We start from the raw sequence: 45807 nt of genomic DNA on the forward strand, positions 1-45807 counted from the left end.
CTTCGCCGAGCGGATTTCGGTTCTGGTGGCGGGGAGGATTCTTGTGGAAGGATCGCCCGCCGAAATTGCCACGAACGCGGAGGTGCGCCGCGTTTATTTAGGAGAGGATTCCCATGTCTGAGCCTTTGGTTCACTGCCTCGGCGAGGCGATGCTGGAGCTTTCCGCCCCGCGCCTCGGCCCGGCCACGCTCAGCTTTGGCGGCGATACCCTCAATACCGCCGTCTATCTCGCGCGGCTTGGCGTGCGCACCGGTTATGCCAGCGCGATGGGCGACGATCCCTATAGTGCCGAAGTGCTCGCCGCCTGGCAGGCCGAAGGGGTAGCGACGGACGCCGTGGCGCGCCTGCCCGGAACCCTGCCCGGCCTCTATGCCATTCGCACCGACCCGACCGGGGAGCGATCTTTCTCCTACTGGCGCGAGGCTTCGGCGGCCCGGCAAATCTGGCGGCACGAAAGCCGCGCGGCCTGGCTCGGGCAAGTACTCGCTTGCGATTGGCTGCATCTCTCCGGCATTACGCTGGCGATTGCGGGGCCAGAGGGGCGGCAGGCACTGTTCGACGCGCTCGCCGCCGCGAAAGCCAGGGGGATGCGCCTGTCTTTTGACAGCAATTATCGTCCGCGCCTTTGGCCCGATGCGGCTACCGCGAAAGCCGCCTATGAAGCCATCCTCCGCCTCGCCGACCTCAGCCTGCCCGGCCTTGAGGATGAAGCGCCTTTGTTCGGGGAAGAAGATGCCCCGGCGCTGATTGCCCGGCATCGCGCCTATGGGGTGGCGGAAGTCGTGCTGAAGGCGGGCGGGCCGCGCGCGTGGGTTTCGGTGGGGGCGGATGCGCCGATTTTGGTCGAAGGCGCGTCGGTTGCGCCGGTGGATACGACGGCGGCGGGCGATAGTTTTGCAGCGGGCTATCTTGCGGCGCGGCTTGGCGGGAAGGTGCCTCAAGAGGCGGCGCAGGCGGCGCACCGGCTGGCCTCCATCGTCATTCAGCACCCCGGCGCAATCGTTCCGAAAGCGGCAATGGCTTAGGAGACTAAACGGCCCGCGCGCAGAACCAGCACGCGGCTCGCCAGCCGGTCGATTTCCGCTTGGGCGTGGGTAACGTACAGAATTGGCACCTGGGCGGTATCGCGCACCCGCTCCAGGTAGGGCAGAATATCGTCCTTGCGGGCGCTATCGAGGGCCGACAGCGGCTCGTCCATCAGCAGCAGTCGCGGTTTTGCCAGCAGCGCCCGCCCGAGCGCGACGCGCTGCGCTTCGCCGCCCGAGAGGGTGCCGGGCGGGCGGTCGAGCAGGGGGGCGATGCCCAACAGATCGGCGATTCCCGCTAAATCGGCCTGCTCGCCGCGCGCGCGGTTGAACCAATGGCCATACAAAAGATTCTGCCGCACGGAGAGATGGGGAAACAGCCGCGCCTCTTGAAACACCACACCGCAGCGGCGTTTATGCGGTGGCAACCATTCGTCGCGCGCGGTATCGACGAAAATGGTGTCGTCTAGGCGCACATGGCCCCTTTGCGGGCGGATCAACCCGGCGATGATGTTCAGCACCGAGGTTTTCCCGGAGCCAGACGGCCCGCTGAGGGCGGTCAGACCAGGGCCGATTTCGGCGGCGAGCGCGAGGGTGAAATCGCCCTGCCGGTGCTGAATATCGAAGGAGAGCATCAGCTTTGTCGCCGCCGCGCCCGTTGGGTGAGGAGTTCCGACACCAGCAGCGCCCCCATCGACAGGATCACCGAGAGGATCACCAGCCGCACGGCAGGACCATCGCCCCCTGGCACCTGCAAAAATCCGTAGATGGCCGACGCCAAGGTTTGCGTTTCGCCGGGGATATTCGAGACGAAGGTAATCGTGGCCCCGAACTCGCCCATTGCTTTGGCAAAAGATAGCACCATCCCCGCCAGAAACCCCGGCAGGCAGAGCGGCAGCGTGACGGTGAGAAAGACCCAAACCGGCCCCGCGCCTAAGGTAGAGGCAGCATCTTCCAAACGCCGGTCGACGGCTTCGATGGATAGGCGCATCGCGCGCACCATCAGCGGAAACCCCATCACGGCACAGGCCAGCGCCGCCCCGGTCCAGCGGAAGGCGAGGGTGACGCCGAAAATCTGATCGAGCGGTTCGCCGAAAAAACCGCGCCGCCCGAACAGAATCAGCAGCAGATAGCCGGTCACGACGGGCGGCAGAATCAGCGGCAGGTGAACCAGACCGTCGAGTACCCCCCGTCCCCAGAAGCGCCCGCGCGCCAGCACCAGGGCGACGATCAGGCCGAACGGCAGGCTACAGAGGGTAGCAACCGCCGCGATGCGCAGGCTGAGGCCAACTGCCACCCATTCCGCTTCGGAGAGATCAAAAAAAGCGACGAAAGATTCCATGCGGGCGGGCTACGACCCCTGGCCCGGAGGGAGGGCGGCGAACCCCTGCTTGGTGAATAAGACGCTGGCTTCCGGCGACTTCAAAAAGGCGAGGAGGGCGGTGGCGCTCGCCTGGCTGGTTGCGGTCAGCGCGACCGGGTAGAGAATGCGCGGGTGGCTGCTTTCGGGGAAGGTGCCTATAATATCCACCTTCGGCTCAGCGGCGGCGTCGGTCTGATAGACGATCCCTAAGGGGGCTTCGCCGCGTGCGACCAGGGTGAGGGCAGCGCGGACATTATCGACCCCGGCGATGCTGTTTTCGACGCTGGCCCACAGGCCGAGGGTCGTGAGCGCCGCCTTGCCGTATTTCCCGGCGGGAACGCTCGCAACCTCGCCCATCGCCAGACGATTGCCCTTCAGCATTCCCTTGAGATCCAAGCGCGCATCGATGGCAACGGGGCCTTGACGGCCCTTTTCGCCGATCAGCACCAGCCGATTGCCGAGCAGCGTGACGCGGCTTTCGGGCCGGATCAAATTGCGCTGCTGGAGATAGTCCATCCACTCAAGATCGGCGGAAAAGAATAGATCGGCAGGCGCGCCGCTTTCCACCTGCCGGGCGAGCGCGGAGCTTGCGGCATAGGCGGCGACGGCTTTCGCCCCGCCCTGCCGCTGCCACTGGGCGAGGCTATCGTCGAGCGCGTTCTTGAGGCTCGCGGCGGCAAAGATGGTTATGGGACGGGTTGCTTGCGCCGCCAGCGGCGTGGGGGCGACGGCCAGGAGCGCGAGGGCCAGCAAGCAGCGTTTAACCGTCATAGCGTCCATCCTTGTCACAAAACTCCTGGGACACCAAAAGGCTACACCCGCCCTTGTTGCAAACGCAATCTGCTCACAGTGTCATGCGGATCTGGGACTTGAGGATTTCCAAAAACAAGCGCCACTATTTTGTAGCCAAAATGCGGAAACACTCCGCATGATTTAGACTAAGTTTGACAGAAGGAATCGCGCCATGCCCGTTGCCGCCGAGTCCCACGGCCTTTGGGGGAAATCCGCCCCCGCCGCCCCGGTCACGAATGCGCTGGCGGGCAATCTGCGTGTTGATGTCGCCGTGATCGGCGCGGGGTTCACCGGCCTGTCGGCGGCGCTGCATTTGGCCGAATCCGGCAGCAAGGTGGCGGTTTTGGACGCCGAGGAGATTGGCTTCGGCGGCTCGGGGCGCAATGTCGGTTTGGTGAATGCTGGGCTGTGGGTCATGCCAAGCGAGATTCCCAAAGTGCTGGGGGCCGAGTATGGCGAACGGCTGCTGTCGATCCTTAGCGATGCACCGCAGGAGGTTTACGGCCTTGTCTCGAAGCACGGCATGGACTGCGAGGCGATGCACGTCGGCACCCTCCATTGCGCGGTCGGCGATACGGGCTTACGCGATCTTGAGGCGCGGTACGCCGAATGGCGCGCGCGCGGTGCGCCGGTCGAACTGCTCGATCAGGCGGCAGCGGCGCGGGCGCTCGGCACCAATGCCTATCGCGGGGCGCTGCTCGATAAGCGTGCGGGCACCATCCAGCCGCTCGCTTATGCGCGCGGGCTGGGGCGGGCGGCAATGGCGGCGGGGGCTTCCGTCTATTCAAGCTCCCCCGTGCAGGGCTGCGAGCGCGACGGGTCGGTCTGGCGGCTGATGACGCCGGGCGGCAGCGTGACCGCCGATTGGGTGATCGTCGCTACCAACGCCTTTTCCTCCGGTCCGTTCCAGATGATCCGGCAGGCGCTGGTGCGGCTGCCCTATTTTCAGTGCGCGACCGAACCTTTGCCGGAGCATTTGTTAAAAGAGATCATCCCCGGTCGGCAAGGCGCGTGGGACACGAAGGAAGTGCTGAGTTCCTTCCGGCTGGATTCGGCGGGGCGGTTCATCTTCGGCAGCGTCGGCGCTTTGCGCGCGGGCGGGCAGCAGGTGCACCCCGATTGGGCGCGGCGGGCGATGGTGAAGCTCTTCCCGGCGCTCGAAGGGGCCGCGTTTGCGCACGAATGGTACGGCTGGATCGGCATGACCGACGACGCCCTACCGCGCTTCTTAGAGTTGGGTCCGCAGATGGTGGCCTTCACCGGCTACAACGGGCGCGGCATCGGCCCCGGCACGGTCTTTGGCCGCGTGCTAGCCCAGCACGTCACCCGCCGCAGTAACGATCTGCTGCCGCTTCCCGTAACGCAGCTCAGCGGGGCCGATTGGCGGCAGTTGAAGGAATTCGGTTACGAGGCCGGGGCGGCGGCGGTGCATCTCGTGGATGCGCGAATGTAGCCTCCGGTCGAATAAAAAAGGCCGCCGAACCCAGGTTCGGCGGCCTCTGCTTTTATCGCAAGAAACGGCGCTTTAAGCCGCCCGCGCCGCCACCAGGCTTTTCGCCACGGCAGTCACATTGGCGTCAGTCAGCCCGGCGACGCACATGCGGCCCGATTCGACCAGATAAACGCCGTCCGTTTCGCGCATCTGCACAACCTGCGGCTTGGTGAGGCCGGTATAGCTGAACATGCCGCGCTGCTGGGTGATGAAACCCACGTCGATTTCATTCGAGAGCTTATTGACTTCGGCAGCGAGCTTTTCGCGCATATCCTTCATCCGCACACGCATTTCCGCGACTTCCGCTTCCCATTGGGCGCGTAAAGCCGGATCGCCGAGAACGGTGGCAATCAGCAGACCGCCGGTGGTGGGCGGGTTGGAGTAGGAGCGGCGGATGGCGAGCTTCAACTGGCCCAGAACCCGGTCCGCTTCATCAGCGGTGGCGCAGACGACCGACAAGCCGCCGCAGCGTTCGCCATAAAGCGAGAAATTCTTGGAAAAGCTATTGGCGACGAGGAAGGAGGACGTGCGGTCGGCAAAGCGGCGCACGAAGCCTGCATCCTCGTCCAGCCCATCGGCAAAGCCCTGATAGGCCATATCGAAGACCGTAATATGCTTTTTCGCGATCAGCAGATCGGTCAGCGCATCCTGTTGGGCGCGGCTGAGGTCAACCCCGGTCGGATTGTGGCACACCGGCTGGACGATCACGATGCTGCCGGCAGGAGCCTCTTCCAGCGTCTTCAGCATATCGTCGAAACGTAAAGTCCGGGTCGCGCCGTCCCAATAGGGATAGGTTTTGGTTTCGAACCCGGCGCGCTGGAACAGGCCGTGGTGATTGTCCCAGGTCGGGTCGCTCACATAGACGGCGCGGCCCGGCGCGTGCTTCGCCAGAAAATCGGCGGCGACGCTGAGCGCGCCCGTACCGCCAACCGTTTGAATGGTCGCCACGCGCTTTTCGGCGAGAACGTCATGGTTTTTGCCGAAGACCAACTCTTGAACCAGACGGCGGTATTCCGGCAGCCCTTCCATCGGAATATAGGAGCGGACGCCGAAGCCGAGCTTATCAGCGGCGGCCTTCACCGAAGGCAGAACGGGGACTTTGCCCGCACCGTCCATGTAAATGCCGATGGTGAGGTTCACCTTTTCCGTGCGCGGATCGCCCTGGAAGGCGATATTGAGCGACAGAATGGGGTCCCCGGCGAAAGGTTCGACGGTTCCGAAAAGAGAGGGGGCAGCCTCGGTCATGATTGGGGGTCCACCGCTAAAAGTTTGGGCCGGTAAAAATTGGGCCAGTAAAAGTTCGGCGGGGCGGACGATACTAACCACTCTGGCGCGGGGCAAGGCTTTCGCGGGAAACGAACAGCGGGTATCCTGGCAGCGCATGGCATGCCGCCCGCGCTCTGACGGGTAAATCGTCCGACCGGGCTCACTTCGGGCTTGAGCTTCCGGCGCGGCCCTGTACCTTTGCTACATAAATAGGGGGGATGACATGTCGGCTTCTTGGGTAGCGCTGCGGGCGCTGAAAACAGAACCGTCGCTGCGGAGCTTGTTTGCGGCGGATTCGCAGCGGTTCGGGCGGTTTTCGGCGCAACAGGATGATTTGTTGCTGGATTACTCTAAGACGGCGCTGACGGCGGAATCGCGCGCGGCGCTCTTGGCGCTGGCCGAGGAATGTCAGGTCGCAGCCCAGCGCGATGCAATGTTCGCGGGGGAGCCGATCAATCGCAGTGAGGGCCGCGCCGTTCTGCACACCGCCCTACGCGCTGGGCCGGACGCTGAAGTTCATGTGAAGGGCCTCGACGTCATGCCGATGGTCCGGGCCTCGCTCGCGCGGTTGGGCCATTTCGCCGAAGGGGTGCGCAGTGGCGCGATTGCGGCGACCGATGGCGGGCGGTTTACCGATGTGGTGAATATCGGCATCGGCGGGTCCGACCTGGGGCCGGTGATGGTGACGCTGGCGCTCGCGCCCTACCACGATGGGCCGCGCGTGCATTTCGTCTCCAATGTCGATGGCGCGCATCTGCACGATGTGTTGAAGGGGCTCGATCCGGCGCGGACCCTGTTCATCGTCGCCTCCAAAACCTTCACGACGATTGAAACGATGACCAACGCCCAATCGGCCCGGCGCTGGTTGGTAGCGGCCTTGGGCGAACGGGCGGTGGAAGATCATTTCGCGGCGGTCTCCACGGCGCTGGACAAGGCCGCAGCCTTTGGCATTGATGAAGCGCGGGTGTTCGGTTTCTGGGATTGGGTCGGCGGGCGCTATTCGGTCTGGTCGGCGGTTGGCTTGCCCGTGATGATCGCTATCGGAACGGCGGGGTTTGACGCGTTTCTCGCCGGGGCGCGGGCGATGGATGCGCATTTCCGTACCGTGCCGCTGGTCGAAAACCTGCCCGTGCTGATGGGGTTGATCGGCGTTTGGCACCGCAATATCTGCGGGTATGGCGCGCGGGCGCTGCTGCCCTACGATCAGCGCCTCGCACGGCTGCCCGCCTATGTGCAGCAGCTCGATATGGAATCGAACGGCAAGCTCGTGACGCGCGACGGCGCCCCCTTGCCCGAGGGGCTCGCAACTGGCCCGCTGGTCTGGGGCGAACCCGGCACGAACGGCCAGCATGCTTTCTATCAACTGCTGCACCAGGGCACCGATATCATCCCCTGCGAGTTCCTGATTGCTGCCGAAAGCCACGAGCCGGAGCTTGCCGAGCATCACACGTTGCTGTTGGCCAACTGCCTTGCGCAAAGCGAAGCCCTCGCGCGCGGCAAGACGCTAGCGGAAGCGCACGCGCAGCTTATCGCGGCGGGGTTGCCTGCGGCGGAAGCGGACCGGCTCGCCCCCTATAAGGTCTTCCCCGGCAACCGCCCATCGATCACGCTCGCCTATCGCAAGCTCGATCCTTTTACCCTGGGCCGGTTGATTGCGCTCTACGAACATCGGGTGTTTGTTGAGGCCGCGATCTGGGGCATCAATGCCTTCGATCAATGGGGCGTGGAACTGGGGAAGGAACTCGCAACGGGGCTTCTTCCCGCCGTCAAAGCCGCGCCGGGCGCGGTGGCGGACCCGATGACACAAGGGTTGCTCGGGCATTTGCGAGGGCTTTAGCGCCTTTCCGCGATCCTGTGCTTTTTCGGTGCCCCGCTTTTTCCGCGATTCCCTTTAGCGCGGGAATGGTCTAGGGTCGCGCCGATCTCCTGTATTACCGTCAGACTTGACAATAAGAGTAGCGGACCTATGGCTGGCCATTCCCAGTTTAAAAACATCATGCACCGCAAAGGCGCGCAAGACGCCAAACGCGGGAAGGTTTTCACCAAGCTGATTCGGGAACTCACCGTTTCGGCGAAAACCGGCGCGCCCGACCCGTCGATGAACCCGCGTTTGCGCGCGGCCATTACGGCGGCGAAAATCGCCAATATGCCGAAAGATACGATCGATCGGGCCATCAAACGCGGCCAGGGCGGCGGCGATGATACCAATTTCGATGAAGTGCGCTACGAGGGCTATGGGCCGGGTGGTATCGCCGTCATCGTCGAAGCGATGACCGATAATCGCAACCGTACCGCGTCGGAAGTCCGTTCAGCCTTCACCAAGGCGGGCGGCGCGTTGGGGGAAACCGGCTCGGTCAGCTTTATGTTCGACCGGGTGGGCCAGATCCATTATCCGGCCTCGGTTGGAACCCCTGATGCGGTGTTCGAAGCTGCCTTGAACGCCGGCGCGGAGAATGTCGAAAGCTCGGAAGACGGGCACGATATTACCTGCGCGACCGACGATCTCGCCACCGTGCGCGAGGGGCTGGAAGCGGCCTTCGGTGCCCCGGAATCGGCAAAGCTGATCTGGTCCCCGCAAACCCTCAACCCGGTCTCGGACGAAGTGGCGGAAAAGCTGTTCCGCCTGATCGACACGCTCGACGATAACGACGACGTGCAAAACGTCTACGCCAATTACGACGTGTCCGAGGAGCAGCTCGCCAAGCTGGCGGGCTAGTCTTATGCGGGTTTTGGGCCTCGATCCGGGACTACAGCGCACCGGCTGGGGCGTGATCGAGGCCCAAGGCTCCCGGTTGAAGGGAATCGCCTGCGGAACGGTCACGTCCGATCCGAAGGCGGCCCTGTCGGACCGGTTGGCGCAGCTTTATGAAGGGCTGCAAAAGGTGCTCGACACCTATCAGCCCGATTGCGCGGCGGTGGAAGAGACCTTTGTGAACACCAATGCCGCTTCCACCCTCAAACTCGGGCAAGCGCGCGCGGTTTCCTTGCTGGTTCCGGCGCGGGCGGGGCTTAAGGTTGCGGAATATGCGGCGAAATCGGTGAAGAAATCGGTTGTTGGCGCGGGGGCGGCGGATAAGGAGCAGGTGATGTTCGTTGTCGGCAAACTGCTCCCCGGTTTGGCGCTCCCCGGTGCCGATGCCGCCGATGCTTTGGCGGTGGCGATTTGCCATGCCCATCATGCCCAAACGGCCAGCCGCATGGGCGGCATCGATTTGGCCTTACTGGCGCGAAGCCGATGATCGCTTGGTTGAAAGGCATTGTTCGGGATTTGGGCGCGGGCTATGCGGTGATCGACGTCAACGGCGTCGGTTATCTCGTGTCGGCCTCCGGGCGCACGCTCGGCACGCTCCAGATGAACCAACCCGCGACGCTGCACATCGAAACCGTGGTGCGGGAAGACGCGCTGCTGCTCTATGGCTTCCGCGATTCCGCCGAGCGCGATTGGTTCCGGCTGCTGCAAACGGTCCAGGGCGTCGGCGGGCGCGTGGCGTTGGCGCTGCTGACGGTCCTGACGCCGGATCAACTGGTTCAGGCGATTGCGTCGGGCGACAAGAATGCGCTCGCGCGCGCCGATGGCGTGGGGCCGAAGCTCGCGGTACGGCTGCTGACCGAGTTGAAAGATAAGGTCGCGGGCCTCGCCTTGGGCGCGATGGCGCGCACAGTCCCCAGCGTTTCGCCTTCGGTTGAAACCGGGGGCACGGTGGAAGCCGAAGCCGTTTCGGCCCTGGTTAATCTCGGTTATGGCCGCTCGGACGCCTTTGCCGCCGTGGTGAAACTGGCGCAGCAGCAGCGCGACGCGGGCACTGAGCCTACTCTCGCCGATCTCATCCGCGCCGGTCTGAAAGCGCTGAGCCCGGCATGAGTGAGACGCCCGAACCCCGCCGCCCGTTGTTGGATGCCTCGGTTGCCGAGGGCGGCGAAGCCGCGCTCCGTCCGGCGCGCTTGCAGGATTTCGTCGGGCAGCGCGCGGTATGCGAGAATTTGCAGGTCTTCGTTGAAGCGGCGCGGGGCCGGGGCGAGGCGCTGGACCATGTGCTGTTCTTCGGCCCGCCCGGTTTGGGGAAGACGACGCTGGCGCAGATCGTCGCGCGCGAACTCAGCGTTGGCTTTCGGGCGACCTCCGGCCCGGTGATCGCCAAGGCTGGCGATCTCGCGGCGCTGCTGACGAATTTACAGCCGAACGACGTGCTGTTTATCGATGAAATCCACCGGCTCAGCCCGGCGGTGGAAGAAATCCTCTATCCAGCGATGGAGGATTTTCAGCTTGATCTCATTATCGGCGAAGGCCCGGCGGCGCGCTCCATCCGTATCGATCTGCCGCGCTTCACGCTCGTCGGGGCGACCACCCGGTCGGGCTTGCTGACAACGCCTTTGCGCGAGCGTTTCGGCATTCCGCTGCGCTTGCAGTTCTACAGCCCGGAAGAACTCACTTCGATTGTGGCGCGCGGCGCGCGGCTGCTGGAGATGCCGCTGACCGAAGAGGGCGCGTTCGAAATCGCCAAACGCTCGCGCGGCACGCCCCGGATTGCCGGGCGGCTGCTGCGCCGGGTGCGCGATTTTGCTTCCGTTGCGGGGGTCAATCCCATCGACCGCAAAGCGGCGGACGCGGCCCTATCGCGCCTCGATGTCGATCCGATGGGGCTGGACGCGATGGACCGGCGTTACCTCTCGTGCATCGCCGATACCTATGAGGGCGGGCCGGTCGGCGCGGAAACGCTCGCCGCTGCTTTGTCGGAATCGCGCGATACCATCGAAGAGGTTATCGAGCCCTATCTGATGCAGTTGGGGCTGATCCAGCGCACCCCGCGCGGGCGCATGCTGGCCCCGAACGGCTGGAAACTGCTCGGGCGCATTCCGCCGCGCGATCTGGAACAGCAACTCAGCCTCTTAGGAGACGAACCCGAATGAGCGATGTCGCTTTCGCGCCCCTCGCCCCGACGTTTGGGGAGATTTCGGGCGGCTGGCACCGGCTGCCCCTGCGCGTGATCTATGCCGATACCGACGCGGGCGGGGTGGTCTATCACGCCAATTATTTGAATTTCGCCGAACGGGCGCGGACGGAAATGCTGCGCGCTGTGGGAATTGTGCCACAAAAACTGTATGACGAGGAGGGTACGCTCTTCGTCGTGCGTTCGGCGGAAATCGATTATCGCGCCCCCGCCCGGTTGGATGATGCGCTGGAACTGCGCAGCCGGGTTCGGAAGTTCGGCGGGGCAAGCCTTGAAATTGAACAGCAAGTGTTGCGCTGGGAGCACACAGATAGCCGTCATTTGGTCACAATTCTGGTGCGTTTAGTGTGCGTCGATCCGCAGTTCAATCCGCAGCGGGTGCCGGACAAGGTTCGGGTCGCGTGCGCGCCGTTTTATGAGACCGGTTCGTCAGGGGAGTGAGGGAAGAGAATGCAAGGCGATGCAGTTGCGGCGATTGCGCCAGCGCATGACCTGTCGATGCTCGGTCTGTTCTTACAGGCCGATTGGGTTGTTAAGTTCGTTATGCTGTCGCTCGTGTTTGCGAGCATTTGGAGCTGGGCGATTATCGTCGATAAACTTATCCGCCTGCGCCGTTTAACGGTTCAAGCCGATCAGTTTGAAGAGGCTTTTTGGTCGGGCGGCAGCCTGGACGAACTCTATGACCGCATCGGCAATCGGCCGATTGATCCGATGTCGGCGGTGTTCGTGGCAGCGATGCGCGAATGGCGGCGTTCGGCCCAGCGCGGCCTGGGGCTGACCACCGGGAACCTTCAGCAGCGCATTGAGCGCGTGATGGGCGTGACCGTGGGGCGCGAGATGGAGCGGCTGGAGAAATGGACGCCGTTTCTCGCCTCGGTCGGCTCGGTTGGCCCCTTTGTTGGGCTGTTCGGCACGGTCTGGGGGATTATGAACTCCTTCTCCGCTATCGCCTCGTCGAAGAACACGAATCTCGCCGTCGTGGCCCCTGGGATTGCCGAAGCTTTGTTCGCAACCGCCATCGGTCTCGTGGCCGCTATTCCGGCGGTGCTGGCCTATAATAAGATTTCGGGCGATCTCGCGCGTTATTCCAATCGCTTAGAGAATTTTTCGGCGGAGTTTGCTGCCATTCTGTCGCGCCAGATGGATGCGGCTGAGGCGGGCGAATAATGGGCGCGTCGCTCAATTCCGGCGGGCCGCGTCGGCGCGGCGGGCGTCGCACCCATGTGCCGATGTCCGAAATCAACGTCACGCCGCTCGTGGACGTGATGCTGGTGCTGCTCATCGTTTTCATGGTCGCGGCCCCCTTGCTTACCGTCGGCGTGCCGGTCGATCTGCCGAAAACCTCGGCGGCTAGCCTCAATGAGCGCATCGAGCCGCTGACCATCAGCGTCAACGCCCAGGGCCAGATCTATATTCAGGAAATGGAAGTGCAGGAGGCGGAACTTGCCCCGCGTCTGCAAGCCATTACCGCCAATAAGCCCGATACCCCCATCTATGTGCGCGGCGATAAGGGCATTCCCTATGGGCGCGTCATGGAAGTGATGGGCCTCGTTGCCTCGGCAGGGTTTGCCAAAGTCTCGCTCATCGCCGAAGCCCCCTCGGGCGCGCCGGTGAAGCCCACGCCTAAGCGGGGCGGGTAGGGGAGGCAGGCGCACGGCGATGAATCGGTCCATTATCCTTGCTTCGGTGCTGCACGGGTTGATCTTGATCCTGGCGATCTTCGGTCTGCCCCAAGTCGCGCCGCCGCCCCTGGAGGTGAAGCCGATCATTGAGGTGGAGGTGATTTCCATCTCCTCCACCCCCAATGCCGCGCCGAATAACCCGACGCCCGCCGAGGTGAAAGAGCCGAAGCCCGATCCCGCGCCTGCGCCCGCGCCGATCCCGCAGCCGAAGCCGGACGTCGCCCCGCAACCCGCGCCCACACCGCCGCCGCCGCCGCCGCCCAAGCCGCCGGAACCCAAACCCGAGCCGAAGCCCGAGCCGCCAAAACCGCCGCCCCCGCCGAAGCCGCCGGAACCTAAACCTGAGCCGAAGCCCGAGCCAAAGCCGGAACCCAAACCCGAGCCCAAACCTGAGCCGAAGCCGGAACCTCCCAAACCGGAACCGAAGCCCGAGCCCCCTAAGCCTGAGCCGAAAAAGGAAGAGGTGAAGAAGGTCGAGCCGCCGAAACCGGAACCGAAGAAGGAAGGTTGGGACGCCGTTAAGGATCTGTTCCCGCCCCAGAAGGACGCGCCGAAGGTTCCACCGAAGCCGGAAGCGAAGCCGACCGAGAAAAAGCCGGATGCGCTGGACGCGATTGCCAAGGCGCTCAGCCAGCCCGCGACTCCCGCCCGCCCGACGCAAACGGCTGCGGCAGGCTCCCCCGCGCCACGTTCCGTTGGCCCGAGCGACCCGAACCGTCCGCTGTCGCGCGCGGAAGAGGATGGGATTCGGAAAGCGGTTTCGCCCTGTTGGGCCTTTGATGGGGGCCTCGCGAATGCCAAGAATCTCGTCATCGAAGTTCGGCTGTTCTTGAAACCGGATGGGTCGGTCTTGCGGACCGAGTTGGTCGATCCGTCGATCATGAGCCGGTCGCCCCAGCATAAAGCCGCCGCCCAAACGGCCCTGCGGGCCCCGATGAATCCTACCTGCAACAAGCTGCCCATTCCGCCGGGCGCTTACGAGAGCGTCATCATAGTCTTCGATCCGAGGGAGATGGTCTGATGCGGCATCTTCTGTGGATTGTCGTCATTGCCTCAGGAAGCCTGCTGACGGCATGTGCTAGCGAGAAGACGCAGTCCAAGGCCCCGGAGCCGCGTATTGGCCATATCGGTCTTCCTCCACTGTATCCCAGTCTGCCGAGCGTGACGCAGGGCCAAGCTTGGGAAAAGGCGATTGCCGACCGAATTAAGCCGTGCTGGAATTTTAACCCAAGCGCCAGCAGTGTTAACGATAGTCGCGTTGACGTTCGACTATATCTTAGGCCGGACGGAACGGTTCTACGGTCTGAATTGGCCGACCCTGCCCTAGTCAAGCGCTCCCCCGAAGGGCGCGCGGCTGTCGAGGCGGCTTTGCGCGCATCCCTAAATCCGACCTGCAATACGCCGCTGCCGCGACCGATCACCTACAAAGAAATCATCCTCGTTTTCGATCCAAAGGATATGGGCCAATGAGACAGAAAGCCTCTGCTTCGCCGCGCGCGTTACTCCGTCGATCCTTGCTTCGCTCCTCGCTTTTGGTGGTGGCGGCTTTGCTCATGGCGGCCCCGGTTGCGGTCGCGCAAACCGGCAAGATTGAGCCGCGTATCGACGTTACCCAGGGCAACCCGCAGCCCATGCCCATCGCCATCAGCAATCTGGCAGGCGACGCGCGGTTGGGGGCGGATATTAGCCGCATCGTCGCCGACGATCTGGAGCGCTCGGGCCTGTTCAAGCCCATCGACCCAAAAGCGTTCGTGCAAACGCCGGATCAGATTGGCACCGCGCCGCGCTTTGCCGATTGGCGCTTGATTAACGCCCAGGCGCTTGTGTCGGGCGCGGTCACGCTGCAAGGCAATCAGATGCGCGTCGAGTTCCGCCTGTGGGACGTCTTCGGCGAAGCGCAGATGGAAGGGCAAGTACTGGCCGCTGGCACCGATGGTCTGCGCCGCGTCGCCCATAAGATTGCCGACGCCATCTACAAGCGCATCACCTCCGAAGATGGCTATTTCGACACGCAGCTTGTCTTCGTCGCCGAAAGCGGCCCGGCGGATAACCGGCGCAAGCAGTTGGCGATTATGGATCAGGACGGGTTCGGCTATCGCACGCTCACCGATCCGCAGCGGGTGCGGGCGATTACGCCGCGCTTCTCCCCCACCGCGCGCGAGTTGACCTATATGGCCTATGTCAACGATGTGCCGCGCGTTTACCTCTATAATATCGACACCGGGCAGCAGGAAATTCTGGGGAACTTCTCCGGCATGACGTTTGCGCCGCGCTTCACCCCCGATGGGCAGAAGGTGTTGATGAGCTTTGCCGAAAACGGCAACTCCGAAATCTATTCGATGGACCTTCGCACCCGCCGGGCAACCCGGCTGACCGATAGTCCCGCGATCGATACCTCCCCCTCGGCCTCGCCCGACGGCACCAAGATTGTGTTCAACTCCGACCGGGGCGGCGTCACCGCATTGTATGTGATGAACGCCGATGGCTCGGGTGTGCAAAAAATATCACCGGGCCGTGGCCGTTATAACACACCTGTCTGGTCCCCCAGGGGCGACTATATCGCCTTCACGAAACAGGAGGGTGGACAGTTCCAAATTGGGGTGATGCGCCCCGATGGAACGGGCGAGAAGATTCTGGCACAATCCTATTTGGATGAAGGCCCTACCTGGGCTCCCAATGGTCGCGTGTTGATGTTTTTCCGTCAGCAACCGACCGATGCCCAGGGGCGGGGCGGATCGTCGCGGCTGGTGTCCGTCGATATCACGGGCCGCAATTTGCGGGAGGTTACGACCCCCACTGATGCATCTGACCCCGCGTGGAGCCCCTTGATTCCCTAGGGTTAGCTGCCTATATTCCGCCTCGTTTCTCCTTGTTGTGCAGGGCACCATTTTTGTGCGTCCTTGGTCATCTTGGAGAAGATGAAGGGCTCTCCTTCGCGTCACTCAACTACAGCCTTCAGAGCTGAGGGGTCACAAAATGCGTATCGCTCTCCTCCCTATCGCCGCCGCTGCCCTGCTGCTGGCCGCTTGCGAATCCGACAAGCCGGCCAATACGGCTGCTGTTACCACCAACAACCCGACCACGACGCCGCCGGCCGCGACCGGCATCCGTCCGGGTTCGATCGAAGACTTCCGCGTCAACGTTGGTGACCGCGTCTTCTTCGCGTACGACAAGTTCGACCTGTCGGCCGATGCGCGTCGCACCCTGGAACGTCAGGCTGCTTGGCTGAAGCAATACGCTTCGGTCCGTCTGGCCGTCGAAGGCCATGCCGACGAACGCGGCACCCGCGAATACAACTTGGCGCTCGGCGAACGCCGCGCCAATGCCGCTAAGGATTACCTGGTCGCCCTCGGCGTTCCGGCCTCGCGTCTGACGACCGTTTCCTATGGTAAGGAACGTCCGTCGGTGCTCGGCTCGAACGAAGCCGCTTGGAGCCAGAACCGCCGCGGCGTTTCGGTCCCGGCCGTTCAGTAATCCAACGCCCCTTGGGGCTGGATGGCAACGCCGCACTGGCAACAGTGCGGCGTTTTGCTTTTTGGGGTCAAACCTCGGGAAGCATGGGCGCGATTCCGTTTTTGCACTGGTGCAGAAGCGCAACATGTGGCTAAAAACACCGCCAGAGGTGGGGCTTGTCCCAATCTCGCCATGTTGTCGCGCGATTCCATAGTGTGTCGCCCTGCAGGGATGCCGGGTGATCTGCCGGCTGGATCCCTCCTTTCTTCTTTCCTTGATGGATGATTTCCCATGATCTTGAAATTTGCTTTGCCGCTCGCGGCGGTTTTGTTGGTTGCCGCCTGCTCGGATCAATCGGGCACGGGTCCGGTTACGTCCGATCCGGGTGCGGGTGGGACGGGCGGTGCCGGTGGGACCGGTGGCATTAGCTCCAACCAATTGGGCGGCGTTTCGGGCAACCGCGACCAGCAGTTGGTGCAGGCGCAGGCCGATTGGCAGCGCAGCTTTGCCGCCAATGGCACGGATCGCATTTTCTTCGGGCTCGACCAATACACGCTGTCGGCGGATGCCCAGAGCACGCTGCGCGCGCAAGCCCAGTTTCTGCAAAAGTACCCGCTGGTAAACTTCGTCGTCGAAGGTCATGCCGACGAGCGCGGCACGCGCGAATATAATCTGGCGCTCGGCGACCGTCGCGGCCAGTCGGTGCGCGAATTCCTGGCGTCTTTGGGCGTGCAGAGCCAGCGTTTGCAGGTCATCTCCTACGGTAAAGAGCGCCCGGCTGCGACCGGTCGGGGCGATGCCGTGTGGGCGAAGAACCGCCGCGCCGTCTCGCTGCCGCGCTAAGCCTTGGCGGGGGGTGAGCAAAGGGGTTGCCCCCCGCGTTGTTAAGCCTGTCTTCGTTTTGCCCGAAAGCGGCGCTAAACTGCCGCATCGGATTGCTGTAAAGGGCTGTTGTCATGGTCGGACCGTCGCGCCTTCTTTCGTCTCTCGCACCGTTTGCCGTTATCGGCGCGCTGGCGCTGACCGTTCCGGCCGCAGCGCAACAGCAACCGGCGGGCGAAATCCCGATTACGGCGCAACTGACCGTGCGAATCTCGGAACTGGAAGCGCAAATCCGCCAGTTGACCGGCCAGATCGAAGATCTCTCGGCCACGGTCGCGCAGATGCGCCAACGGGCCGAGCGCCAGAGCAGCGATGTGGATTTCCGCCTGACGGAACTCGAAAAAGCCCGCGAGACCGCCGGGGTTGCCCCCGCCGACGCGCCTAAGGCCCCTGCTGCTGCCACGCCCGCCCAGGCCCCTGCCGTGGCGCCGGGTGCGCCGCCGCGCGATCTTGGTAGCGTTCCCGTGGCGCAAAACCCCAATGCCCCGGTTCCCTTGACGCCGCCCGGTCAAGCGACCGCCGCTGTTCGCCCGCCTGCTGGAGCGGTTGCACCGCAACCTGCCGCCCCCGCCGCGAAACCGAGCAACGCGAAAGAAGCCTATGAACAGGCGTTCGCGCTGGTGCAAAAGCAGGATTATCCGGCGGCTGAAACGGCCTTCCGCTCGTTCATCGGCACCTATGGCACCGACGATTTGGCCGGGAACGCGCAATATTGGTTGGGCGAGACCTATTACGTGCGCGGCAATTATCAGGAAGCGGCGGCCCAGTTCTTCCAAGGGTATCAGAAATATCCGAAGAACACGAAAGCCCCCGACAATCTGCTGAAACTTGGCCTCTCTCTGGCCCATATCAATAAAACCAAAGAAGCCTGCGCCTCGTTCAATCGCTTCAATACCGAATATCCGCAAGCCTCGGCCTTTTTGAAGCGCCGGGTTCAGGAAGAGCGCGCGCGCAACAACTGCGGGGCGTAACTTTCTTTGATGCGCGGGCCGCAACTTTCGCTGGAGGCGGCGTTTGCGGCGGCGATGACGGGCTTCGGCCCGTTCGAGCGCGCGCCTCGGCTTGCCGTTGCCGTTTCGGGTGGGCCGGATAGTCTGGCGCTGATGCTGTTGGCCGATGGATGGGCGCGGGCGTGGAGCGGCCGCGTGCTCGCCCTGACCGTCGATCATGGCCTTCGCCCCGAGGCCGCCGCCGAAGCCCAGCAGGTTGCCGCTTGGGCGCGGGCCCGCGGGATCGATCACCAAATTCTGATCGCCGCGCAACCGCCGGACGCCACGGGTAGCGGCGGGCTGCAAGCGGCGGCGCGGGCGCTGCGGTATCGGCTGCTGACGGACGCCTGCACGGCGGCAGGCATTTTGCACCTGCTCACGGGCCATCATCAGGAAGATCAGGCGGAAACGCTGCTGCTGCGCTTGCAGCGCGGCTCCGGCCTGTCTGGGCTTGCGGGGATCGCCGCCTGCCAGAGTCTCAGCGATCTGCGGCTATTGCGCCCCCTGCTGGCCGTGCCCAAACAGGCGCTGGAAGATTTTTGTGCGGGGCAGGGGCTCGCGCCGATCCGGGACCCCAGCAACCTCTCCCCAGCCTTCGCGCGCGTGCGCTGGCGGGCGCTTATGGCAGGGGCGGAAGCGCCTTTTCTGGCCGCGCGTTTGGCCGAAACCGCCGCCCGGCTGAACAGCGCGCGCGCCGTCCTGGAGGGGCTCGCCGACGCCTGGTTACTGCGCTGGGTAACGCCGCTGCCCTGGGGCCTCGCACGCCTGCCGATAGCAGCGCTCGCGGATGGGGCGGAGGAGGTGCGTTGGCGGGCTTTGGCGCGGCTCTGTGCGTGGGCGGGGGGCACCGCCTATCCGCCGCGCTTTGAGGGGCTCCAGGGCCTTCTTGCGCGCCTTCAGGCCGACGACCGCCCCCGCGACGCGATCACCCTGGGCGGCACGCTCTGGGTGCGCAGCGGGCGGGCGCTGTGGATTGGGCGGGAGCATGCGGCGCTTTCGCCACCCTTAGCCCTTCCGGGCGGTGCGAAGTCGGCCCGCTGGGACGGGCGCTTTTCGGCAACCGCGCCGGAGGAGGGTTGGTTTTTGGCCGGATTAGGCGCGGCGGAAACGGCCCGGTTGCGGCGCTCTCCCGCCCTAAAACGCCCGCAAACCTGGGGGGCGGCGATGCTGGCGCAGACGCCTGCGGCCCTGCTGGCGGGAATCCCGGCGTTTCAACGTCTTGACTGTCCTGCCTTCGTGCCCCACTTGTCAAAAATGCCAGGGCTCTCCCCCCGGCTTTTCGCGACGCCGCTGCGTCCCCTTGTCGCCGGGGGGGAGCGCGGGAGTTGACGGCAAGCCGGATCGGGGGCATGTCACTGGGAATGATCGATGCCATCGGGTGCGCAGGCTAGCGCCCGGTTCGGTGCGGAAAGGGTGGAGCCTCGTGAATAATATCGGGAAAAATTTGGCGCTCTGGGCGATTATCGCCGTCCTCTTGGTGGCGCTGTTCAACCTGTTTCAGAGCCCGTCCACGCGCTCCGGGCAATCCCAACTCGCTTTTTCCGATTTTCTCGCGGAAGTCCAACAGGGCCGCGTAACGGAAGTAACGATCCAGGGGCCGAATATCACCGGTCGCCTCAGCGATAACCGCACCTTCACCACCTATTCGCCGCAAGATCCCGGTCTGGTCGACCGTTTGGTGAAGCAGAATGTGCGAATCATTGCGGCCCCGATCGATGACGGCCCCACGGGCATCCTGAGCATTCTGATTTCCTGGTTCCCGATGCTGCTGTTCATCGGCGTGTGGATTTTCTTCATGCGTCAGATGCAGTCCGGCGGCGGCAAAGCCATGGGCTTCGGCAAGTCGCGTGCGCGTCTGCTGACCGAAAAGGTTGGCCGTGTCACCTTCGATGACGTCGCGGGCATTGAAGAAGCCAAGCAGGAACTGAACGAAATCGTTGAATTCCTGCGCGATCCGCAGAAATTCCAGCGTTTGGGCGGGAAGATTCCGAAAGGCGTTCTGCTCGTCGGCCCGCCGGGTACGGGTAAGACGCTGTTGGCGCGCGCGATTGCTGGTGAAGCCAATGTGCCGTTCTTCACGATTTCCGGCTCGGACTTCGTTGAAATGTTCGTCGGCGTTGGCGCAAGCCGCGTCCGCGACATGTTCGAGCAAGGCAAGAAGAACGCCCCTTGCATCATCTTCATCGACGAAATCGATGCGGTCGGTCGTCATCGTGGCGCAGGCCTCGGTGGTGGGAACGATGAGCGTGAACAGACGCTCAATCAGTTGCTGGTCGAAATGGATGGGTTCGAAGCCAACGAAGGCGTGATCCTGATCGCGGCGACCAACCGTCCCGATGTTCTTGATCCCGCGCTGCTGCGTCCCGGTCGTTTTGACCGCCAGGTCGTCGTCGCCAACCCGGACATCAATGGGCGCGAGCAGATCCTGAAGGTTCATATGCGCAAGGTGCCGCTGTCGGCTGACGTTGATCCGCGCGTCATTGCGCGCGGCACGCCGGGCTTCTCCGGGGCCGATCTTGCCAACCTCGTCAACGAAGCCGCCCTTCTTGCCGCCCGCCGCAACCGCCGCGTTGTCGGGATGAAGGAATTCGAAGAAGCCAAGGATAAGGTCATGATGGGGGCGGAACGCCGCTCGATGGTCATGACCGATAAGGAAAAGGAACTCACGGCCTATCACGAAGCCGGTCATGCCATCGTTATGGTCAAGATGCCGGGGCATGATCCGGTCCATAAGGTGACGATTATTCCACGCGGTCGTGCCCTAGGGGTAACGATGTTCTTGCCCGAGCGCGATAAGTACAGCCAGTCGCATTTGGAGTTGGAAGCCCGGTTGGCGGCTCTCTTCGGGGGACGCATGGCCGAAGAGTTGATCTTCGGGAAAGAAAATATCACCACCGGCGCGTCCAGCGACATTCACCGGGCAACCGGAATTGCACGGCGCATGGTCACGGAATGGGGCATGAGCGACAGGCTCGGGCGCTTGCGCTACAGCGAAAACGAAGAAGAAGTGTTCCTCGGCCATTCGGTGACGCAGCGTAAAAATATTTCCGACGCAACGGCAAAGATTATCGATGAAGAGATTCGTCAGATCATCGATACGGCGGAAAATAAGTCGCGCGAGATTCTCCTCGAGGAAATGGAAGCCCTGCATCGGGTGGCAAAGGCTCTGCTGGAATATGAAACCATCTCGGGCGACGAAGTTCGGGCGCTGATGAAGGGCGAGTCTATCGCCCGCGATACGCCCGACGATGCGCCGACGCCCACCTCCTCCGGCCCCAGCGGCAATGCCGTACCGGGCGGCGGGCGACGGGCGACGGTGCCGCCCAGCGGCGATCTGAACCCTAGCCCGCAACCAGGAGGCGGCGTTTAGTTTTGGCCGAATTTCTGTTCGAGCCTATTCTGTGTGATCCCACCCCCGCGCGGCCCCGCCTGCGCGGGGGTTGGCGTTCGATGGCGGATATCATTCCCTATCCGTCGAACTACACGCCGCCAGCGGCCTCCTCAATGGCGCGGCGGGTCAATGTTTTCGCTCAGCGCGTCGCCTTTCTGCCCGGTACGATGGGCCAGCAGCGCACGGCGATCATGGGCATTGTCAATGTAACGCCCGATAGTTTTTCCGATGGCGGTCGGCATGAAACGACTGAAGGGGCGATTGCTTGGGGGCTTCGCTTAGCCGAAGCGGGCGCGGATCTGCTCGATATCGGCGGCGAATCGACCCGGCCCGGCGCCGCTCCGGTCGATCCGCAGGATGAAATTCGCCGCGTCGTTCCGGTTATTCGCGAGCTTGCCAATCGCGGCCTGCTGCTGTCAATCGATACGCGCCATGCAAATGTGATGGCGGCGGCGCTGGAAGCGGGCGCGCATATCATCAACGACATAACCGCGCTTGAGGGCGATCCTGCCGCCGTTCGGGTTGCGGTGCAAAGCGGCGCGCCGGTCATCGTCATGCATATGCGCGGCGCCGATCCGCGCACGATGCAGGATGATCCGAGCTATGGCGACGTGGTGGCGGAAGTCTATCGCTACCTCGGCAATCGCATTGCCGCCCTGGAAGCGGCAGGGATTTCCAAAGCCCGGCTCTGCGTCGATCCTGGAATTGGCTTCGGTAAGACGCCCGCCCATAATCTGGCGTTGCTGCGGCACCTTCAGTTGCTGCATGGCCTCGGGTGTACGGTGTTGCTGGGCGCATCGCGCAAGCGGTTTATTTCGGCCGTTTCGGCGGATGAGGCACCCCAGGACCGGCTCGGCGGGTCACTCGCAGCGGCGATCACGGCGTTTTCGGCGGGGGTACAGATTGTTCGCGTCCATGATGTTGCCGAAACCGCTCAGGCCCGCGCGGTATGGTTTGCGACCCATGCATAAGACGAGTCCATCTTTTTCCGTATAGGGGGGTGTGATTCTCTTCCCTGGGCGGCGGCACCGTGATTTGGTATAGAGCTTGGTTAATTTTGGTACTCGGGGTTTTATGACGCGCAGTCTTTTTGGAACGGACGGGATTCGGGGTCGGGCTAATGCCCATCCCATGACAGCGGCCATGGCCCTCCAGGTCGCGCAAGCGGCCGGGGCCTATTTCCAATCGGGCCAAGCGCGGCGACACGCGGCAGTGATCGGGAAAGATACGCGCCTGTCGGGCTATATGATCGAAGCGGCGCTGACGGCGGGGCTGCTCTCGCGCGGAATGGATGTGCTGCTGGTCGGCCCACTGCCGACCCCGGCGATTGCCATGCTGACGCGCTCGATGCGGGCGGATGTCGGCATTATGGTGTCGGCCTCCCACAATCCTTATGAAGATAATGGGATTAAGCTGTTCGGCCCCGATGGGTATAAACTCTCCGACGATGCCGAAGCTGAAATTACCCGGCTGATCGACGAACCGGATACCTTGCCGCCTTTGGTCGATTCGAGCCGGATCGGCCGCGCCAAACGCCTGGAAGACGCGGGCGGGCGCTATATTGAGTTCGCCAAATCGAGCTTTCCGCGCGGGCTTATTCTCGATGGGCTGAAGATCGCCATCGATTGCGCCAATGGGGCGGCTTACCGCGTTGCGCCAACGGTGCTGCGGGAGTTGGGGGCGGAAGTGATTCCGCTCGCGGTCTCCCCCGATGGCACGAACATCAACCGGGAGTGCGGGGCAACCGCCGTTGCGCATCTGGCGACCCAGACGGTTGCCCATGGTGCCCATATCGGCCTTGCTTTAGACGGCGACGCGGATCGGCTGATCGTGATCGACGAGACCGGCCAAGTGATCGACGGTGATCAGATCATGGCGCTGATCGCGACATCTTGGGCGCGCGCAGGGCTCCTGCGCGGCGGCGGGATCGTGGCGACGATCATGTCGAATATGGGGTTGGAGCGGCACCTGGAAGCGCAGGGCCTCGGCCTGACGCGGACCAAAGTCGGCGACCGTTACGTGCTGGAAGCCATGCGCGCGGAAGGCTTCAATGTGGGCGGCGAGCAATCGGGGCATCTGATTTTGGCCGATTATGCCACCACGGGCGACGGGTTGATCGCCGCGCTTCAGGTTTTGGCCTGTCTGGTCGAATCGGGCAAGCGCGCCAGCGAATTGACGCGGGTGTTCAAGCCCTTTCCCCAAATCTTAAAGAATATCCGGTACGCTCCGGGTGTCGATCCGTTGGCGCTCGACCCGGTCTTGACCGCGATTGCGGCGGCCGAGCACCGGCTGAAAGGGTCGGGGCGGTTGGTTATTCGCAAGTCGGGAACCGAACCTTTGATCCGGGTGATGGCGGAAGGGGAGGATTCGGCGCTGGTCGCCGAGACGGTGGATGCATTGATTGCGGTCGTGGCCTCTACGCTGGTTAAAGCCTAGAGTGATATGGAATAACGGGCGGGTTCAGGGATAAGGGAGGCACGGCATGCAGATCAAGGGACGGGTTCTGGTAGTCGCCGGCTCCGACAGCAGTGGCTGTACGGGTATTCAGGCCGATATAAAAACCATCCTCGCGCTGGGGGGGTATGCCATGTCGGCGGTTACGGCGGTTACGGCGCGCGACACGCTGGGGATCGTCGATATCCATCCGATTCCCCCCGCCTTCGTGCAACGCCAGATGCGCCTTGCCCTTCAAGATATCGGCGCCGACGTTATTCACCTGGGCATGCTGCATAATGCCGATCTCATCAATGCCGTCGCCGATGTGATCGAAGAGCTTGCCCCCGATGCGCCCGTGGTGCTCGATCCCGTCGCCGTGACCAAAACCGGGCGCTCCTTGCTGGATAAGGAAGGCATGCGCCATTTGAAAATCCGCCTGCTCCCGCGCACGACGATCATCACGCCGAACTTGCGCGAAGGCGAACTTTTGGCGGGCATGGATATTCATACCGACGAAGAGCGCCATCACGCCGCGCAAATGATGCTCACCTTAGGCGCGAAAGCCGTACTGCTGAAAGGTGGCCACGACGATCAAGACCCGGTGGTCGATCTGCTGGCAACCGAAGAGGGCGGCGTTACAGAATATTCCGCGCCGCGCGTAGAAACGCGGCATATGGCGGGGATTGGCTCCACTTTGTCGGCGGCGATTGCCTGCGGTATGGCGCAGGGACTGGAAGTACATCGGGCGGTGGAACGCGGGCGGGCGTATCTGCAAGCCTGTATCAAGGACGCGCCGGGCTTCGGGCATGGGACAGGGCCGATCAATCACGGCGTAAGCATAGCCCCGTTTATGCTGTAGGAAAAACGGGATCGCTGCAAAAGCTTGCGCCTTGACATTCGCCAAGCGGCATAATAAGAGCTTTAATACTGTTCGTGGTGATTTGAGCCGACCGGCTTGCGGCCACGTTAAATAATCCGCTAAAAGGTCGTGCGCTCGGGCTATCCCCCGCGAACACCTGCCGGTCGACCGTATTTTGGGATCGAATGACAGCAGGAGTGGGCGTAATGAGCGAGTTCTCCAACTCTCCAGATCAGTTAGACACTCTCCTCGTGCGGGGCGGTTTGACGCGCTCCAACTTTGGCGAAACCTCCGAGGCGATCTTCATGACCTCGGGGTTCGTCTATGAAAGTGCCGCCCAGGCCGAGGCGCGTTTTACCGGCGACGATCCGGGGTATGTCTATTCCCGCTACCGCAATCCCACCCTGGAAGGCTTTGAGCAGCGGATGCGCTTGCTCGAAGGGGCGGAAGCCTGTCACGGCACCGCCAGCGGCATGGCGGCGGTGTTTGCGGCGCTGGCCGCCAGCGTTAACGCAGGCGATCACATTATTGCAGGGCGCGCCTTGTTCGGTTCCTGCCATGTCATTCTTACGCAGCTTTTGCCGAAATGGGGCGTGACGGCGACCCTGGTGGATGGGGCCGATCTGAAGGCCTGGGAAGCAGCCATTCAGCCGAACACCAAGGTTTTCTTCATGGAAACCCCGGCGAATCCCACCCTATCGCTGATCGATGTTAAAGCCGTCGCCGACCTTGCCCACAGCGTCGGCGCGACGCTGGTGATCGATAATGTTTTCGCAACGCCGCTGCTGCAAAAGCCGCTGGAATTAGGGGCCGATATCGTCACCTACTCCGCGACCAAGCATATCGACGGGCAAGGCCGCTGTTTGGGCGGCGCGGTGCTGGGCTCGGCGGCCTTCTGTACCGATAAACTTCAACCGTTCCTGCGCCACACCGGCCCGGCGCTAAGCCCGTTCAATGCGTGGCTGCTGGTCAAAGGGCTCGAAACCCTGTCTTTACGCGTCGAACGTTCCTGCGACAGCGCGGCGGCGCTGGCCGATCAACTCTACGGCGATAAAGCCGTCGCCCAGGTCCTCTACCCGCACCACAAAAGCCACCCGCAATATGAGCTTGGTAAGCGCCAGATGACGCGCGGGGGAACCTTGCTCGCCATCGAACTCAAAGGCGGGCGTAAAGCCGCTTGGGCGTTCATGGATGCGCTCCAGACGGTGGATATTTCCAACAACCTCGGCGATTCGCGCTCGCTCATCACCCACCCGATGACGACGACGCACCGCGCCATGCCGGAAGAAGACCGCACGGCGATGGGCATCACCGAAGGGCTGGTGCGCCTCTCCGTTGGGCTCGAAAGCCTGAAGGATCTTCAGGACGATATCGCGCGCGGCCTTGCTGCCGCCGCCGTCCACGCCTAAGGAGCGTTTGAAATGAGCGAATATGCCGGGGATGTCTCCCCAACCGAAACCTGGGCGGCGCTTAAGACCGATCCCGCCGCCGTGTTGATCGACGTGCGTACCCCCGCCGAATGGGCCTATGTTGGCCTGCCAGATGTGGCGAGCCTGGGTAAGCTTGTCCTCACCGTCGCTTGGCAAACCTGGCCGGAGGGGCAGCAGAACCCTGCCTTCCTCGCCGAAGCGCAGGAACAGGGGCTGAAGCCGGGCCAGCCGGTTTATCTCCTGTGCCGCTCCGGCGTGCGCAGTCTGGCGGCGGCGAAAGCCCTCACTCAGGCGGGCTATGGCCCCTGCTACAATATCGCCGGCGGCTTTGAAGGCCCGCTCGACCCAACCCGCCATCGGGGTACTTTGGCGGGTTGGAAGCTGGAAGGGCTGCCCTGGCGGCAGGGGTAAGGAAGTTAGGGGGCTGGGGGAGCTTTCGGCGGAGGGCCATCTGCGCGATTTAGCCGATCTAGGGCCGCGCGAAACTGCCGAAAACTCTCTTCCCCTAAAGTGGCCCGATACTCGGCCTCAATCTCTACCTTGATCCGGTTCGCCACTCCAAGCAGCGCGATGCCCTGGTCGGTGTAGTGGATAAGCTTGCCGCGGGCGTCCGCCGGATCGGGCGCGCGGATGACGATCGCCTCAACAACCAATTCATCGACGAGTTGCTGAACGGCCTGCTTGGAAATGCCCATGCGGGCCGTCAGTACCGACTGGCGCGTTCCCTCAAGGTCGAGATGGGCGAGAACCGCCGCGCGCGCTTCGAAAAACCACGGATAGCCGGCGGCGACCATTGCTCGGTCAAACCGCTGTTTCCACGCTTGCGCGGCTTGCCATAGGGCCCACCCAATATGATCGGGTAAAAGCGTCTCAATATCGTCAATTTTCTTGACCAAATACGTTAAGCCTTATAGTCAACTTTCTTGACGAAACCCCGTTGGGGAATCGGACTGACGAAAAGGAATAAGCTGAATGCGCCTAATTTTAAAGAAAGACGCGCCGGAATTTGCCATTCCCGGCGTTACCTTTATCGGCTTGGCCGCGCCATCGCGCGGGGCGACCGAAACGGCGGTCTGGCGGGCGATCATCGCCCCCGAAACGCCCGGCCAACCCCACGCGCTGACGCGGGAAGAGATTTTTGTCGCGCTCGCGGGGGCTGCGGAAGTAACGGTCGATGGTGAAACACAGGCTTTCCGCGCGGGCGATTGCCTTATCGTTAAAGCCGGGCAGCAGGTTTGCCTTGCCAATCCCCATCGGGAAGCCTTCGAACTCATCGCGGTTTTACCGATTGGCGGACAGGCGGTTCTGGGGAACGGGGAAGCCTTCACCCCGCCGTGGGCGGCTTAAACGCCGAGCCACCGTTCCGTCAAAACCTTATCCGCCAAAAGCGCCCCCGTCGCCCCCGCCGCCTGAACTCTCCCACCGCCGAGTAGCAGCGCGCGCGGGGCGCAGGCACGGGCGACGGGGAGCATTTGTTCCGACAGCAGTAGGGTCAGCCCGGCGGCGCTCATGAGCTTGATGGCGTCGATCATGTCCTGAACGATCATCGGCGCGAGGCCTTCGGTGGGCTCGTCCAGAAGCAGCAGGCGCGGCTGCCCCAGCAGGCAACGGGCGATACTAAGCATCTGGGCTTCGCCGCCGGAAATCGCGCCGCCGCGTTGGTGGGAAAGCGGGGCGAGGGCGGGGAAAAGTTCCAGAATCCGCTTACAATCCCAGGGCGGCAGCGGCGACTCGGGATCGGGCGGGCGCAGGCCGGTGGCGAGGTTTTCGGCGACGGTGAGATCGGCGAAAATCCGCCGCTCTTCGGGCACATAACCGATCCCGGCGCGGGCGCGGCGAAACGGCGGCCAGCGCGAAATATCTTTGCCGCGCCAGAAAATCTGCCCGCTCTCCAGCGGGATCAGCCCGATGAGCGCTTTCATCAGGGTCGATTTTCCCGCGCCATTGCGACCCAGCAGCGCCAAAGCCTCGCCTTCGGCCAGGGAAAAACTCACGCCGTCGAGCACGGGCAGGCCGCCATAGCCGAGGCGGAGAGTGTCAACGGTAAGCATCGGCATTTCCCAGATAGGCGGCCTGAACCTCCGGGTTGGCGCGGATCGCCTCGGGCGTGCCTTGGGCGATGAGGCGGCCCTGGTGGAGCACGGCGATGCGGTCGGCATGGGCGAAAACCGCGTCCATATCGTGCTCGGTAAACAGCACCGAAACGCCCGTGGCGGCGAGGCGGGAGATCAGCCGGTAGAGGGCCGCGCGCTCGCCGCTGGCCATTCCGGCGGTCGGCTCGTCGAGCAAGAGGAGGCGCGGGGCCACGGCGAGCGCAAGGGCGAGGTCGAGCCGTTTGCGGTCGCCGTGGTCGAGCACCTGGGTTGGATCGTTGGCGCGGTGGGCGAGATCGACCTGGACCAGAATCGCCTCGGCCTCGGCCCCGCGTTTGGCGGCATGGGCGGCGACCGTCACGGCCTCGCGCACCAGCATCGACTCGAACAGGGCGGGCACCTGAAAACTGCGCCCGACGCCAATTTGCGCGAGCTTCAACGGAGATGGGTCGGGCAGGAGCGCGTCGAAATAGTGAAGCTCACCGCCCGCGACCGGCACTTGCCCGCAGAGCCGCGCGAAGAGGGTTGATTTCCCCGCGCCATTGGGGCCGATCACCGCTAGCCGTTCGCGCGGGGCGAGGCGCAGGGTGAGCGGGTGCAGGATGGGCCGGTCGCCATAGGAGGCGCTGATCCGGTCGGCCTCTAGCGCCCAAACCATCGTGGCCTCCCGGATTTTAGCGCCAACCGACCGAAAATCAGCCCGAGCAGGGCGACGCCGAAGATTGCCCGCCAATAGGGCGTGCTGCGGATCAACTCGCTGTGCAGCGTATGGAAGACCGCCGCGCCGCCGAACGCGCCGAAGAGGGAGAATTGACCGCCCAAGACCAGCATCACCAGCCCGTCGACCGACTGGCTGAGGCTGGCCAGTTGGGGAAATGCGCTTCCGCGCGTCAGCACGGTCAAGCCCCCCGCCAGCCCGGCGATGGCTCCCGACAAGGCAAACGCGCGCAGTTTGATGGTGGTCATTGACAGGCCCGAGGCGGCGGCTCGGCCCGGATGGTCGCGGAAGGCGCGCAAGAAGGCCCCCGTCGGCGCGAAACTGAGGCGGCGCAGCAGGATGCCCATCGCAACCGTTAACGCTAACGCCAGTAGAAAGAATACGCCCCGGTCGGCAAAAAAACCGCGCGGGCTGAGCCCCAGCAAACCGTCGTCACCGCCGGTCCAATCCTTTGCTTGAATGGCGAGCGACCAAAGCCCTTGCGCCACAGCAAGGCTGACCATCGCCAGCGACACGCCCGACAGGCGCACGGCCAACGCGCCGACGCCGAGGCCGCCAAGCCCGCCGATCAGCGTTGCCGCCCCTAAGCCCAGTGCCAGCGCCCCACCTTCCGGCAGATCCAGCCGGGCAAGCGGCAGCGTTAGCGCCAGCCCATAGGCCCCGAGCCCGAAGAACGCCGCCTGCCCGAAGGTCACAAGGCCGCCGACGCCGATCAGCCAGTGCAGCGACAGGGCAAACAGCCCGAGGCAGAGGATTTCCGTCAGCAACAACAGCCCATAGGCGCGGGGGGAGCCGGGGAGCAACCCGAGCCAGAGCGGGGCGGTTGCCAGCGCCAGCAGCCCGAGCGCGAGCGCCTGCTTCTGCCAAAGCGTCCAGAGTTTCAGCGGCGGCGCGCGCTCGGCCAAGGGGGGCGGACCCGGTGGGGGTGGGGGCTTGCCGCCGAGCCCCTGCGGGCGCAGCCACAGCGTGAGCGCCATAATCAGGAACGGGAGCACAAGGCTCGATTTCGGCCAGATCACCAGGGCCGCCGATTGCACCAGCCCAATGAGGAAGGCCGCGCGAAAGGCCCCGCCGACGCTGCCCAAGCCGCCGACCACGACGACGACGAAAGCATCGACGACCAAGGTCAGATCGAGCCCCAAATGGGCGGCATCGCGGGGCAGCAGCAGCGCACCGCCGAGCCCCGCGAGCCCCGCCCCGAGGGCAAAAACGGCAGTGCGTAAGTGATCTTCGCGCACGCCCAAGGCCCCCAACATCGGAGCGTCGAGGGTCGCGGCGCGGATGAGAATGCCGAAGCGGGTGCGCGTCATCAACCGATGGAGGCCGAAAGCGACCAGCGCAGCGATAGCAATCAGGAAAAGATTATAGACCGGGTAGCGCCGCTCCAGCAGCGTGATCGAGCCCGATAGGCTGGGCCAACGCGGCCCCAACAGGTCTTCCGGTCCCCAAATCGCAAGAGCCGCGTCTTGGATAATCAGCACCAGCGCGAAGGTGGCGAGCAATTGGAAGAGTTCCGGCGCGCGGTTCAGCGGGCGGATAACGCTGCGCTCGATCCCGGCCCCCAGAAGCGCCACAGTCAGCACCGCGCCCAAAATAGCCAACGGGTAGGGAACATAGGCCAGCAGGCTATAGGTGAGAAACGCCCCCAGCATCGCAAGGCTGCCGTGGGCGAAGTTCACCACCCGGCAGACCCCGAAAATCAGCGTTAACCCGGCGGCGATCAGAAACAAAACCCCGCCGCTGACCAGCCCGTTCAGCAGAACAAACAGCAGGGTTTGCAGCGTTTCCGTCATGCTATCCTATTTGCGCGCGTCGGCAGGGCGGCGGTTGCGGCCTTCGTCTTCGCTGGGGAGAACGTCGGCACCGTCGATATAGCGCCAGTCTACCATAAGACCGCGCCCGTCCTTCTGGCTGGTTTTCCCAACGAAGGCCCCGAGGGTCGATTGATGGTCGCCCGCGCGGAACTTGGCCGGGCCGAAGGGGCTGTTAAACTCCAACCCGCGGTAGGCGGCGATCAGTTTTTCCGTCTCGGTCGATCCGGCTTTCTTCAGCGCGGCGGCGATGGTGTGGATCGTAGTGTAACCGACGACTGAGCCCAGGCGCGGGCTGTCCTTGAACTTCGCTTCATAGGCCGTTCGGAAGGATCGATGCGCTTCCGTATCGATCTGCGACCAGGGATAGCCGGTCACGATCCAGCCTTCCGGGGTTTCCTCCTTCAGTGGATCGAGATATTCCGGCTCGCCGGTGAGGGCACTGACCACGGCGCGGCCCTTGAACAGGTCGCGGCTATTGCCTTCCTTCACGAAGCGCGCCAGATCCGGCCCAAAGGTGGCATTGAAGATGGCTTGGGGCTTAGCCGTCTCGACACCTTCCACCGTAGCCCCGGCATCGAGTTTGCCTTGTGCGGGCCATTGCTCGCCGACCCAAGTGACGTCTGGGCGCTTGGCGGATAGGGCCTGTTTGAAAGCCGCAACGAAAGCCGTGCCATATTCATAGTTGGGGGCAACCGTGGCCCAGCGCGTCGCCGGAAGCTTGGCGGCTTCGGCGGCGAGCATTTCGGCCTGCATCGCGGTGGAAGCGCGCAGGCGGAAGACGTAGCGCGAGCCCTTGTCCCACACGAGGGCGTCCGACAGCGGCTCCGAGGCCACGAACAGAATCTTCTGCCGGTTGGCGTAATCGGCTACAGCAAGCCCGGTGCCAGAGGAGAAGGTTCCCGCCAAAAGATCGACCTTTTCCGCCGTCACCAGCTCTTCGGCGTGGCGGGCTGCGTCGCCGGGTTTAAAACCATCGTCGCGGAACACCACTTCCAAAGGCCGCCCCAGCACACCGCCCGCGCGGTTGATTTCCTCCAGCGCAAGCTCGATGCCCTTCTTATAGGGAAGGGTGAAGGCGGCGAGCGCCGTATAGCTGTTGATTTCGCCGATGCGAATGGGATCAGCGGCAAAAGCCGGGGGCGCACCAAGGGCGACGACAAGGGAAACGGCAAGGCGGGTGCGGCGCATCCGGGGGGCTCCTCAAAGACAGGCAGGTAGGCCGTAACGAGAGGGGCACCCTGGGTTTTTCTGACGCTAGGGGCAAGCTATGCCGCCGGGCCCCGGCCACGCGCAAACTGCAAGGGCATACGAATACAGCGTTCGTGGGCGAATGATTAAAGGGTCTCGACAGTTCCGCCGGGTAGAGCCGTGCGCAGCCGGGCCGGAAGCTCCGGCGCAATTTCGGTCTCAGTACAAAAGGCCAAAAGCTGCGCCTCGTCGCCCAGGAGAAAATCGAGCACGCCCCCCAGGAAAGCCGGATCGGCGGCGCGGGCGCGCACTTCATCCGGCCAAAGGCCCGTGGTCGCCATCAGGCCGGAGAGGCGGTCGGGTTCGGCAGCAATCCAGGCGAGGGCCTGCAACGCCAGCGTTTCGGCACTGGTGCGGTCGGCGGTCGAGACGGATGCGCGGTCAGCTTTCGGGAACTGCATGGCCGTTACAATAACGCCGACCCTCCAAAAATGCGAGGGCTCCCCGCAGGTGCGGAAAGCCGATTGCAGGTTTGCCCCGGCTCTGAAATGGTCTCTGTCATCTGGTTTGTTTTAAAGGATTTGATCGTGGCCGATTCTTCCGCGCTTCCCCCCGCCTCGACCCCTGCGCCGATCCGTTTGGCCGATTACCGCCCGCCGCTCTATCGCCTGCCGAGTGTGGCGCTGACCCTGTGGCTGGACCGGCAGCAGACGCGGGTCGAAGCGCGGATTCGTCTGGAGCGCGATGGGGAGGTGTATCGGCCCGGTGAAGCTCTGCTGCTGCACGGGCGCAATCTGACTTTGGAAAGCCTCGCGCTTAATGGGGTGGCGCTGGTGGAAGGCCAGGATTACCGCCTGACCGATGAGGGGCTTTTGCTGCTCGCCCCGCCCGAAAGCGGCGAGTTGGTAAGTGTGGTAACGCTCAATCCCAGCGCGAATTTAGAGTTGGAAGGCCTCTATGCCTCCGGCGATATGCTCTGCACTCAATGCGAGGCGGAAGGCTTCCGCAAGATCACCTATTGGCTGGATCGGCCCGATCTTTTGTCGGTCTATACCGTGCGCCTGATTGCCGATACGGCGACGTACCCGGTTCTACTGTCGAACGGAAATTGTATCGAAAGCGGAACGATGGAGGGCGGGAAGCATTTTGCCGTCTGGCACGATCCCTTCCCGAAACCCGCCTATCTGTTCGCCGTGGTCGCCGGGAATCTGGTGAAAAGCGCTGATAGTTTCACCACGCGCAGCGGGCGCGCTGTCGCGCTCGAAATCTGGACGCGCGCGGCGGATGCCGCCAAGACCGGCCACGCGATGGCATCACTCAAGCACGCGATGGCCTGGGACGAGGAAGTTTTCGGTCTCGAATATGACCTCGATATTTATATGATCGTCGCGGTTGGCGACTTTAATATGGGGGCGATGGAAAATAAGGGGCTGAACGTTTTCAATACAAAATACGTGCTTGCCGACGCCCAAACCGCGACGGATTTGGATTATCAGGGCATCGAAGCCGTTATCGCCCATGAATATTTCCACAATTGGACCGGCAACCGCGTCACCTGCCGCGATTGGTTCCAACTTTCCTTGAAAGAAGGGCTAACGGTCTTCCGCGATCAGCAGTTCTCAGCCGATATGAACTCGGCGGCGGTGCAGCGGATTGCCAACGTGCGGGGTTTGCGCGCCAGCCAGTTCCCCGAGGATGTGGGGCCGACGGCGCATCCGGTGCGGCCCGATTCCTATCTTGAAATCAACAACTTCTACACGGCGACCGTCTACAATAAGGGTTCAGAAGTGGTGCGGATGTACCATACGTTCTTGGGAGCCGAGGGCTTCCGGCGCGGAATGGACCTCTACTTCGAACGCCACGATGGCCAGGCCGTGACCTGCGACGATTTCCGCGCGGCGATGGCGGACGCGAACGGCGTCGATCTACACCAGTTCGAGCGTTGGTATTCCCAGGCGGGCACGCCGGTTTTGCGGGTTTCGGATAGTTACGATTCTGAAACGAAAATTTATACCTTGACCCTAACCCAAGCCTGCGCGTCGACCCCCGGCCAGCCGGTTAAGGCGCCGTTTCTAATGCCGGTGGCGATGGGGCTGCTGACCGCTTCGGGTACGGAACTGCCGACGCGGCTGGTGGGGGAAGTTGCGGCGCATATCGGCACGCGCGTGCTCAAACTCACCGAAGTTCGGCAAAGCTTCCTGTTCGTCGATGTGCCAGACCATCCGATTCCGTCGCTCTTACGCGGTTTCTCCGCCCCGGTGAAGCTGGAGCGCGATTGGACCGATGCCGAGCTTGCAACGCTGGCGGCCCATGATACGGATGCTTTCGCGCGTTGGGAGGCGGGGCAAACGGTGCTGGTGCGCCATCTGCTCGCCGAAGCCGATCCGGCGAAAGTCGCGCCGAGTGCGGAGGTGCCGGAAACGGTCGCCGCCCTAATTGCGGCAACCTTGGCCCCCTTCACCGGCGATACGCTGGCGGCGGATGCCGACCCGGCTTTTGCCGCGCTCTGCCTTGCGCTGCCCGGCGAAGCCTATCTGGCCGAGTTGGTGAGCATCGTTCACCCCGACCGGCTGCACGCCGCGCGCAATGCCCTGCGGGTCGCCATCGGCCAGCGTTTCGCCACCGAGTTGCGGCTGATTGCCGAGCGCCTCGCCGATAGCGGCCCTTATCAACCAACCGCCGAGGCCGCCGGGCGGCGGGCGCTGCGGAACGTCGCGCTCGATCTTTTGTGCGCGAGCGGTGATCCGGCGGCGTTGGCACAGGCCGCACTCCAAGCGCGCGCGGCGGGGAATATGACCGACCGATTGGCGGCGCTCACCGCGATTGTCGATACCGATTTGCCCGCGCGCGCCGATATTCTCGACGCTTTCCGCGCTGATTTTGCCGATGACGCGCTGGTGCTGGATAAATGGTTCACCGTCCAAGCCCTCTCCCGCCGATCGGATACATTGGCGCAGGTGCAAGCGCTGCTCACCCACCCGGATTACGATGGGAAGAACCCGAATAAGGTGCGGGCGCTGGTCGGTGCGTTCACGGCGGGCAACCGCGCGCAGTTCCACGCTTTGGACGGGGCGGGCTATGGTTTCTTAGCCGAGCAAGTGATTGCCATCGATAAATTCAACGGCAAGCTCGCCGCCCGGATGGTGGCCCCACTGGGGCCGTGGAAGAAATTCGATCCGGCCCGACAAGCGTTGATGCGCGGTGCATTGGATCGGATTCGCAAAGTGCCGGGTCTTTCGAAAGACGTAACGGAAATCGTGGAGAAGGCACTCGTGGCGTGAGCCTGCGTCTCCCCGAAACGCTCAAAAACTCTGGCCTCGCCGCGCTGGCGGGGCTCGGTCTGCTCTTTCCCCAGGCGCTACCGATTGTGCTGGGGCTTCTGCTGCTGGTGATGGCGGTGGAGGCTTGGGGAGATGGCGGGTGGCGCGGGGTGCGGATGCTGGGAGCGGCACGGCGGTTGCGCTGGGCCGGGGTTGCCTTTCTCTTCCCGCTGCTCGCGCTGGCACTGAGCCCTTGGGCCGAATGGCCGGGGCCTGCCGTGGCGCGCGCCGGGCGCTTGATTGTAGAATTGAGCGCCGGTTTGGGCCTTGCCGCCTTTCTGCTGGGGTTCGATGGGGCGATGGCCGAGCGTCGCGGGCGGGCGGTGTGTTTGGGGCTCGCGGTTGGGGCGGCAGGCGCGGTTCTTGATCTTTTAAGCCATGGCGGCATGACCGGCTGGCTGCGGGGCCAACCCGTCGATACCCTAACCTATGGCCGCAGCGCCGTGCTGGCGGCGCTGGTTGCCGTCCCAATGCTGCTGGCCGCCCGCTTCCCCCTCTGGCAGCGCCTTGCCCTGGTCCTGCCTGCCGTAGTTCTGGCGCTGATGTCGGCCAATCTTGCCGCAAAACTCATTCTTCCGGCGGCACTCGCGGCGGCGGTGATCGGCATCTGGCGCTTGGGGCCGCTGCTTTTGGCCGGGTTGGTCTCGCTCGCGCTGCTCCTCCCGGCGCTGCTTCCCGTCGGGCTTACCCCGGCGGAAGACTGCGCGCTCTGGGCTGGGAAACCCTCGGCTGCGCACCGGCTTTTGATCTGGACCTATGCCGACGGCTTGATCGAGCAACGCCCCTGGACCGGCTGGGGGCTCGATGCGGCCCGGCGGTTAGGTGCTGTAGCCCCCGAAGCGCCGGTGCCCGCATGCGCCCAATCGGCCTTGGGACGCGACACAGTGCCGCTCCTGCCGCTTCATCCGCATAACGGGGCGCTTCAGCTTTGGTTGGAGCTTGGGGTTGGCGGCGCGCTGCTGCTGCCGCTGCTGCTAATGGCATTGGTCAGGCCGCTTGCAACGCTCGCAAAAGCTGATCGCATGACGGGAAGTGCGGCTGTCACAGGCGCGAGTGTGCCGTTTTTGGTAAGTTTTGGTTTATGGCAGGGTTGGTGGCTGGCGGCGCTTGCGTTATTTTGGGGGCTCATCTTGCTTTTTTCTGCCCGACGATCCTAAGAGAGCATTAATCTTGATCCGATAAGAATGGTCGTCAGAAACATTTGAATCGTAGCCCTTCGGTAGTCTGCCGATGCCGGGGAGGGGGGTAGAAAACTCATGGTGCCTCGGGCAAGGCTTTATCCACTGATACTGCTGCACAGTATAGCCTGCCTTATGTTGCTTGGGGTGGTGTGGGCGGCGGTCGATCTTGCCTTGCGGGCGCATCGGGACTATCAGCGGCAAACTGCCGAGACGATGGCCACCACCCTCGCCAGCGTAACCGAGCAGCATCTTCTATCGGCTTTAACGGATATTGACCGGACGAGCCTTGCCCTGCGAAGCGCGTATCTCCGCGATCCTGCGAGTTTTGATCGGTTTTTACGCGATGGCGGCATTCCGCAGTCGATTTTTCCCGCTTTTCAAATTTCCGTCATCAATTCGGCGGGTTTTTTGGCCTATAGCAGCACCCCTTCGACGACCGCCCCCGTCGATTTGCGCGACCGGCTGCATTTTCGCTATCATCTCACCGCGCCGGGGGATGAGCTTTACGTGAGCCGAATTGTTGTGGGCCGGGTTTCGAATACTTTATCGCTCCAGTTCACTCGAAAGATCATTGATCAAGCAGGGGGGTTCAAGGGTGTCATCGTGCTGTCGGTGGCCCATAGTTATTTTACGCAATTCTTGAGAGCCGCCGCGCTTGCGCCGAATGGGATCGTGGCCCTTGTCGGAATGGATGGCTGGGTGCGCGCGCGCGTCAATAGTAACGATGGGAGCGATGCTAATCTTTCGCTGACGATCTTCGAGAACCCGCTGCAAGATACGCCTTTCCTCGATCCGGCGCGCCCCAGCGGGGGCCTCTATCAAGCATCGAGTGCGATGGATGGTATGGGGCGGCTCGGCGCTTACCGTCGGCTTCCTGGCTATCCTTTGGTTGTCTTAGTGATGGTCTCCCATGAGATGATCGAACAGATAACCCAAGGGATTCGCGGGCCTTTGATCGGCGGCGGAATGGTTCTCAGCCTTTTCTTGATCGGGGGCTCTGCTCTTGGGCTACGCCATATTTTGCGGCGCGAAGCCACAATCACCGCGATGATGCAGCGGGAGGCGCAGTTGCGCGATCTTGCCAATAACGATGTTTTGACCGGCATCGCCAATCGTCGCTATTTTCTAGATAGGGCTGGGGTAGAGATTGGGCGGGCGCTGCGGCATCGGCGACCCTTAGCCTTGGCGATGCTCGATCTCGATCACTTTAAACGGATCAACGATCAATTTGGGCATGCGGGCGGCGATGCGGTACTGCAAGAAATAGTGCGGCGGATTCGCGCCCGCCTACGGCGCGAAGATTTGATTGGGCGGTTGGGCGGCGAGGAGTTCGCGATTCTGCTGCCGGAAACCGAGATCGATGGGGCCTTGACCGCGCTCGATCTCATTCGCGATTTGATCGCGGAAACCCCCTTCGTCATGCCAGACGGGCGGCAATCCCCCGTGACGGCAAGCATCGGCGTGGCCGACCTGCGCGCCGACAGCAGCCTCGTGTCCGTTACATTGGAGCAGCTGCTCAAGCGGGCCGACGATGCGCTCTATGCGGCCAAACGGGGCGGGCGCAATCGCGTTATTCTGGATGTCGGCCCGTCGCCGTTTAGCGCACCGTTTTCAACGACGCCCCCCAAGCCCGAGGGGGCGCAGTAAGCGGCGTTTAGCCCTCTTGCTCGGGCTTGCTAATCCGCTCATGGACGAGGTGAACGATTCCGCCCGGTGCGGCAATCCAATAACCTGGAAAATCTTCTGGCAGCGGTTCGATGGCGTCGCAGCGGTCGATCCCTTGGGCTTCCAGCCATTCGCTTGCGGCGTCCGCATCGGAGGTGCGCACTTCCAACCAAGTTTCGGCTTGGCTGAGGCTCGGCACCCGGTCGATCCACAGGCGCATTGAGCCGAATTTGAAGGTAACGCTGGTTTCATCGACCGAAAGTTGCTCGAACCCCAACACATCCCGATAAAAAGCCACCGCCTGCAAAAAATCCCGTGGGGGCATTTTAAGAGCGATGTTGCGGCCGGGGGAAAATTGCGGGCGTTCAGGCCCGTCCAAGCGCGTATCCGCCATAATTATTCACTCTCCGTCCCTAAAAGGATTGCTCACCCCGAGGTCGCTGGGGACATAGTCAAGGCAAGGGGCTCTTGATTTTCCGAAATGACACGGCCCGCCGGAAAGCATGCCATAAATATCGTCTCGCGAACAAGGAAGAGGCCGCGCCGGTTAAAAAAGAAGCGGCGGGGCCTATTTCTGCCCGTCGGCCATCACGCGGTTGCGCCCGGCTTGCTTGGCCTTGTAGAGGGCTTGATCGGCGGCTTTCATCACGGCCTCCCAATCCTCATAGCGCGGTGATTTTTCGGCGGCCCCGATAGAAATGGTGATTGTCACCTGCGTGCCGGAGGCTTTTGCCGCGTCCGGTGTTGGGGCCGATCCATCGGGTTTCGCCTCGGGCCGATCCTTACTGCGAACCGTAAACGGTGTCGCCGCCATCGCCGAACAGACGGCATCGAGATGCGGCAAGGCTTCGCGCAGGCTGCGGTTGGGGAATACGACCGTAAATTCCTCCCCACCGTAGCGGAAATAATGGCCGCCGCCGGTGATGTTGGAAATCACCCGGCCTACCCGGCACAGCACTTGGTCGCCCACGTCGTGCCCGTAGGTATCGTTGAATTTCTTGAAGTGATCGACGTCCAGCATGGCGATGACATAGCGGTCGCCAACGGTCGTCAGCAGGCTTTTCAGCGCGCGGCGGCCGGGCAGGCCGGTGAGTTCGTCGTGAAAGGCAACGCGGTAGGAGTTCTGGATCAGCGCCACGATCAGGGCTGCGCCCGCCGTGCTGAAATAGATGGCGCGGTACACCCGGTTATCGCCCAACGCAATACCGACCATTGCGAGCAGCAGCACTGTGAGAAGGCCGGTTTCGAGCGGGGTGGCTCGACGGCGGAACTGCCACAGCAGGCAGCCGGCGGCAATCACCGTGAAAACCAGGGCTGCATCGGGCAAATGCAGCCGCGTGGCGGCAGTATTCACCAGGAGTGTGCGCACCCACGACGGGGTCGGTTGTCCATTGGCGGCATGGGCCAAGATAATCAGCGCGGGGTAAACGATGAAGGCGACCCGTTCCAACCCTGGCCGGTTGAATAATCCGCGTTCGGGCAAGGTTGCGAGGCACGCGACCATGATCGGCCAGTACCAGGCGGCCCCGAAGCGCAACGTGTCGGCGGTAAAGGGGGCGCGGCCCGTTTGCTCCAGCAGGCCATGAACGGCGGCAAGGGCGACGAAGACCATCACCATATTGCCGACGCGGAACCGCCACGCAATCGCCGCCCCCGCGAGGCACACGAGCCAAGGCAAGGCGGCGAAGAGGCTTCCCCATTCCGGATCGGCCGCTTGCTGGAACAGCAGCGCCGCCAGCAGGGCGGCCCCCGGCAGCGCCAGGAAATCGAGCATGCGACGGAGTGCGGGTGGCACTTGTTCACCTTCGTCCGAACGTGGAAGCGGAAATCAGCTTAACGTTAAATTAGAGCAAATTCCCGCTATTTTTGAAGCGCTGGTGGTGACAGTTTTATTCGTCATCCGGGACGTCGGTTTCGAGCATTCCCAAAGCGCGTTTATACAGATCCAGCAGGGTTTCTTGCTCCTGCCGGTCGATTTCTTCCAGCTTACGCAGGCGACTGATCTGGCGCATGGTTTTAACGTCGAAACCATTACCTTTGGCTTCGGCAAAAACATCCTTAATATCGGCGGCGATGCCGGCCTTTTCTTCTTCCAGCCGTTCAACTCGTTCGATATAGGAACGAAGCTGATCGGCGGCGACGCCTCCAACATCGGTCATGGGTAGTCCTCTAGAGCAAATCCCGAGTGGCTGGAACCAGCCGCGACGACGCATTTGCGTCAAAACCAACAGGCTAGACCGACAGGGCTAGCCTACTTGGGTCGCGACCTTAGCGGGTCGGACGGGGCTTTAGCAAGCCGCTCTGTTCATTCTTCGTCCCCATCGTAGCCGAGGATCGCCTTGTAGAGTTCTGGGCGGCGGTCGCGGAACAGGCCCCAGCCTTGGCGGCGGCGGCGGATGGCGTCGAGATCGAAGGTGGCGGTAATCACGCCTTCCGACTCCCGGTCCATCTCGGCGACAATCGCCCCAGTTTCATCGGCGATGAAGGAGGTGCCGTAGAAGGTAATTTCGCTGGTCGCGCCCACTTCCCGCCCGACGCGGTTGGATGCTACCACGGGAACGATATTCGCGCCCGCGTGCCCCTGCATCACCCGCCGCCAGTGCCCGGCACTATCGTGCGGCGGGGCGGGGGGCGGTTCGGAGCCGATGGCGGTGGGGTAGAGCAGAATTTCCGCGCCCTTTAACGCCATCACCCGCGCGGCTTCCGGGAACCATTGGTCCCAGCAAATGCCAACGCCCACGGCGGCCGCGTCGGTTTCCCACACTTGAAAGCCGGTATCGCCGGGTGAGAAGTAGAATTTCTCCTGATAGCCCGGCCCATCGGGAATATGGGATTTGCGGTAGAGCCCCTGCGGGCTGCCGTCGCCGTCGATCATCAGCAGCGAGTTGAAATAGGCTTTTCCGGCTTCCTCAAAAAAGCTGATCGGCAACACGACGCCCAAATCTTGCGCCAGTTCCATGAAGTGAATGAGCACGGGATTGTCGAGCACGGGCCGTGCCCAATCGAAATAAGCCGGGTCCTGGTCCTTGCACCAATAGGGGCCTTCGAAGAGTTCCGGCAGTAGAATGAGGCGTGCGCCCATGGAGGCGGCCTGCTTCACCATTTCGGTGGCCTTGCCGATATTCTCTTCGGGGGAGCCGCCGCAGGACATTTGCACAGCGGCGACAGTCAGAAGATCTTCACTCATCGGGCCAGCGCTCCGCTCGGCTGTTGTTGGGTAATGCAGTGGATACCGCCGCCGCCCGCCGTGATGGGGAGGGCCGGGCGTTGGAGAATCTTATGGGTGGGGAAGGCTTCTTGCAGCACGCCCCGCGCATAATCATCGGCAGGATCATCGAAGCCGGACATGACGATTCCGCCATTGGCGATGAAGAAATTCGTATAGGAAAGCGTGAGGCGCAGCCCATTGAGGTCGCGCCGACGCGGCTGCGGCAGCGGCATCACGGTCAGGCGGCGGCCCTTGGCGTCGTGCATCTCGGCAAGACGGCGGAAGTTTTCCGCGAAGACGGTGAAGTTGGCGTCGTCCTTATCGCGGCACTCGGTCGCCAGCACCACGCCGGGGGCGGCGAAACAGGCGATTTCGTCGATATGGCCGTTGGTATCGTCGCCCTCATAGCCGCGCCCGAGCCACAGCACGGCCTCCACACCAAGCCAGTCTTTCAGGTTCGCTTCGATTTCGTCGCGGCTCAGCTTGGGGTTCCGGTTGGGGTGCAGCAGGCATTCTTCGGTGGTCAGAACCGTGCCGTCGCCGTCCACATGGATAGCGCCGCCTTCCAGCACGAAGGGGGCGTTGAACCGGCGCGCGCCTAGGCGCTCCAACACCCGGCCCGCAACTTTGGCGTCGTCGGCATAATCCGGGAAATTCTCGCCCCAGCAGTTGAACTGCCAGGAGACGCCCGCAACCGCGCCTTCGCCATTGGTTACGAAGGTCGGGCAGAAGTCGCGCGCCCAACTATCGTTCAGCGGCATCTCCCAGAGTTCGACCTCGCGCGAGAGCAGCTTAGCGGCGACGGCTTTGTCTTCCGGGCGCACCAGCATCGTGACCGGCTCGAACTCGCCGACGGCGTGGGCCACGGCGGCATAGGCGGCGCGGGCGTCGGCAAGCCCGTCCCCCCAAAGTTCGGCGCGGCAGGGGAAAGCCATGAAGCAGCGTTCGTGCGCGGCCCATTCGGCGGGCATGCGGAACCCGGCCTGAGCCGGAACCATGGAATCACTCATCATCGATCCTTAAACGCCCTATTGGGGCAGGGGCTTCGTGCCATAGAGGGTGGTCGTATCGCCGCCCATTTGTATCCAGGAAACATGACGGTTCGCGCTGAGGAACGGCACCAATCGCGCATCGCGGAAGCGAGTATAATAAGGCTCCATCCAGGCGGCCATATAGGGCTGAAACTTAGGCGGCCAGGATTGGGCAATCCCGCGCGCCTTCTGCACGAACGGGCCGGGGTCTTGATAGCCGCGAATGACGAGATCGGCCAAACGGCGCAGGGCGGCCCCTTCGGCGACATAGAGATCCTGGCCATTGCGGCTCAGGGTTTCCGCCGCCAAAACCAACGCACTGAGGGCGATCATATGGGTGTGGCGTAGGCGGCGTTCACGCAACTCCAGCCCCCGAATGAAACCCTGCGCGTCGATCCGGGTCAGGAACTGCTTCAGGCCGACAATCGCCCAGGTCGTCAGGCCGCGATCCTGCGCTACGATCCCCGTTAGCAAAACCGTGGTGAGCGCCCAGGCGCGCGCCTCTTCGCCAATCGCCTGGGCTTCCGGATCGCTCCAACGGTCTTTAACCAGCGTGCCGAGCTTCTGGAACCAGGCCTGTACCGGTTGCACTTTTGCAGGGGACAGGCGCGGTTCGGTCATCACCAGCAGCGCCGCTTGCGCAAGGCCCGCGATGATATTTTCCTGCTGGCGGTCGGCGGCAAGGGTTGACGGGTCGTCCAGCAAGCCATCGTTTTTAGCCCAGTCGTGCAGCCAATCCAGGGCACAATCGGCAATCGTCAGATCGGCGGGGGCGAATTTGAGATAGGAGAGCGCAATCGCCTGCACCCCGCGCGCATAATCTTCCGTTGGTTTAACGGCGGCGCGATGGCGGTTCTGGGCATCGACATCGACAATGCTTTGGCTGGGGTCGGTGAAGAAATCCACCCCTGCGACTTCCCGAATCGTTTCCGGAATCGCGGCGCAAGCGTAAAGACCCGCCGCTCTTGCAACCAAGGTCCGGCGGGCAACAACATCAAGCGGCCCTAACATCCGAGCCGGATCGGCTCCTTGAACCGGCGCTGCGAGAAGGAGGCTAAGCAGAACCCCCGACACCGCGCGCGCCCAAGACGCTTTTAGGCGCTTCATCCCCCCGCAGCCTCCCGCGCCGAGCGCTCTTTCTCCCGGTTTTGCCGGAACATCAGCAGGCCGGAAATGAGAATGCCCGTGGTGACAATCCCGACGATCAGCGTGGCGAGCGCGTTGATTTCGGGGCTCACGCCTAAGCGCACCTTCGAGAAAATCATCATCGGCAAGGTCGAGGAGCCCGGCCCCGAGACGAAACTGGTGATAACGAGATCGTCGAGGCTAATCGTAAACGCCAGCAACCAGCCCGAGACGAGGGCGGGTAGAATCAGCGGCAAGGTGATGAGATAAAACACCTGCCAGGGCCGTGCGCCCAAATCCATCGCCGCTTCTTCGATCGATTGATCCATATCCTTCAGCCGCGCCTGCACGATCACGGCGACGAAGGACAGGGTGAAAGTGATATGGGCGATGGTGATGGTATCCACCCCGCGCCCATTGGGCCAACCGATCATCTGTTCCAGCCCGACGAACAGCAGCAGCGAGGCCAACCCGGTAATCACTTCGGGCATGACGAGCGGCGCGGAGACGAGCCCGGCGAACAAGGTGCGGCCCCAGAAGCTGGGCATCCGCGCGAGGCAATAGCCCGCCAGCGTGCCCAGCACTACGGCCCCGGTCGCGCTCATCGCGGCGATCTTGAGCGAGGTGATAGCGGCCTCAATCATCCGCTCGTTGCGGAAGAGCTCGCCGTACCATTTGGTCGAAAAGCCCGACCAGACCGTGACCAGCCGGTTCTCATTAAACGAATAGAAAATCACCGACAGGATCGGCCCGTAGAGAAAGGCGTAACCCAACCCAAGGAAGGCGAAGAGCGCGACGGGGCGGCGGTTCATGGCTCAGTGCCCCCCGTGGGCGTGCGGGCTACCGCCTTGGCTGCGTTGCAGCAGCATGATCGGGGCGACCAATAGCAGCAGCATGGCAACCGCGACCGCCGAGGCGAGCGGCCAATCGCGGTTACTGAAGAATTCGGCCCACAGCACGTTACCGATCATCAGCGTCTCCGGCCCGCCCAAAAGTTCCGGCACAACGAATTCGCCCACGACCGGAATGAACACCAGCATCGATCCCGCGATGATCCCCGGCAGCGACAGCGGCAGGGTAATCAGACAGAAGGCCCGCAAGGGGCGGCACCCCAAATCGGCGGCGGCTTCGAGCAGCGATAGATCCATCTTCTCCAGGGTCGAGTATAGCGGCAGGATCATAAAGGGCAGGTAGGTGTAGACAATGCCGATATACACCGCCGTTGGCGTGTTCATCAGCGGAATCGGCTCCGAAATCACGCCCAACCATAGCAGCAGATTGTTCAACAAACCGTTATTGTTGAGAATACCCATCCAGGCATAAATGCGGATGAGGAAGCTGGTCCAGAACGGCAGAATCACCATCATCAGCAAAATCGGGCGGATGCCTTTATCGGCCCGCGCCATGGCGTAGGCCATCGGGTAGCCGATGAGCAGGCAGAAGAAGGTGCTGACCGCCGCTGTTTTGAGCGAGTTGAGGTAGGCCACCGCATAGAGATCGTCGCTGAACAGGAACATATAGTTCCCAAGGTTCAGCACCACTTGCAGCGCCTTGTGATCCACCCAATCGATGAGCGGGGTAAAGGGCGGCGTCAGGCTCGTGTCCGCCGTCGACAGGCTGATGGTCAGCACAATCAGGAACGGCACGAGGAAGAAGAAGCCAAGCCAACCGTAGGGAATGGCGATGACGGTGGAGCGGCCCATCAAGCGCCGCAGAAAGCCCGGCGGCGTCATTATTGCGCCAAAACCACGCCGCCATCGGCCGCCCAGCCGATATGCACGCGGTCTTCCCAGGTAAATTCACCTTCGGCCCAGCGGTCGAGGTTCGGCTGCGTCACGCGCACCTGCTTGCCGCCGCCGACTTCGATGAAATAGGTGGAGATGTCACCCAAATAGACGATCTGCTTGATGACGCCCTGCATCTGGTTCGGCAAATCGGCCAGCGGCGTCCGGCTCATGCGGATCTTCTCCGGGCGCACCGCCACGGAAAACGCCATACCGACCGTGCCGGTGATGCCGTGGCCGACGTGGATGCGGCCACCGAAATCCGGGCAATCCAACTCGGCCCGGTCGGGCTCATCCACCGCGAGCGTCGCTTCGAACAGGTTCACCGAGCCGATGAAATTGGCGACGAAGCGATTGTTCGGAAACTCATAAATCTCGGCGGGGGTGCCCAACTGCTGAATACGGCCCCGGTCCATCACCGAGATTCTATCGGCGAGCGTCATCGCCTCTTCCTGATCGTGGGTGACGATGACGAAGGTAATGCCGACTTTGCTTTGAATGTTCAGCAACTCAAGCTGCGTCTGTTCGCGCAGTTTTTTGTCGAGTGCGCCCAGGGGCTCATCCAGCAGCAGCACTTTCGGGCGCTTGATGAGGCTGCGGGCGAGGGCCACGCGCTGGCGTTGGCCGCCGGAAAGCTGGTGCGGGCGGCGCTTGGCGAAGCTGCCCATCTG

Annotated in this window: 47 protein-coding genes and 1 riboswitch; of the genes, 28 read left to right on the forward strand and 19 right to left on the reverse strand. The window is 63.0% G+C overall.

All coding sequences use genetic code 11. The features are described 5' to 3' along the window. Positions 1-43 precede the first annotated feature (43 nt). Together ACIQ36_RS02735 and ACIQ36_RS02740 are read left to right on the forward strand one after the other, a co-directional pair. Entirely contained in the window at positions 44-121 is a 78-nt protein-coding gene (locus ACIQ36_RS02735) for a hypothetical protein (protein WP_395825618.1), read from the forward strand. Then, entirely contained in the window at positions 114-1025 is a 912-nt protein-coding gene (locus tag ACIQ36_RS02740; RefSeq protein ID WP_395825484.1) for a sugar kinase, read from the forward strand. The genes ACIQ36_RS02735 and ACIQ36_RS02740 overlap by 8 nt, the downstream gene beginning before the upstream one ends. Here the strand turns inward: ACIQ36_RS02740 and modC are convergent. Genes modC through modA form a run of 3 tightly spaced genes read right to left on the reverse strand, consistent with a single transcriptional unit; the run spans position 1022 to position 3159 of the window. After that, positions 1022-1660, reverse strand: coding sequence for a molybdenum ABC transporter ATP-binding protein (gene modC, locus ACIQ36_RS02745; RefSeq protein WP_395825487.1), 639 nt, complete (start codon positions 1658-1660; stop codon positions 1022-1024). The two genes, ACIQ36_RS02740 and modC, sit on opposite strands and share 4 nt — an antisense overlap. Beyond that, positions 1660-2367, reverse strand: coding sequence for a molybdate ABC transporter permease subunit (modB, locus tag ACIQ36_RS02750; protein WP_395825490.1), 708 nt, complete (start codon positions 2365-2367; stop codon positions 1660-1662). The genes modC and modB overlap by 1 nt, the downstream gene beginning before the upstream one ends. Before the next feature lie 9 nt (positions 2368-2376). Next, a complete protein-coding gene (gene modA / locus ACIQ36_RS02755) occupies positions 2377-3159 on the reverse strand; it encodes a molybdate ABC transporter substrate-binding protein (RefSeq protein WP_395825493.1) in 783 nt (260 codons plus the stop codon). A gap of 193 nt (positions 3160-3352) precedes the next feature. Here modA and ACIQ36_RS02760 point away from each other — a divergent pair, with 193 nt between their 5' ends. Next, a complete protein-coding gene (locus ACIQ36_RS02760) occupies positions 3353-4633 on the forward strand; it encodes an NAD(P)/FAD-dependent oxidoreductase (protein WP_395825497.1) in 1281 nt (426 codons plus the stop codon). A 72-nt stretch (positions 4634-4705) separates the two neighbouring features. Here the strand turns inward: ACIQ36_RS02760 and ACIQ36_RS02765 are convergent, their stop codons facing one another. Then, positions 4706-5917 (reverse strand): aromatic amino acid transaminase, encoded by a 1212-nt coding sequence (locus ACIQ36_RS02765; protein WP_395825500.1) that lies wholly within the window; start codon positions 5915-5917, stop codon positions 4706-4708. A 244-nt stretch (positions 5918-6161) separates the two neighbouring features. On the opposite strand from ACIQ36_RS02765, the gene pgi reads away from it, so the two are divergent. The 21 genes from pgi (at position 6162) to ACIQ36_RS02870 (ending at position 26420) form a co-directional block, all read left to right on the forward strand. Beyond that, a complete protein-coding gene (gene pgi, locus ACIQ36_RS02770; protein WP_395825503.1) occupies positions 6162-7775 on the forward strand; it encodes a glucose-6-phosphate isomerase in 1614 nt (537 codons plus the stop codon). A gap of 129 nt (positions 7776-7904) precedes the next feature. Then, positions 7905-8654, forward strand: a complete 750-nt coding sequence (locus ACIQ36_RS02775; protein WP_395825506.1) for a YebC/PmpR family DNA-binding transcriptional regulator — start codon at positions 7905-7907, stop codon at positions 8652-8654. Positions 8655-8658: 4 nt separating this feature from the next. After that, on the forward strand, positions 8659-9177 hold the full coding sequence (ruvC, locus tag ACIQ36_RS02780; protein ID WP_395825509.1) for a crossover junction endodeoxyribonuclease RuvC: 519 nt from the start codon (positions 8659-8661) through the stop codon (positions 9175-9177). Next, positions 9174-9800 carry a Holliday junction branch migration protein RuvA gene (ruvA, locus tag ACIQ36_RS02785; RefSeq protein WP_395825512.1) on the forward strand — a complete coding sequence of 209 codons (627 nt, stop codon included), beginning with the start codon at positions 9174-9176 and terminating at the stop codon, positions 9798-9800. Before ruvC ends, ruvA begins: the two co-directional genes overlap by 4 nt. Further along, positions 9797-10846: a Holliday junction branch migration DNA helicase RuvB gene (ruvB, locus tag ACIQ36_RS02790; RefSeq protein WP_395825515.1), complete on the forward strand. Its 1050-nt coding sequence runs from the start codon at positions 9797-9799 to the stop codon at positions 10844-10846. Before ruvA ends, ruvB begins: the two co-directional genes overlap by 4 nt. After that, the gene (locus tag ACIQ36_RS02795) at positions 10843-11328 is read left to right on the forward strand and encodes a YbgC/FadM family acyl-CoA thioesterase (protein ID WP_395825518.1); all 486 of its coding nucleotides are present in this window, start codon (positions 10843-10845) and stop codon (positions 11326-11328) included. Before ruvB ends, ACIQ36_RS02795 begins: the two co-directional genes overlap by 4 nt. Positions 11329-11385: 57 nt before the next feature. Continuing rightward, positions 11386-12054 carry a protein TolQ gene (gene tolQ / locus ACIQ36_RS02800; RefSeq protein WP_395825621.1) on the forward strand — a complete coding sequence of 223 codons (669 nt, stop codon included), beginning with the start codon at positions 11386-11388 and terminating at the stop codon, positions 12052-12054. Then, positions 12054-12527 (forward strand): protein TolR, encoded by a 474-nt coding sequence (tolR, locus tag ACIQ36_RS02805; protein WP_395825521.1) that lies wholly within the window; start codon positions 12054-12056, stop codon positions 12525-12527. The genes tolQ and tolR overlap by 1 nt, the downstream gene beginning before the upstream one ends. 19 nt (positions 12528-12546) lie before the next feature. After that, positions 12547-13590: a hypothetical protein gene (locus ACIQ36_RS02810; RefSeq protein WP_395825524.1), complete on the forward strand. Its 1044-nt coding sequence runs from the start codon at positions 12547-12549 to the stop codon at positions 13588-13590. Next, positions 13590-14039, forward strand: a complete 450-nt coding sequence (locus ACIQ36_RS02815) for a hypothetical protein (protein ID WP_395825527.1) — start codon at positions 13590-13592, stop codon at positions 14037-14039. The genes ACIQ36_RS02810 and ACIQ36_RS02815 overlap by 1 nt, the downstream gene beginning before the upstream one ends. Then, a complete protein-coding gene (tolB, locus tag ACIQ36_RS02820; protein ID WP_395825530.1) occupies positions 14036-15406 on the forward strand; it encodes a Tol-Pal system beta propeller repeat protein TolB in 1371 nt (456 codons plus the stop codon). Before ACIQ36_RS02815 ends, tolB begins: the two co-directional genes overlap by 4 nt. Positions 15407-15545: 139 nt before the next feature. Then, the gene (gene pal, locus ACIQ36_RS02825) at positions 15546-16043 is read left to right on the forward strand and encodes a peptidoglycan-associated lipoprotein Pal (protein WP_395825533.1); all 498 of its coding nucleotides are present in this window, start codon (positions 15546-15548) and stop codon (positions 16041-16043) included. Between the two features lie 270 nt (positions 16044-16313). Next, entirely contained in the window at positions 16314-16865 is a 552-nt protein-coding gene (gene pal, locus ACIQ36_RS02830; protein ID WP_395825536.1) for a peptidoglycan-associated lipoprotein Pal, read from the forward strand. Positions 16866-16978: 113 nt separating this feature from the next. Continuing rightward, positions 16979-17875: a tol-pal system protein YbgF gene (gene ybgF / locus ACIQ36_RS02835; RefSeq protein WP_395825538.1), complete on the forward strand. Its 897-nt coding sequence runs from the start codon at positions 16979-16981 to the stop codon at positions 17873-17875. Between the two features lie 9 nt (positions 17876-17884). Then, on the forward strand, positions 17885-19222 hold the full coding sequence (tilS, locus tag ACIQ36_RS02840) for a tRNA lysidine(34) synthetase TilS (protein ID WP_395825541.1): 1338 nt from the start codon (positions 17885-17887) through the stop codon (positions 19220-19222). A gap of 94 nt (positions 19223-19316) precedes the next feature. Beyond that, positions 19317-21263 carry an ATP-dependent zinc metalloprotease FtsH gene (gene ftsH / locus ACIQ36_RS02845; protein ID WP_395825544.1) on the forward strand — a complete coding sequence of 649 codons (1947 nt, stop codon included), beginning with the start codon at positions 19317-19319 and terminating at the stop codon, positions 21261-21263. A 2-nt stretch (positions 21264-21265) separates the two neighbouring features. Then, on the forward strand, positions 21266-22255 hold the full coding sequence (gene folP, locus ACIQ36_RS02850) for a dihydropteroate synthase (protein WP_395825548.1): 990 nt from the start codon (positions 21266-21268) through the stop codon (positions 22253-22255). A 103-nt stretch (positions 22256-22358) separates the two neighbouring features. Further along, positions 22359-23720 carry a phosphoglucosamine mutase gene (gene glmM / locus ACIQ36_RS02855; protein ID WP_395825551.1) on the forward strand — a complete coding sequence of 454 codons (1362 nt, stop codon included), beginning with the start codon at positions 22359-22361 and terminating at the stop codon, positions 23718-23720. Positions 23721-23766: 46 nt separating this feature from the next. Then, complete coding sequence (thiD, locus tag ACIQ36_RS02860) at positions 23767-24579, forward strand: bifunctional hydroxymethylpyrimidine kinase/phosphomethylpyrimidine kinase (RefSeq protein WP_395825554.1); 813 nt, start codon at positions 23767-23769, stop codon at positions 24577-24579. A 64-nt stretch (positions 24580-24643) separates the two neighbouring features. Further along, positions 24644-24722: riboswitch (SAM riboswitch) on the forward strand. A 63-nt stretch (positions 24723-24785) separates the two neighbouring features. Beyond that, positions 24786-25988 carry an O-succinylhomoserine sulfhydrylase gene (gene metZ, locus ACIQ36_RS02865; protein ID WP_395825557.1) on the forward strand — a complete coding sequence of 401 codons (1203 nt, stop codon included), beginning with the start codon at positions 24786-24788 and terminating at the stop codon, positions 25986-25988. 12 nt (positions 25989-26000) lie between these two features. Beyond that, positions 26001-26420, forward strand: a complete 420-nt coding sequence (locus ACIQ36_RS02870; protein ID WP_395825560.1) for a rhodanese-like domain-containing protein — start codon at positions 26001-26003, stop codon at positions 26418-26420. A 5-nt stretch (positions 26421-26425) separates the two neighbouring features. Here ACIQ36_RS02870 and ACIQ36_RS02875 read toward each other — a convergent pair whose 3' ends face one another. Beyond that, positions 26426-26905, reverse strand: coding sequence for a MarR family winged helix-turn-helix transcriptional regulator (locus tag ACIQ36_RS02875; RefSeq protein ID WP_395825563.1), 480 nt, complete (start codon positions 26903-26905; stop codon positions 26426-26428). 76 nt (positions 26906-26981) lie between these two features. Between ACIQ36_RS02875 and ACIQ36_RS02880 the strand changes: the two genes are divergently transcribed. Further along, positions 26982-27356 carry a cupin domain-containing protein gene (locus ACIQ36_RS02880; protein ID WP_395825566.1) on the forward strand — a complete coding sequence of 125 codons (375 nt, stop codon included), beginning with the start codon at positions 26982-26984 and terminating at the stop codon, positions 27354-27356. On the opposite strand, the gene ACIQ36_RS02885 is transcribed toward ACIQ36_RS02880, so the two are convergent. The 5 genes from ACIQ36_RS02885 to ACIQ36_RS02905 all read right to left on the reverse strand — a co-directional run bounded on the left by ACIQ36_RS02885 (position 27353) and on the right by ACIQ36_RS02905 (position 32283). Continuing rightward, positions 27353-28060: an ABC transporter ATP-binding protein gene (locus ACIQ36_RS02885; protein WP_395825569.1), complete on the reverse strand. Its 708-nt coding sequence runs from the start codon at positions 28058-28060 to the stop codon at positions 27353-27355. The two genes, ACIQ36_RS02880 and ACIQ36_RS02885, sit on opposite strands and share 4 nt — an antisense overlap. Further along, positions 28047-28760: an ABC transporter ATP-binding protein gene (locus ACIQ36_RS02890; RefSeq protein WP_395825572.1), complete on the reverse strand. Its 714-nt coding sequence runs from the start codon at positions 28758-28760 to the stop codon at positions 28047-28049. Before ACIQ36_RS02890 ends, ACIQ36_RS02885 begins: the two co-directional genes overlap by 14 nt. Beyond that, the gene (locus tag ACIQ36_RS02895) at positions 28745-30613 is read right to left on the reverse strand and encodes an ABC transporter permease (RefSeq protein WP_395825575.1); all 1869 of its coding nucleotides are present in this window, start codon (positions 30611-30613) and stop codon (positions 28745-28747) included. Before ACIQ36_RS02895 ends, ACIQ36_RS02890 begins: the two co-directional genes overlap by 16 nt. 6 nt (positions 30614-30619) lie before the next feature. Beyond that, positions 30620-31822, reverse strand: a complete 1203-nt coding sequence (locus ACIQ36_RS02900) for an ABC transporter substrate-binding protein (protein ID WP_395825578.1) — start codon at positions 31820-31822, stop codon at positions 30620-30622. A gap of 146 nt (positions 31823-31968) precedes the next feature. Then, positions 31969-32283: a DUF3572 domain-containing protein gene (locus ACIQ36_RS02905; RefSeq protein WP_395825582.1), complete on the reverse strand. Its 315-nt coding sequence runs from the start codon at positions 32281-32283 to the stop codon at positions 31969-31971. Positions 32284-32409: 126 nt separating this feature from the next. On the opposite strand from ACIQ36_RS02905, the gene pepN reads away from it, so the two are divergent. The 3 genes from pepN to ACIQ36_RS02920 all read left to right on the forward strand — a co-directional run bounded on the left by pepN (position 32410) and on the right by ACIQ36_RS02920 (position 37970). Next, a complete protein-coding gene (gene pepN / locus ACIQ36_RS02910; RefSeq protein WP_395825585.1) occupies positions 32410-35103 on the forward strand; it encodes an aminopeptidase N in 2694 nt (897 codons plus the stop codon). Continuing rightward, the gene (locus ACIQ36_RS02915; RefSeq protein WP_395825587.1) at positions 35100-36299 is read left to right on the forward strand and encodes an O-antigen ligase family protein; all 1200 of its coding nucleotides are present in this window, start codon (positions 35100-35102) and stop codon (positions 36297-36299) included. The genes pepN and ACIQ36_RS02915 overlap by 4 nt, the downstream gene beginning before the upstream one ends. A gap of 156 nt (positions 36300-36455) precedes the next feature. Beyond that, positions 36456-37970 carry a diguanylate cyclase gene (locus tag ACIQ36_RS02920; protein WP_395825590.1) on the forward strand — a complete coding sequence of 505 codons (1515 nt, stop codon included), beginning with the start codon at positions 36456-36458 and terminating at the stop codon, positions 37968-37970. A gap of 7 nt (positions 37971-37977) precedes the next feature. On the opposite strand, the gene ACIQ36_RS02925 is transcribed toward ACIQ36_RS02920, so the two are convergent. The 9 genes from ACIQ36_RS02925 to ACIQ36_RS02965 all read right to left on the reverse strand — a co-directional run. Beyond that, complete coding sequence (locus tag ACIQ36_RS02925) at positions 37978-38382, reverse strand: VOC family protein (protein WP_395825593.1); 405 nt, start codon at positions 38380-38382, stop codon at positions 37978-37980. A 174-nt stretch (positions 38383-38556) separates the two neighbouring features. After that, positions 38557-39783 (reverse strand): diguanylate cyclase domain-containing protein, encoded by a 1227-nt coding sequence (locus ACIQ36_RS02930; RefSeq protein ID WP_395825595.1) that lies wholly within the window; start codon positions 39781-39783, stop codon positions 38557-38559. Positions 39784-39877: 94 nt separating this feature from the next. Then, the gene (locus ACIQ36_RS02935; RefSeq protein WP_395825598.1) at positions 39878-40147 is read right to left on the reverse strand and encodes a DUF2312 domain-containing protein; all 270 of its coding nucleotides are present in this window, start codon (positions 40145-40147) and stop codon (positions 39878-39880) included. A gap of 146 nt (positions 40148-40293) precedes the next feature. Continuing rightward, positions 40294-41175, reverse strand: coding sequence for an N-carbamoylputrescine amidase (aguB, locus tag ACIQ36_RS02940; protein ID WP_395825601.1), 882 nt, complete (start codon positions 41173-41175; stop codon positions 40294-40296). Continuing rightward, a complete protein-coding gene (locus tag ACIQ36_RS02945; protein ID WP_395825604.1) occupies positions 41172-42206 on the reverse strand; it encodes an agmatine/peptidylarginine deiminase in 1035 nt (344 codons plus the stop codon). Before ACIQ36_RS02945 ends, aguB begins: the two co-directional genes overlap by 4 nt. A gap of 18 nt (positions 42207-42224) precedes the next feature. Next, positions 42225-43334: an alginate lyase family protein gene (locus ACIQ36_RS02950; protein ID WP_395825606.1), complete on the reverse strand. Its 1110-nt coding sequence runs from the start codon at positions 43332-43334 to the stop codon at positions 42225-42227. Continuing rightward, positions 43331-44164, reverse strand: coding sequence for an ABC transporter permease subunit (locus tag ACIQ36_RS02955; protein WP_395825609.1), 834 nt, complete (start codon positions 44162-44164; stop codon positions 43331-43333). Before ACIQ36_RS02955 ends, ACIQ36_RS02950 begins: the two co-directional genes overlap by 4 nt. Before the next feature lie 3 nt (positions 44165-44167). Beyond that, a complete protein-coding gene (locus ACIQ36_RS02960) occupies positions 44168-45085 on the reverse strand; it encodes an ABC transporter permease subunit (RefSeq protein ID WP_395825612.1) in 918 nt (305 codons plus the stop codon). Then, a partial coding sequence (locus ACIQ36_RS02965; RefSeq protein WP_395825615.1) for an ABC transporter ATP-binding protein occupies positions 45085-45807 on the reverse strand: 723 nt, incomplete at its 5' end. The genes ACIQ36_RS02960 and ACIQ36_RS02965, both read right to left, overlap by 1 nt.

This window comes from Elstera sp. (genome assembly GCF_044372965.1).
Lineage (GTDB): Bacteria > Pseudomonadota > Alphaproteobacteria > Elsterales > Elsteraceae > Elstera.

What these genes read in the sequence shown, in the direction of transcription:
- ACIQ36_RS02740 (WP_395825484.1), top strand. Translation starts at nt 114, where the DNA reads ATGTCTGAGCCTTTGGTTCACTGCCTCGGCGAGGCGATGCTGGAGCTT.
- modC (WP_395825487.1), bottom strand. Translation starts at nt 1,660, where the DNA reads ATGCTCTCCTTCGATATTCAGCACCGGCAGGGCGATTTCACCCTCGCG.
- modB (WP_395825490.1), bottom strand. Translation starts at nt 2,367, where the DNA reads ATGGAATCTTTCGTCGCTTTTTTTGATCTCTCCGAAGCGGAATGGGTG.
- modA (WP_395825493.1), bottom strand. Translation starts at nt 3,159, where the DNA reads ATGACGGTTAAACGCTGCTTGCTGGCCCTCGCGCTCCTGGCCGTCGCC.
- ACIQ36_RS02760 (WP_395825497.1), top strand. Translation starts at nt 3,353, where the DNA reads ATGCCCGTTGCCGCCGAGTCCCACGGCCTTTGGGGGAAATCCGCCCCC.
- ACIQ36_RS02765 (WP_395825500.1), bottom strand. Translation starts at nt 5,917, where the DNA reads ATGACCGAGGCTGCCCCCTCTCTTTTCGGAACCGTCGAACCTTTCGCC.
- pgi (WP_395825503.1), top strand. Translation starts at nt 6,162, where the DNA reads ATGTCGGCTTCTTGGGTAGCGCTGCGGGCGCTGAAAACAGAACCGTCG.
- ACIQ36_RS02775 (WP_395825506.1), top strand. Translation starts at nt 7,905, where the DNA reads ATGGCTGGCCATTCCCAGTTTAAAAACATCATGCACCGCAAAGGCGCG.
- ruvC (WP_395825509.1), top strand. Translation starts at nt 8,659, where the DNA reads ATGCGGGTTTTGGGCCTCGATCCGGGACTACAGCGCACCGGCTGGGGC.
- ruvA (WP_395825512.1), top strand. Translation starts at nt 9,174, where the DNA reads ATGATCGCTTGGTTGAAAGGCATTGTTCGGGATTTGGGCGCGGGCTAT.
- ruvB (WP_395825515.1), top strand. Translation starts at nt 9,797, where the DNA reads ATGAGTGAGACGCCCGAACCCCGCCGCCCGTTGTTGGATGCCTCGGTT.
- ACIQ36_RS02795 (WP_395825518.1), top strand. Translation starts at nt 10,843, where the DNA reads ATGAGCGATGTCGCTTTCGCGCCCCTCGCCCCGACGTTTGGGGAGATT.
- tolQ (WP_395825621.1), top strand. Translation starts at nt 11,386, where the DNA reads ATGCTCGGTCTGTTCTTACAGGCCGATTGGGTTGTTAAGTTCGTTATG.
- tolR (WP_395825521.1), top strand. Translation starts at nt 12,054, where the DNA reads ATGGGCGCGTCGCTCAATTCCGGCGGGCCGCGTCGGCGCGGCGGGCGT.
- ACIQ36_RS02810 (WP_395825524.1), top strand. Translation starts at nt 12,547, where the DNA reads ATGAATCGGTCCATTATCCTTGCTTCGGTGCTGCACGGGTTGATCTTG.
- ACIQ36_RS02815 (WP_395825527.1), top strand. Translation starts at nt 13,590, where the DNA reads ATGCGGCATCTTCTGTGGATTGTCGTCATTGCCTCAGGAAGCCTGCTG.
- tolB (WP_395825530.1), top strand. Translation starts at nt 14,036, where the DNA reads ATGAGACAGAAAGCCTCTGCTTCGCCGCGCGCGTTACTCCGTCGATCC.
- pal (WP_395825533.1), top strand. Translation starts at nt 15,546, where the DNA reads ATGCGTATCGCTCTCCTCCCTATCGCCGCCGCTGCCCTGCTGCTGGCC.
- pal (WP_395825536.1), top strand. Translation starts at nt 16,314, where the DNA reads ATGATCTTGAAATTTGCTTTGCCGCTCGCGGCGGTTTTGTTGGTTGCC.
- ybgF (WP_395825538.1), top strand. Translation starts at nt 16,979, where the DNA reads ATGGTCGGACCGTCGCGCCTTCTTTCGTCTCTCGCACCGTTTGCCGTT.
- tilS (WP_395825541.1), top strand. Translation starts at nt 17,885, where the DNA reads ATGCGCGGGCCGCAACTTTCGCTGGAGGCGGCGTTTGCGGCGGCGATG.
- glmM (WP_395825551.1), top strand. Translation starts at nt 22,359, where the DNA reads ATGACGCGCAGTCTTTTTGGAACGGACGGGATTCGGGGTCGGGCTAAT.
- thiD (WP_395825554.1), top strand. Translation starts at nt 23,767, where the DNA reads ATGCAGATCAAGGGACGGGTTCTGGTAGTCGCCGGCTCCGACAGCAGT.
- metZ (WP_395825557.1), top strand. Translation starts at nt 24,786, where the DNA reads ATGAGCGAGTTCTCCAACTCTCCAGATCAGTTAGACACTCTCCTCGTG.
- ACIQ36_RS02870 (WP_395825560.1), top strand. Translation starts at nt 26,001, where the DNA reads ATGAGCGAATATGCCGGGGATGTCTCCCCAACCGAAACCTGGGCGGCG.
- ACIQ36_RS02880 (WP_395825566.1), top strand. Translation starts at nt 26,982, where the DNA reads ATGCGCCTAATTTTAAAGAAAGACGCGCCGGAATTTGCCATTCCCGGC.
- ACIQ36_RS02885 (WP_395825569.1), bottom strand. Translation starts at nt 28,060, where the DNA reads ATGCTTACCGTTGACACTCTCCGCCTCGGCTATGGCGGCCTGCCCGTG.
- ACIQ36_RS02890 (WP_395825572.1), bottom strand. Translation starts at nt 28,760, where the DNA reads ATGGTTTGGGCGCTAGAGGCCGACCGGATCAGCGCCTCCTATGGCGAC.
- ACIQ36_RS02895 (WP_395825575.1), bottom strand. Translation starts at nt 30,613, where the DNA reads ATGACGGAAACGCTGCAAACCCTGCTGTTTGTTCTGCTGAACGGGCTG.
- ACIQ36_RS02900 (WP_395825578.1), bottom strand. Translation starts at nt 31,822, where the DNA reads ATGCGCCGCACCCGCCTTGCCGTTTCCCTTGTCGTCGCCCTTGGTGCG.
- ACIQ36_RS02905 (WP_395825582.1), bottom strand. Translation starts at nt 32,283, where the DNA reads ATGCAGTTCCCGAAAGCTGACCGCGCATCCGTCTCGACCGCCGACCGC.
- ACIQ36_RS02920 (WP_395825590.1), top strand. Translation starts at nt 36,456, where the DNA reads ATGTTGCTTGGGGTGGTGTGGGCGGCGGTCGATCTTGCCTTGCGGGCG.
- ACIQ36_RS02925 (WP_395825593.1), bottom strand. Translation starts at nt 38,382, where the DNA reads ATGGCGGATACGCGCTTGGACGGGCCTGAACGCCCGCAATTTTCCCCC.
- ACIQ36_RS02935 (WP_395825598.1), bottom strand. Translation starts at nt 40,147, where the DNA reads ATGACCGATGTTGGAGGCGTCGCCGCCGATCAGCTTCGTTCCTATATC.
- aguB (WP_395825601.1), bottom strand. Translation starts at nt 41,175, where the DNA reads ATGAGTGAAGATCTTCTGACTGTCGCCGCTGTGCAAATGTCCTGCGGC.
- ACIQ36_RS02945 (WP_395825604.1), bottom strand. Translation starts at nt 42,206, where the DNA reads ATGAGTGATTCCATGGTTCCGGCTCAGGCCGGGTTCCGCATGCCCGCC.
- ACIQ36_RS02950 (WP_395825606.1), bottom strand. Translation starts at nt 43,334, where the DNA reads ATGAAGCGCCTAAAAGCGTCTTGGGCGCGCGCGGTGTCGGGGGTTCTG.
- ACIQ36_RS02955 (WP_395825609.1), bottom strand. Translation starts at nt 44,164, where the DNA reads ATGAACCGCCGCCCCGTCGCGCTCTTCGCCTTCCTTGGGTTGGGTTAC.
- ACIQ36_RS02960 (WP_395825612.1), bottom strand. Translation starts at nt 45,085, where the DNA reads ATGACGCCGCCGGGCTTTCTGCGGCGCTTGATGGGCCGCTCCACCGTC.